At 42.6% G+C, this 49,762-nt stretch carries 46 protein-coding genes (1 of these 46 only partly in view); 23 read left to right on the top strand and 23 right to left on the bottom strand.

From position 1 onward, the window contains the following. Positions 1-260: 260 nt before the first annotated feature. A complete protein-coding gene (locus BCU94_RS05840) occupies positions 261-812 on the top strand; it encodes a gamma carbonic anhydrase family protein (RefSeq protein WP_102436278.1) in 552 nt (183 codons plus the stop codon). A 74-nt stretch (positions 813-886) separates the two neighbouring features. On the opposite strand, the gene BCU94_RS05835 is transcribed toward BCU94_RS05840, so the two are convergent. From BCU94_RS05835 to BCU94_RS05820, 4 genes are read right to left on the bottom strand one after another with little or no spacing between them, the layout of a single operon-like run. Further along, positions 887-1,165 (bottom strand): DUF1488 domain-containing protein, encoded by a 279-nt coding sequence (locus BCU94_RS05835; RefSeq protein WP_102475881.1) that lies wholly within the window; start codon positions 1,163-1,165, stop codon positions 887-889. Between the two features lie 25 nt (positions 1,166-1,190). Further along, the gene (gene aroE / locus BCU94_RS05830) at positions 1,191-2,006 is read right to left on the bottom strand and encodes a shikimate dehydrogenase (RefSeq protein WP_102475880.1); all 816 of its coding nucleotides are present in this window, start codon (positions 2,004-2,006) and stop codon (positions 1,191-1,193) included. A 46-nt stretch (positions 2,007-2,052) separates the two neighbouring features. After that, entirely contained in the window at positions 2,053-3,321 is a 1,269-nt protein-coding gene (locus tag BCU94_RS05825) for an amidohydrolase family protein (protein WP_102475879.1), read from the bottom strand. A gap of 11 nt (positions 3,322-3,332) precedes the next feature. After that, complete coding sequence (locus BCU94_RS05820; RefSeq protein ID WP_102475878.1) at positions 3,333-4,715, bottom strand: amidohydrolase; 1,383 nt, start codon at positions 4,713-4,715, stop codon at positions 3,333-3,335. A gap of 186 nt (positions 4,716-4,901) precedes the next feature. On the opposite strand from BCU94_RS05820, the gene BCU94_RS05815 reads away from it, so the two are divergent. Further along, positions 4,902-5,339, top strand: coding sequence for a group II truncated hemoglobin (locus tag BCU94_RS05815; RefSeq protein ID WP_102436288.1), 438 nt, complete (start codon positions 4,902-4,904; stop codon positions 5,337-5,339). On the opposite strand, the gene hemF is transcribed toward BCU94_RS05815, so the two are convergent. The 6 genes from hemF to BCU94_RS05785 form a co-directional block, all read right to left on the bottom strand. Next, on the bottom strand, positions 5,336-6,256 hold the full coding sequence (gene hemF, locus BCU94_RS05810; RefSeq protein WP_102475877.1) for an oxygen-dependent coproporphyrinogen oxidase: 921 nt from the start codon (positions 6,254-6,256) through the stop codon (positions 5,336-5,338). The genes BCU94_RS05815 and hemF overlap by 4 nt on opposite strands. Positions 6,257-6,295: 39 nt before the next feature. Continuing rightward, entirely contained in the window at positions 6,296-6,862 is a 567-nt protein-coding gene (locus BCU94_RS05805) for an L-threonylcarbamoyladenylate synthase (protein WP_102436458.1), read from the bottom strand. A gap of 93 nt (positions 6,863-6,955) precedes the next feature. Further along, positions 6,956-7,519, bottom strand: a complete 564-nt coding sequence (locus BCU94_RS05800; protein WP_102436456.1) for a type I DNA topoisomerase — start codon at positions 7,517-7,519, stop codon at positions 6,956-6,958. Between the two features lie 132 nt (positions 7,520-7,651). Beyond that, a complete protein-coding gene (locus tag BCU94_RS05795) occupies positions 7,652-8,125 on the bottom strand; it encodes a DUF494 family protein (RefSeq protein ID WP_076541718.1) in 474 nt (157 codons plus the stop codon). 2 nt (positions 8,126-8,127) lie between these two features. Next, a complete protein-coding gene (gene dprA, locus BCU94_RS05790; protein WP_102436454.1) occupies positions 8,128-9,141 on the bottom strand; it encodes a DNA-processing protein DprA in 1,014 nt (337 codons plus the stop codon). 83 nt (positions 9,142-9,224) lie between these two features. After that, positions 9,225-10,328 carry a LysM peptidoglycan-binding domain-containing protein gene (locus tag BCU94_RS05785; RefSeq protein WP_198589321.1) on the bottom strand — a complete coding sequence of 368 codons (1,104 nt, stop codon included), beginning with the start codon at positions 10,326-10,328 and terminating at the stop codon, positions 9,225-9,227. A gap of 135 nt (positions 10,329-10,463) precedes the next feature. On the opposite strand from BCU94_RS05785, the gene def reads away from it, so the two are divergent. Genes def through BCU94_RS05760 form a run of 5 tightly spaced genes read left to right on the top strand, consistent with a single transcriptional unit; the run spans position 10,464 to position 16,158 of the window. Next, complete coding sequence (def, locus tag BCU94_RS05780) at positions 10,464-10,976, top strand: peptide deformylase (protein ID WP_206747599.1); 513 nt, start codon at positions 10,464-10,466, stop codon at positions 10,974-10,976. An 8-nt stretch (positions 10,977-10,984) separates the two neighbouring features. Further along, a complete protein-coding gene (gene fmt / locus BCU94_RS05775; protein WP_102475875.1) occupies positions 10,985-11,974 on the top strand; it encodes a methionyl-tRNA formyltransferase in 990 nt (329 codons plus the stop codon). Next, entirely contained in the window at positions 11,974-13,257 is a 1,284-nt protein-coding gene (gene rsmB / locus BCU94_RS05770; RefSeq protein ID WP_102475874.1) for a 16S rRNA (cytosine(967)-C(5))-methyltransferase RsmB, read from the top strand. The genes fmt and rsmB overlap by 1 nt, the downstream gene beginning before the upstream one ends. A 29-nt stretch (positions 13,258-13,286) precedes the next feature. Further along, the gene (trkA, locus tag BCU94_RS05765; protein ID WP_076541730.1) at positions 13,287-14,696 is read left to right on the top strand and encodes a Trk system potassium transporter TrkA; all 1,410 of its coding nucleotides are present in this window, start codon (positions 13,287-13,289) and stop codon (positions 14,694-14,696) included. Positions 14,697-14,715: 19 nt separating this feature from the next. After that, entirely contained in the window at positions 14,716-16,158 is a 1,443-nt protein-coding gene (locus tag BCU94_RS05760; protein ID WP_102475873.1) for a TrkH family potassium uptake protein, read from the top strand. A 48-nt stretch (positions 16,159-16,206) separates the two neighbouring features. On the opposite strand, the gene hemG (BCU94_RS05755) is transcribed toward BCU94_RS05760, so the two are convergent. Then, a complete protein-coding gene (gene hemG / locus BCU94_RS05755) occupies positions 16,207-16,761 on the bottom strand; it encodes a menaquinone-dependent protoporphyrinogen IX dehydrogenase (protein ID WP_102436444.1) in 555 nt (184 codons plus the stop codon). Positions 16,762-16,933: 172 nt separating this feature from the next. Here hemG (BCU94_RS05755) and BCU94_RS05750 point away from each other — a divergent pair, with 172 nt between their 5' ends. Further along, a complete protein-coding gene (locus BCU94_RS05750; RefSeq protein WP_076541734.1) occupies positions 16,934-17,242 on the top strand; it encodes a metalloregulator ArsR/SmtB family transcription factor in 309 nt (102 codons plus the stop codon). Positions 17,243-17,248: 6 nt separating this feature from the next. Here BCU94_RS05750 and hemG (BCU94_RS05745) read toward each other — a convergent pair whose 3' ends face one another. The 4 genes from hemG (BCU94_RS05745) to pepQ form a co-directional block, all read right to left on the bottom strand. Continuing rightward, complete coding sequence (gene hemG, locus BCU94_RS05745) at positions 17,249-17,785, bottom strand: menaquinone-dependent protoporphyrinogen IX dehydrogenase (RefSeq protein ID WP_102475872.1); 537 nt, start codon at positions 17,783-17,785, stop codon at positions 17,249-17,251. A gap of 72 nt (positions 17,786-17,857) precedes the next feature. Continuing rightward, positions 17,858-19,315: a TrkH family potassium uptake protein gene (locus tag BCU94_RS05740; RefSeq protein ID WP_102436440.1), complete on the bottom strand. Its 1,458-nt coding sequence runs from the start codon at positions 19,313-19,315 to the stop codon at positions 17,858-17,860. Between the two features lie 183 nt (positions 19,316-19,498). Further along, a complete protein-coding gene (locus BCU94_RS05735) occupies positions 19,499-20,113 on the bottom strand; it encodes a YigZ family protein (protein WP_102436438.1) in 615 nt (204 codons plus the stop codon). Continuing rightward, positions 20,106-21,428 (bottom strand): Xaa-Pro dipeptidase, encoded by a 1,323-nt coding sequence (gene pepQ / locus BCU94_RS05730; RefSeq protein ID WP_102436436.1) that lies wholly within the window; start codon positions 21,426-21,428, stop codon positions 20,106-20,108. The genes BCU94_RS05735 and pepQ overlap by 8 nt, the downstream gene beginning before the upstream one ends. A 247-nt stretch (positions 21,429-21,675) precedes the next feature. Between pepQ and fadB the strand changes: the two genes are divergently transcribed. The 5 genes from fadB (at position 21,676) to BCU94_RS05705 (ending at position 29,533) form a co-directional block, all read left to right on the top strand. Continuing rightward, complete coding sequence (fadB, locus tag BCU94_RS05725) at positions 21,676-23,826, top strand: fatty acid oxidation complex subunit alpha FadB (protein ID WP_102475871.1); 2,151 nt, start codon at positions 21,676-21,678, stop codon at positions 23,824-23,826. A 22-nt stretch (positions 23,827-23,848) separates the two neighbouring features. Further along, positions 23,849-25,018 (top strand): acetyl-CoA C-acyltransferase FadA, encoded by a 1,170-nt coding sequence (gene fadA / locus BCU94_RS05720; protein WP_102475870.1) that lies wholly within the window; start codon positions 23,849-23,851, stop codon positions 25,016-25,018. 217 nt (positions 25,019-25,235) lie between these two features. After that, positions 25,236-25,481: a sulfurtransferase TusA gene (gene tusA / locus BCU94_RS05715; RefSeq protein ID WP_102436430.1), complete on the top strand. Its 246-nt coding sequence runs from the start codon at positions 25,236-25,238 to the stop codon at positions 25,479-25,481. A 2-nt stretch (positions 25,482-25,483) separates the two neighbouring features. Next, complete coding sequence (locus BCU94_RS05710) at positions 25,484-25,930, top strand: MOSC domain-containing protein (protein ID WP_102436428.1); 447 nt, start codon at positions 25,484-25,486, stop codon at positions 25,928-25,930. Between the two features lie 405 nt (positions 25,931-26,335). Then, positions 26,336-29,533, top strand: coding sequence for an amidohydrolase family protein (locus tag BCU94_RS05705; protein ID WP_102475869.1), 3,198 nt, complete (start codon positions 26,336-26,338; stop codon positions 29,531-29,533). Positions 29,534-29,633: 100 nt separating this feature from the next. Here BCU94_RS05705 and BCU94_RS05700 read toward each other — a convergent pair whose 3' ends face one another. Further along, entirely contained in the window at positions 29,634-30,203 is a 570-nt protein-coding gene (locus BCU94_RS05700) for a DNA-3-methyladenine glycosylase I (RefSeq protein WP_102436424.1), read from the bottom strand. 119 nt (positions 30,204-30,322) lie between these two features. On the opposite strand from BCU94_RS05700, the gene glyQ reads away from it, so the two are divergent. After that, positions 30,323-31,228, top strand: coding sequence for a glycine--tRNA ligase subunit alpha (gene glyQ / locus BCU94_RS05695; protein WP_102436422.1), 906 nt, complete (start codon positions 30,323-30,325; stop codon positions 31,226-31,228). A gap of 11 nt (positions 31,229-31,239) precedes the next feature. Continuing rightward, positions 31,240-33,309 carry a glycine--tRNA ligase subunit beta gene (glyS, locus tag BCU94_RS05690; RefSeq protein ID WP_102475868.1) on the top strand — a complete coding sequence of 690 codons (2,070 nt, stop codon included), beginning with the start codon at positions 31,240-31,242 and terminating at the stop codon, positions 33,307-33,309. 117 nt (positions 33,310-33,426) lie between these two features. On the opposite strand, the gene BCU94_RS05685 is transcribed toward glyS, so the two are convergent. From BCU94_RS05685 to dnaA, 5 genes are all read right to left on the bottom strand, one after another. After that, positions 33,427-34,530 (bottom strand): HDOD domain-containing protein, encoded by a 1,104-nt coding sequence (locus tag BCU94_RS05685; RefSeq protein ID WP_102475867.1) that lies wholly within the window; start codon positions 34,528-34,530, stop codon positions 33,427-33,429. Positions 34,531-34,644: 114 nt separating this feature from the next. Then, positions 34,645-37,062 carry a DNA topoisomerase (ATP-hydrolyzing) subunit B gene (gyrB, locus tag BCU94_RS05680; protein ID WP_102436416.1) on the bottom strand — a complete coding sequence of 806 codons (2,418 nt, stop codon included), beginning with the start codon at positions 37,060-37,062 and terminating at the stop codon, positions 34,645-34,647. Between the two features lie 15 nt (positions 37,063-37,077). Next, on the bottom strand, positions 37,078-38,160 hold the full coding sequence (gene recF, locus BCU94_RS05675) for a DNA replication/repair protein RecF (RefSeq protein ID WP_102475866.1): 1,083 nt from the start codon (positions 38,158-38,160) through the stop codon (positions 37,078-37,080). A gap of 122 nt (positions 38,161-38,282) precedes the next feature. Continuing rightward, positions 38,283-39,383: a DNA polymerase III subunit beta gene (gene dnaN / locus BCU94_RS05670; RefSeq protein WP_102475865.1), complete on the bottom strand. Its 1,101-nt coding sequence runs from the start codon at positions 39,381-39,383 to the stop codon at positions 38,283-38,285. A 19-nt stretch (positions 39,384-39,402) separates the two neighbouring features. Continuing rightward, positions 39,403-40,791, bottom strand: a complete 1,389-nt coding sequence (dnaA, locus tag BCU94_RS05665; protein ID WP_076541770.1) for a chromosomal replication initiator protein DnaA — start codon at positions 40,789-40,791, stop codon at positions 39,403-39,405. Positions 40,792-41,239: 448 nt separating this feature from the next. Between dnaA and rpmH the strand changes: the two genes are divergently transcribed. The 6 genes from rpmH to BCU94_RS05635 all read left to right on the top strand — a co-directional run bounded on the left by rpmH (position 41,240) and on the right by BCU94_RS05635 (position 45,663). Beyond that, positions 41,240-41,377 carry a 50S ribosomal protein L34 gene (gene rpmH / locus BCU94_RS05660; RefSeq protein ID WP_011867659.1) on the top strand — a complete coding sequence of 46 codons (138 nt, stop codon included), beginning with the start codon at positions 41,240-41,242 and terminating at the stop codon, positions 41,375-41,377. A gap of 16 nt (positions 41,378-41,393) precedes the next feature. Continuing rightward, positions 41,394-41,750, top strand: a complete 357-nt coding sequence (gene rnpA, locus BCU94_RS05655) for a ribonuclease P protein component (RefSeq protein ID WP_076541772.1) — start codon at positions 41,394-41,396, stop codon at positions 41,748-41,750. After that, positions 41,717-41,971, top strand: a complete 255-nt coding sequence (yidD, locus tag BCU94_RS05650) for a membrane protein insertion efficiency factor YidD (RefSeq protein WP_076541774.1) — start codon at positions 41,717-41,719, stop codon at positions 41,969-41,971. Before rnpA ends, yidD begins: the two co-directional genes overlap by 34 nt. 3 nt (positions 41,972-41,974) lie before the next feature. Continuing rightward, positions 41,975-43,603 carry a membrane protein insertase YidC gene (yidC, locus tag BCU94_RS05645; protein WP_102436410.1) on the top strand — a complete coding sequence of 543 codons (1,629 nt, stop codon included), beginning with the start codon at positions 41,975-41,977 and terminating at the stop codon, positions 43,601-43,603. An 81-nt stretch (positions 43,604-43,684) separates the two neighbouring features. Further along, on the top strand, positions 43,685-45,043 hold the full coding sequence (gene mnmE / locus BCU94_RS05640; RefSeq protein WP_102475864.1) for a tRNA uridine-5-carboxymethylaminomethyl(34) synthesis GTPase MnmE: 1,359 nt from the start codon (positions 43,685-43,687) through the stop codon (positions 45,041-45,043). Between the two features lie 8 nt (positions 45,044-45,051). Beyond that, positions 45,052-45,663, top strand: a complete 612-nt coding sequence (locus tag BCU94_RS05635; protein WP_102475863.1) for a 3'-5' exonuclease — start codon at positions 45,052-45,054, stop codon at positions 45,661-45,663. Between the two features lie 37 nt (positions 45,664-45,700). Here BCU94_RS05635 and BCU94_RS05630 read toward each other — a convergent pair whose 3' ends face one another. Beyond that, on the bottom strand, positions 45,701-46,570 hold the full coding sequence (locus tag BCU94_RS05630) for a LysR substrate-binding domain-containing protein (RefSeq protein ID WP_102475862.1): 870 nt from the start codon (positions 46,568-46,570) through the stop codon (positions 45,701-45,703). A gap of 143 nt (positions 46,571-46,713) precedes the next feature. Here BCU94_RS05630 and BCU94_RS05625 point away from each other — a divergent pair, with 143 nt between their 5' ends. Both BCU94_RS05625 and fghA read left to right on the top strand, forming a co-directional pair. After that, positions 46,714-47,844, top strand: coding sequence for an S-(hydroxymethyl)glutathione dehydrogenase/class III alcohol dehydrogenase (locus tag BCU94_RS05625; protein WP_102475861.1), 1,131 nt, complete (start codon positions 46,714-46,716; stop codon positions 47,842-47,844). Positions 47,845-47,921: 77 nt separating this feature from the next. After that, complete coding sequence (gene fghA / locus BCU94_RS05620; RefSeq protein ID WP_102475860.1) at positions 47,922-48,764, top strand: S-formylglutathione hydrolase; 843 nt, start codon at positions 47,922-47,924, stop codon at positions 48,762-48,764. 124 nt (positions 48,765-48,888) lie between these two features. Here fghA and BCU94_RS05615 read toward each other — a convergent pair whose 3' ends face one another. Beyond that, positions 48,889-49,762: the 3' portion of an alanine/glycine:cation symporter family protein gene (locus tag BCU94_RS05615; protein WP_241904960.1), read on the bottom strand. The gene runs 434 nt beyond the window's last position; the window shows 874 of its 1,308 coding nt (coding positions 435-1,308); its start codon lies beyond the right edge, outside the window; its stop codon occupies positions 48,889-48,891.

Here is a 49,762-nt window from a genome sequence, read left to right as displayed (position 1 = left end):
TTTCAACCGGTTAATTATGACGCTTTAAAAGCAGCTTAATTAACGCTAACACCTTGAGGCTATTGGCCTGTCGCCGTGTCAGTGGATGCGCATTATAGGCAAGTTAAGATTTAGCGCAAGGGCTTTTATGCATAAAAATGCCTTTACCTGTTTGCTTGCTGGGATTTTAAACTAATCAGCTAGTTTTTATGCATTTTTAGCCCCCAACAGCGACTTTTTGGCTTTATACTGGGTGCAATTAAACAAATCAGGGATTTTATATGTTTAGCTCTATTCGTTGTTATCAAGGTATTCATCCTCAATTGGCAGATAATGTCTATGTAGATAGTACAGCTGTTTTAGTGGGTGATATCGCCCTAGACCATGATGCGAGTATTTGGCCTATGGTCGCTGCCCGTGGTGACGTGAACATTATTCGTATTGGCAAGCGCAGTAATGTGCAGGATGGTTCAGTTCTTCATGTGACCCGCAAGTCTCCATCAAAGCCTGAGGGTAATCCGCTGATCATTGGTGATGATGTCACTATTGGTCATAAAGCTATGCTGCACGGTTGCACGGTTGGTAATCGGGTCTTGGTTGGCATGGGAGCCATTTTATTGGATGGCGCGATTGTTGAGGATGATGTGATTATCGGCGCAGGTTCTTTAGTGCCACCAGGGAAAGTACTGCAAAGTGGTTTTCTTTATGTAGGAAGCCCTTGTAAACAGGTTCGCCCCTTAACTGATAATGAAATAGCTTTCTTACCACAATCAGCTGATAACTATGTCAGATTGAAAAATGAATACTTAGTAGATCTGCAGACTACAAGATAATTATAATTGTGCCCTACTGTTATGATAGAAATAGCTAGTAGGGCTATAATTGATTGTGTAAAGCGATAAGACTCTTATATAGTAATGTTTCCCTGCGGATCAAATTCTTCTGCTTCTATCATCTCTTCGGCTATATCTTCTAGATCAAAACGTACTCGTTCGAATATTGCTAATGCCAGTTCTGCTTGCATAGGTTGTTCAGCTGCAGTTTGTTCACTGCTTATTAGCTGTAACAACTTTTCCTTGCTAACAATGCAATTGATATTCATGCCTTGCACTTGAGCACTAAACAGCATTGTTTGTTGTTGAGTATTCCATTCAACGAGATCGGTAAATATTACACTTTGGTTCATCTTGAGTACTCGGTGTTTTATTGGTTTATTTAAGTTGTGCTCTTAGCGTTTGATGAATAGCCTGAGTAGCCGGTTTAACACCGCGCCAAATATAAAAGCTTTGTGCAGCTTGTCCCACCAGCATTCCCAAACCATCGGCAACGGATTGCGCGCCGTTTGCTAATGCCCATTGGTTAAATAAGGTAGTCTCAGCACCATATGACATGTCATAGCAGTTGGTGTGACTTGCTATGATCTGTTCAGGTAATTTAATCAACTCACCAGCTAATCCGGCTGAAGTCGAATTAATCACAATATCAAAGCTGTTATTGAGCTCATCGATGGGAGTTGCCTGCACACGTCCATACTCAGCGAAAATAGCTTGCAAGGTTTGCGCTTTAGCATAGGTGCGATTACATATGGTTACTTGAGCCTGTGATTCTAGTAATGGTTTAAGGCAACCCCGTGCTGCGCCACCCGCTCCGATTAACAATACGCGTTTACCCTTTAAAGCACCAAAGTGCTGCATGACATCGTTTACTAAGCCAATACCATCGGTATTGTCACCACGAATGCGTCCATCAGTTAAATAGATAAGGGTATTCACGGCTCCTGCCAGTTTTGCAAGATCACTTAACTCATCACATATGGCATAAGCTTGCTCTTTAAAAGGCGCGGTTACATTGGCGCCTTTGCCACCGTCATTGAAAAAAGCCATTAGGGACTGAGAAAACTGATCCACAGGTGCAAGAATTGCTTGATAGCTAATGTCCTGTCCAGTTTGACGCGCAAACTCAGTATGAATGAATGGCGATTTACTTTGTGCAATTGGATTGCCAAATACTGCATACTTATCGGTCATTAACTTTCTCTATTCCCTAATTATTAATTCAACTTATGAGCATGGCTTATTGAGTATAAGCTTGTGGCATAGTCGACTTCTGAATATAGCGGTCGCGTAGTTCATCTTGGCGACTTTGCATGTTTTGCACTTCACCGTTAATCCACATTGTTTGAATCGCACTACTGTACTCAAATGGATCACCGCTCCAAAGCACCATATCTGCAGGTTTTCCTGTGGCAATGCGACCAGCATCTAGATGGAAGATATCAGCAACATTAGCGGTTATTGACGCCATGGCTTGATTATAATCCATGCCATTGGCAACCGCATTACCTGCTGCGTAACGTAAACCATAAATGCCATGGGCATCACCCGGTGTCGCCAGTATCACTTTGACCCCAGCTTTACTTAATTTTCCGGCGTTATCCAGTGAATTATGTAAAGAGTCAAAACTTTCAGGTAAATTGCGCATCGCGTCCATCACCACAGGTATGTTTGCGGCGGCCAATTGCTCTGCAACCACAATAGCATCGGCAGCTTTAAGTAATACCAAATCGAGGTTAAAGCGAGCTTTTAAGTTAATTAGTTGCAAGATGTCACTGGCTCTGTCGACATCAACCACCATAGTGATATCACCTGCAAGTACAGCATTGAGTAGTAACTCTTCTTTGCTTGGCGGTTTTGTCGCATCGGCTTTTTTAGCATCAGCTTGTTTATCCGCAGCTAAAGCTGTTTGTCTTGCTTCAAGTTTATTAATCAGTTGTTGCATACCGATAATACGTGAGCCTTCATGCACTGCGCCTAACTGCACCAATACGGCTTTTTCAGTTGCGACCACACTATCCCAGTGTCCTGTTAGCTCGACTTCAATAGCTTGGCCTGAAAAAATTGATTCTCCACCACCTGGTACCACGATATTGCGGCTAATGCCGCCTTTGCGAGCAAAGGCAATTGCGCTACTTTTAGGGTTAAAGGCTAAGCTTGGGTCGAAGCTGATATCAGCGTCTTTAGCATTAACATCACGGGTTATTTTTTCTTGACCGATTTCCACCAAACCTAAGTAGTTCATTGAGCTAATAAAGCCTGGGGTTAATACACTGCCTTTTGCATCAATAATATTATCCGCAATAACTGCTGAGTCATTTGATTGCTCGGCATTTACAGCGATGATGTGGCCATCTTCAATGACAACCGTAGCACTATCAAGTACGCCCTGTTCAGTTGAGGTATATACCTTAACATTAGTAATTGCCGTGGTTGCAGCAGACGCGATGATTGGGGTCAAACTCGCGAGCATAGCGCCAACGACCAGTGATTGGTTAAACTTTTTCATTGTATTGCTCCTTATTGTTGACCTAGCATGAAATCACTTTTAGCGCGGTAAGCATCGTCTTGATGATCAAACACTTTGGCGCCATCGATAAACACTTGCTCAGCTTTGGCATACACACTAAATGGATTGCTATTCCAAATTACCACATCGGCGTTTTTACCCACTTCAAGGGAACCGGTTTTATCTGCAATACCTAATGACTTGGCCGCATTCGAGGTGATCCAACCAATAACGTGTTCTTCTTTTAGATCAAAACCGTTTTGATTAGCACTATGCATAATTTTGGCGGTTTCTTGGTTAAGGCGCTGAATGGTCACGCTAGAGTCGGAATGCACCACAGCGCAGGAGTTGTTAACCGCATCTACGATGGCTGCATTTTCAACCACCATGTCATAGGCTTCCATTTTAAAGCCCCACCAATCAGGCCACATTGCGGCGCAGTTACCATTTTCAGCTAACAACTCAGCTATTTTATAACCTTCAATTGCATGGTGGAATGTACCGGAGTGATAGTTAAACTCTTTGCCTAAATCCACCATCATCGCCATTTCTTCCGCTTTATAACAATGGTTATGAATTAAAATGTCACCCTCTAACACGCCGCGTAAAGTGTCTTTGGTAAGATCTCGCTCTGGCGCTGATGGGTTTAAACCAGCAGCATAATCCGCATCATATTTATCCCAAGCTCGCTTGTACTCAGTGGCCTCAATGAAAGCTTGACGATAACCCGCCATATTACCCATTCGGGTCATGGGCGCTTCTTTACGCTTTCTGCCATAGGCACCTTTAGGGTTTTCACCACAGGCCATTTTCAATCCATAAGGGGCTTGGGGGAACTTCATGCCTTGCATGGTGGTTGCTGGGATGTTTTTTAAGGTCACCCCGCGACCACCAATTAAATTGGCAGAGCCAGGTAAGATTTGTAAAGTGGTGATACCACCTTCACGGGCACGATTAAACCCCGGATCTTGCGGCCATACGCTATGCTCTGCCCACACTTCAGCGGTATTGGGAGAGGTCACTTCGTTGCCATCGCCATGGGCATCTGCGCTAGGGCTTGGATACACGCCAAGGTGGGAGTGAACATCTACAATACCTGGGGTTATCCATTTACCGCTAGCATCAATCACAGTGACATTGTCTTGACTTAATTGCCTGCCAACCGCATTAATTTTGCCATCCACCATTAGGACATCAGCGCCGTCGATTCTTTCACCTGTACCTGTTAGCACAGTAGCGTTAATCAGCAAGGTCGATGTTCTTGGCATCACTTGGTAAGTACTTGGGTAGGGATTTTTATTAATACTAACTTTAGGGTCTTGCTGGGCTGAGTTACAGCCAAGCAGGGCTGTTGAAATCGCAATTACAATTAATCTTGGTGCCATCTTGGCCATGATCTCGGTCCTCGTTATTATTGTTATTAGAACGCCTAAGTTATCCGATAAGCATCTGACATCACAACAGATAAATTTAGCAAAACATTAACAAAATATGTTTATGGCTTAGTAAAGCGAGAGATATAAACGGGATTAATCGTTATAATCAAGCCACTTTCATTACTTGTACTCAGTGTCGATACCATGAATTGGTTAAAAAAACTTTTTAGCAATAAGGCGCAACCTGATGACCGAGATCCAAATCAGTCCAATGCCTATGATTTAATTGGTGGCGAGAAGACCATTCGCTTAATTGCCCAAAACTTTTACCAGCAGATGCAAAGCCGTGAAGACACACAGCCGCTACTAGCTATTCATCGCGCTCCAATTAAAGATTCACAACAAAAGTTATTTGAGTTTTTAAGTGGCTGGTTAGGTGGCCCACAGCTTTATCAGCAAAAGTATGGCCACCCGGCATTACGGGCACGGCATATGCCGTTTGATATTGACCAAACGATGGTTGATCAATGGTTAACCTGTATGGAGCAAGCCATTGCTGAGGCTATAAAAAAGCCTGAACATCAACAAGTGATATTTCAGGCCATTTCGCAGCTTGCCAATAATATGCGTAATAAAGATTAGCTTTCGAGCTTCAACCAATCTTGTGGTTTAAGGTAGCGCTCGTATAGCTCCGCCTCTTGGGAGCCTTCTTCTGGGGTAAAGCCATACTCCCAGCGAACCAAGGGCGGCATAGACATCAAAATAGACTCAGTGCGACCACCGGTTTGTAAGCCAAATAAAGTGCCACGGTCATAAACCAAATTAAACTCAACATAACGGCCTCGACGGTACAGTTGGAACTGGCGCTCATCATCGTTATATTCAAGATCTTTATTACGCTCAACAATCGGCGAATAAGCCGTTAAGAAACCATTACCCACGGCTTGCATAAACTCAAAACTCTTATCAAAACCAGGCTCATTGAGATCATCAAAGAATAATCCACCGACCCCACGGGTTTCATTACGATGAGGCAAAAAGAAGTATTCATCACACCACTTTTTATATTTGGGATAAACCTCATCACCAAATGGGGCGCAAATATCGGCCGAGGTTTGATGCCATGAAACCACATCTTCTTCAAATGGATAGTAAGGAGTTAAATCAAACCCGCCACCAAACCACCATACGGGATCAGCGCCATCTTTATGGGCAATAAAAAAGCGCACATTCGCATGAGTTGTAGGAATAAAAGGATTTTTAGGATGGATAACCAATGACACGCCCATAGCTTCAAAGCTACGTCCAGCTAGCTCTGGACGATGCGCGGTGGCTGATGCCGGCATTGCTGCGCCCATCACATGGGAGAAGTTAACACCAGCTTGTTCAAATACATGGCCTGCGGTCATCACCTTACTGGTGCCACCACCACCTTCGGCGCGCTCCCACGATTCCGCTTGAAAGCTGGCCTTTCCATCTAACGCTTCTAAACCAGCACAGATATTGGCTTGTAGGGATAACAGGTACTGCTTTACGACTGCGGCATCAGGCATTGCCATATCAAATTCCTTATTGTTTATTCGATTATTTTTATTAAATTACTGTCCGTTACGTAATATTTTGCCGCTACGAGCATCGATAATGGTTGAAGGCTGGCGCTGAGCACCAAGATCACCAGTTATCACAGCCGCAACAGTAGTGGAAAAAGTATCTTGAATTTCTGCTATGGTCAGTGCGGGCGCATGACCGGCTAAATTAGCACTAGTTGAAACAATGGCTTTATTAGTGGCGTCACATAATGCTTTTACCACTGGATGAGCCGAAACTCGCACCGCAATGGAATCAAACTCGCCACATAATAATTGGCTAACCTCTGACTTAATTGGCATCACAAAGGTAAAAGGCCCTGGCCACTTACTAAAGGCAAAGGCAAGTTGTGCCTCTGTGAGTTGTGATTCATCAATATAGGGCTGCAGTTGTTTATAGTCGCTGGCAACTAGGATAACGCCCTTTTGCCAAGGACGTTGTTTGATTTCAAGTAACTTTTGAATAGCTGATAGGTTATCAGGATCGCAGCCAAGGCCATAAACGGCTTCAGTGGGATAAGCAAACACCTCTCCTTGCTCAAACACTTCAGTAACATCTGTTGGATGCAACAATTGCATGAAATACCCTTTAATCTTATAAATTATCGATAAATTATACAGACAATAAGGATATGAACAAATACTGATATAAGGCGAATAGAGTCAAAAAAGTTATATTGGACGCTTATATTTACATGATTTCTGCGGGCATTCTAAACGGCTTCCAGCTGCGCCCTTACGCTCAACTAAAATACCAAAATTACATTCAGGGCAAGATTCATTATGGGGCGGAAAATTCACTAAGTACTTACATTTAGGGTAAGTATTACAGGCAAAAAAGGTTTTACCAAAGCGACTGGTACGAGATTCTAAATGGCCTTTTTTACAATGGGGGCAGTTGATAACCTCTGCATTTTCATCGTGATCGTGTTTTTCAATGTGAGTACATTCAGGATAGTGAGTACAGCCAATAAAAATACCAAAACGGCCAGACTTAACTGCCAGCTCATTGCCACACTCTGGGCATTCAGAGCCTTCTATCACTTGAGTTTCAATGGACTCATGTTGAACTAGAGGCCGCGTAAAGTCACAAGTAGGATAATTATTACAGCCTATGAATCCACCATGTTTACTATTTTTAACTGACAACTCACAGCCACACTTTGGGCAGAGTTCAAACTCTTTCTCCAAAGCATGCTCGTGCACAGTAAACAATTGCTGATCGATTTTAGACATTTTACTCTCAATATTACATAAAGGTGTCACCCTATTCAGGTTACACAGGGATGACAAAATAGCCAAGCTGACGATCAAAAAAGGAGGCCTAGCCTCCTTATTTAGTTAACTCATGACAATAGGTTTAAAGACTTAAGAATGTAACCGCCCATCAGGCTGTTCAAAAATAAGATCTTCCATTTGCTCATAAGCAGACTCGTTGCCTGGTACATTAAATAACACCATCAACACCACCCACTTTAAATCTTCCAAGATTAGGGTGGTTTCATCTAGCGCCATCACCCGTTCGATGACCATTTCACGGGTTTCAACACTGAGCACTTGGATTTGTTCAAGAAACAATAAAAACCCACGGCACTCAACATCCAATTTATCCATTTCATCTTTGGTATAAATACGGAATGACTGCTGGGCATGATTGCACAAGTAAGGTTTATCACCTTCTTGTAAATCAGCCAATCTTTCTAGCCAAGACAGGGCTTTCAAAATATCTGCTTGATGAAAACCTGCTCGGGTTAACTCTTTGGTAAGCTCATCTTCGTCAACTAATAGCTCTACTTCGCTATGAACATAGTTTTCAAAAAGGTACATGAGGATATCAAACATGGTTATCTCCTCTCTAATCTGACGTAACCACCAGGCACTTGTGCCACCTGGCCCTGTAATTCAAGTTCAAGCATTTCAACTAACACCAGATCTATCGACTTTCCACTATGCTCGACTACTGCATCTAAACTAGTAGCCTCATAACCTACACTAGCTAACAGCGCAGAAAATGGCAAATTTGTTGTATTATCTGCTATATGGTGACGATTAGCGACATTTTCAAGGTGAAACTGCGTCAATGCGGACAATTCTTCAACAACATCTGTTGCACATTCTACCAATTTAGCGCCATTTTTTAACAAGTCATGGCAACCTTGGTTATAGCCACCGAGCACCGAGCCGGGCACTGCAAACACTTCTCGATTTTGCTCCATCGCCAAGCGCGCACTGATCAACGAGCCACTTTTGCGCGTTGCCTCCACAACAATCGTACCCAGTGATAAACCACTAATAATGCGATTTCGCCGAGGAAAGTTACCTGCATAGGGGCCAACCTGCGGCCAAAACTCACTCAGTACACAACCTTGATGCTGGATTTGGTGATACAAATTGCTATGGCGTTTAGGGTAAATACATTCAACACCAGTACCTAATACCGCAAGGGTTACGCCATTACTGTCTACTGCTCCTTTATGGGCTGCACCATCAATCCCAGCCGCCATACCGCTGGTTATTGAAAAGCCCATCTGAACCATCTCTGTGGCTAACGCCTTTGCCATATTCAAACCACCAACGGATGCATTGCGACTCCCCACCATGCCAATTGAAGGTCGTAGCAAGGCTTCGAGTTGGCCTTTAATAAATAACACTCCGGGAGGATCTGATATTTGTTGCAGTAATGCGGGATAGTCAGGGTCTGACAAAGTAACAATGTGATGTTGCGGGGATAGATTAAGCCACTCAATGGCCAAATCAACTTTATCAAAATCAATTTGGCATTGAGACAGCAGCTTTGCCGATAATGGCAAAGACTGCTTTTCAAACTCTAAACGTTGCCGTAATTCCTCAACATCCATTTGAGTTAATAATTGTTGAATCCGGGCGGGTCCTAGCCCGGATACTGCACAAACAACTAGCCAGTCGACCAGTTTATTATCGATTACTCGCCTTTTAACTCAGTCGTCTTAGGGGTGACTAACTTATCGTCAACTCGCACAGGACGTTCATTGGCAATAATAATCGCCATACTGGTCTTTTCGAAAACTTTAAACACCATTAACTTGCCATGGAAAATATCAGGCATGGTAATCGCATTATCGTCAGATATTTTGGCTTTTAAGTTGTCGTAAGCACTACGATCAATGGTTGATACCGGCATGCCGTCACTATTGATGACAATGGTTTCACCATTGCGATAAATACCAAACACATGACCGGTGTCGATACCATCAACAGCCCCTTTATCAAGATAAACGATATCTAGCTTGCCAACTTCACGAATATCTTTCTCAATGGCTAACACGTTAGCAGGCACAGACTCTGGCGCCGCTTTAGGAATAAAGTAAGCTGACATCAGCGCTTCATCTTCTACCGGTGCAACTTTAAAACCGGCTTTCGATTCGCGTAAGTTACTCAGTAATTGCACTTTTGAAATGTCGCCAGATTCAATCACTCGACCACTGGCAGTCAAAATAATTTCTTGCCCTAGTAACTCGCTATTTTCTTTATCAAAAAACTCTCTACCTTCTTGGTATACCGCCAGCTTTTCACCAACAGGTAAATTGGCATTAATATAAACCACATCTCCTACTGTATGATGACGAGATGGACTTTCACCAGCAAGGATCATTGGCAAGCCATCAAGCCATTCTGGGTCTACGATTCGGTTTTGCACCAAATAAGGCTGGATCAGTGATAAATCAATAGCAGGGATTGGACCACCTTTGTCGCTAATGCGCCCTTCAGGGCCTTTTTTGATATGCTGCTTTAATACTAACCGTGGTTGTCCATCGATAAACACTAAGGTGAGTCGATCGCCAGGATAAATTAAATGCGGGTTCGCAATCTGTGGATTTGCGCCCCATAATTTAGGCCAACGCCAAGGATCGTCTAAGAAAAAGGCTGATATATCCCACAGCGTATCGCCTTTTTTAACGATATATGAATCGGGGTGACCAGACTTTAATGTTAATTTATCAGCCAAAACCAAGGTTGAGGCTATGGTACTTAGTGTCAAAAACGCGAGTAAAAATATCCGTTTCATGGTTCATTCCATGTGTTTAGCTCTTTATTAGAGCTTTTGCTGTTATTGATAGTCAGTAAGGATTAAAATTAACCCATTAACCAAGCCAGTATAGCTAACTGGCTGAAATTTGACAGACTTGTTAAGAGTTTATATATGCCATTATTAAAAGTTTTACGTTTTCCAGATGAAAGATTACGCACAGTTGCTAAGCCTGTCACCGATTTTGGTGAGGTTTTGCAAACCCAAATAGATAACATGCTTGAAACAATGTACGAGGAAAAAGGCATTGGACTTGCGGCTACTCAGGTAGATTTCCATCAACAATTAATTGTGATGGACCTGCAGGATGAAGTTGAGCGTCCGACCATTTTCATTAATCCTGAGATTGTCAGCAAAAGCGGCGAGTTCACTAATGAAGAAGGCTGTCTTTCGGTTCCGGGCATTTACGCTAAAGTTGATCGTGCTGAATTTGTTACCTTAAAAGCCCAAGATCGTCACGGTAAAGAGTTTACGGTTGAAGCGGATGAGCTATTTGCCATCTGTCTACAGCACGAAATGGATCATTTAAAAGGCAAGTTGTTCGTCGATTACTTGTCAAAAATGAAACGTGACCGTATCAAGACTAAACTTGAGAAAGAAGCCCGTTTAGAAGCAAAAGAAGCATAGGACTCCATTTGAAACCGTTAAATATTATCTTTGCTGGCACGCCAGACTTTGCCGCTTTACATTTGCAGGCACTTATTAATTCCGACCACAATGTGATTGCGGTGTATTCGCAGCCAGATAGACCTGCGGGCCGTGGCAAAAAACTGCAAGCAAGCCCGGTAAAGCAGCTTGCTGTTGCCAACGATATCCCTGTATATCAGCCGCCATCATTACGCAAAGAGGATGCCCAAGCAGAGCTTGCTGCCTTAAACGCTGACATTATGGTCGTCGTTGCATACGGATTAATCCTGCCAAAGATAGTATTAGATACGCCAAAACTGGGTTGTATTAATGTACACGGTTCTATATTGCCTCGCTGGCGTGGCGCCGCGCCAATCCAGCGCGCGCTTTGGGCTGGTGACAGCGAAACTGGCGTCACGATTATGCAAATGGATATCGGTTTAGATACTGGTGACATGTTACTTAAAACGTCGCTTAAAATTGAAGACACCGACACTTCTGCAACCTTGTATAGCAAATTAGCCGAACAAGGACCGCCAGCGTTAATAGAAGCGCTTGAAGGTTTAAGCAAAGGCACCCTCGTTGCTGAACAACAAGATGAATCTTTAGCTAACTATGCTGAAAAGTTATCTAAAGAAGAAGCTCAAATAGATTGGACTAAGCCTGCGAAACAATTATGGCAAGAAATTCGCGCCTTTAACCCTTGGCCAGCTAGTCATTTTAGCCACCAAGGCAATACCATCAAGGTATGGCAAGCGAGTTACAATAATGCTGTTGATAGTAATGGCACTAATGCCACACCTGGTACCGTACTAGACAGCAATAAGCAAGGTGTCACCGTCGCTACAGGCGAAGGCTCTTTGCAGCTACAAGTCATGCAATTACCGGGTAAAAAGCAAATGCCTGTCGCAGATATTCTTAACTCACGCGCAGACTGGTTTGCCCCAGGGGTAAACTTTAACCCAGTCGCGAAAGAAGACAATGAGGCACAGCCATAATGAATGTTAGAGCGCTCGCAGCCAAAGCCATTTTCAATGTACTTGAGAAAGGCATTTCACTATCGGTGGCCTTGCCAGATCAACAACAACATCTCGAAAATGGTAAAGACAAAGCCCTATTAGCAGAACTTTGTTATGGCGTAATGCGTCAACTGCCACAACTGGATAAATGTGTCAGTGACTGCTTAAGCAAACCCTTTAAAGGTAAGCAGCGTATATTGCACCAATTATTATTGGTGGGTTGTTATCAGCTTTACTTCACTCGAATTCCTGCTCATGCGGCCATTTCAGAAACCGCTGAAGCCTGCCGCCAAATGAAATTTGATGGTTTAGTTAAAGTGGTTAATGGTGTTCTTCGTAATATTCAACGTAAAGAAGCACCACTAAATACTGACAACGACACCCTGAAATACAATACTCCTGCTTGGTTTATTAAACGCCTAAAATCGGCCTACCCAGATCAATGGCAACAAGTTATTGAGCAAAGCCATCAACGCCCACCAATGTGGCTGCGCAACAATCAGCTATCACAAACCCGTGAGCAATACTTAGCGCTACTTGCTGAACAAGAAGTAGAAGCCAGTGCCGGTGCGAGTGATGATGCGATTTTACTTGCTAGTCCAACAGATGTAATGCGATTACCCGGTTTTGCTGAAGGCTCAGCCTCAGTACAAGATGGGGCCGCGCAGTGGGCAGCAACGCTATTAGCACCAGAAACTAATGAACTGGTTCTTGATGCCTGTGCTGCACCCGGCGGAAAAACCTGCCATCTAATAGAAACTGCGCCAAACATTAGTCTAGTCGCGGTAGATTTTGATGACAAACGCTTAGAGCGTGTGCAACAAAATCTGGACAGATTACAATTAAAAGCGCAAGTTATTCATGGTGATGCAGCCAATATTGATACTTGGTGGCAAGGTGAAAAGTTTGACCGGATCTTATTAGATGCCCCTTGCTCTGCAACCGGTGTCATTCGTCGCCACCCTGACATTAAGTGGCTACGTAAAAACAGTGATATTGATGAACTGGCTTTACTGCAACAACAAATCATTGATCATTGCTGGAAATGGCTGAAACCCGGCGGCACCATGCTTTATGCCACTTGCTCAATTTTGCCAGAAGAAAACAGCCAGCAAATAGAGCAATTTTTACAAAGAACAAGCGATGCGACATTAGTACCAATCGCCCAACAATCATCTGCTGATGATATTGGTTGGCAATTGCTACCAGGCCAAAACAATTGTGATGGCTTTTACTACGCACGTTTAGTTAAAGCGCTTTAAGCTCGTTTAGTAGGGATACCCGCACAGCAATGAAAATTATTATTTTGGGCGCAGGCCAAGTTGGCGGCACACTGGCTGAAAACCTCGTCGGTGAAAATAACGACATCACCTTAGTGGATAATAACCGCGCCAGAGTTAAATACTTACAAGATAAATTCGATTTGCAAACCGTCATCGGCCATGGTGCTCACCCGAGCACCTTAAAAAGGGCCGGCGCAGAAGATGCCGATATGCTAATTGCAGTCACCAATAGTGATGAATGCAATATGGCTGCATGCCATATTGCATACAGCTTATTTGGCACCCCAACCAAAATAGCCCGGATCCGCTCAGAAGCTTACCTTGAGCAGCGCGACAAATTGTTCATCAATACCGAAGTTAAAAACAGTGACACCAAATTACGTGGTGGCTTTGTTATTGATGAATTGATTGCCCCAGAGCAACTTGTTACCGCCTATATTGAACGTTTAGTGCAATACCCTGGCGCACTGCAAGTACTCGAGTTTGCTAAAGGCAAATTAAGCCTAGTGGCCATTAAGGCTTATTATGGTGGGCCATTAGTGGGTAACGCGCTGGCAACGCTGCGTGAACATATGCCGAATATTGATACCCGGGTCGCGGCTATTTTCCGTAAAGGCAAAGCGATTATGCCCCGCGGTACCACCATTATCGAAGCCGATGATGAAGTGTTTTTCGTTGCCGACACCCGCCATGTGCGAGCGGTGATGAGTGAAATGCAAAAGCTGGATAATTCTTACCGTAATATCATGATCGCCGGTGGTGGTAATATTGGTTATGGCCTTGCAAAAAGATTACAAAAAAAGCACTCAGTCAAACTCATTGAACACAGTTTAGAGCGCGCAGAAAGCCTGTCAGAAAGGTTAGAAAACTGCACAGTATTTAACGGTGATGCATCGGATCAAGAGTTACTGCAAGAAGAGCACATTGACCAAACAGATGTGTTTATAGCTGTCACCAATGATGACGAAGCTAACATTATGTCGGCGCTATTAGCTAAGCGAATGGGCGCCAAAAAAGTCATGGTGCTTATTCAACGTGAAGCCTATGTGGATATTGTCCAAGAAGCCAATATCGATATTGCAATTTCACCGCAGCAAACCACCATTTCAGCCTTACTGACCCATATCCGCCAAGGCGATATTTGTAATGTTTACTCATTACGTCGCGGCGCAGCTGAAGCTATCGAAGCCATTGCCCATGGCAGTTCTTCCACCTCAAAAGTGGTCGGCAAGCAAATCAGCGACATAAAATTACCCCCAGGAACGACCATTGGCGCTATCGTTAGAAATGATGAAGTGATTATGGGTCATGATAAAACCGTCATTGAAGAAGGAGATCATGTGATTCTATTTTTAGTAAATAAAAAGTTCATTGGCGATGTAGAAAAGCTGTTCCAACCGAGCGCGTTTTTCTTCTAGCGTCACCATTAATGGCACTATGCTGAATTTAAAACCGCTACTGTTTGTCATTGGCGCTTTTTTATCTATTCTCACTGGCTTCATGCTGGTGCCAATGGCTTTTGCGCTGTTTTATCATGAAGAAACTATCGGCGCATTTATGATGTCCGGGTTGTTTGGCGGCCTCGTTGCGATTTTATGTATTCAAGCAGGCCGCAGCAGCGACGTTAACCTTAATATCCGCGATATGTTTTTTCTCACCAGCATGACTTGGCTGGTAGTCAGTTTATTTGCCGCCTTACCTTTCACCCTTTACCACGGTATTAACTATACCGACGCCTTTTTCGAAACCATGTCCGGCATCACCACCACAGGCTCAACTGTGCTGTCAGGCTTAGACGACATGGACCACAGCATTTTAATTTGGCGATCCCTATTACAATGGCTTGGTGGGATCGGTTTTATTGTCATGGCGGTAGCCATTCTGCCTTTTCTCAATGTCGGTGGTATGCGCCTGTTTCGCACCGAGTCGTCAGACTGGAGCGACAAAACCACTCCACGGACCCAACACATGGCCAAATACCTTTTTGAGGTCTATGTTGTGCTTACCGTGTTATGTGCCTTGGCCTACCACTTGTCGGGGATGCATTGGTTTGAAGCCATTAATCATGCCATGACCACACTGTCTACTGGCGGCTATTCAACGTCTGATAGCTCAATGTCAGCTTTTACTCCAGCAGCCCATTGGGTCGCAATTGTGTTTATGGCTGCAGGAGGCTTGCCGCTGCTGATGTTTGTACAAAGCATTCAGCAAAAAACCTTAAAGATATGGAATGACGAACAAGTTAAAGGCTTTATAAAATTTATCATCTTGGTGTCGGTAACCCTTGGCTTTTGGCTTTGGTTCAAATCAGATATGGCACTCCTCGACGCCATGCGCCTATCTGGGTTTAACGTCATCTCAGTGGTTACAACGACTGGCTATGGCTTAACCGATTATCAGGCATGGGGCGCTTTTGCCAGTATCAGTTTTTTATTTCTGATGTTTGCTGGTAGCTGCTCCGGCTCGACCTCTGGTGGGATTAAAATATTTCGCTTTCAGATTTCACTTAAAGTCATGCTCCAGCAATTAACTCAACAAGTCCATCCTCAAGCTGTAGTCAGTAAGCGCTATAATCATCGCGTCATTGATAATGATATTATTCGCTCAATTATGGCCTTTATCATGCTGTTTTTGATTGTGATTATATTACTTGCGGTGACCTTGGTGCTCACAGGCTTAGATCCTGTAACCAGTATTTCAGGCGCCATTACTGCGGTAACTAATGTCGGCCCAGGTCTTGGGCCTGTTATTGGGCCTGCGGGTAATTTTGCCAGCTTACCGGATACCGCTAAATGGGCGCTGGCTTTTGGAATGTTATTGGGGCGATTAGAAATCATTACCGTGGCGGTACTGTTCGCCCCCAAATTTTGGAAGTACTAATTAGACGCACTCGCTTGAAGTACTAACGTAACAAGCTAACTCAAAGAGCTAGCTCGCGACCGCTGTAACCCCAAGGCTGACTACATGATCGGCATACACTTTCACATCTTCCCAATCAGTGTAATCAATCACGCTCTTAGGATCAGTCGGGCCGTCAGTCATTTTCATAATTAAGCGAATCGCCAAGCTGTCATACCAAGTCCACGATGGGTAATTCACTTTACCTGCAATGATTTTGACATCTTGTGGCTGCCAAGGTGAAAGCTCAATAAACTTTTGTAGGTATTTATTATTTTCTGGAATGCGTTTTTCAGGCTTACGTGCCACAACGTTGACACAGAAAAAGCTATTGGGCTTGCTGCTCAGCTGTTGTTGGTAACGATTAACAAATTCAAATACCGACTTATGATAAGAACCATATAAAACACAAGCCCCTAACGCAATAACATCATAGCTTGCCCAATCAATGTCAGCATGGTTATTATCAAGAATATTGACCACATCACACTGATGACCGTTATGGACAATCTGCTCTGCAATTGCACGACTAATTTGTGCAGTATGCCCACCTCTTGAATAATAAATAACTAAAGTTTTTGCCATTTCAACACCGATTGTTGCTTGAATAAGCAGCCATTGTTACAAAAAAGGCTATTATAATCGCGCTCTTTGATCACAAATTAGAAACGTCTCATATAATTAGATGATAAAATTGAGATCTAAGTTCGCCAGCAGTATGATGAATCTGAGTATTAAATCAGTAATAGGTAAATAAATGTCTAAAAATATTGATGTAGAGTCGATGCTAGGTAATGCCGAGATGGCAGCCAAATGGCTAAAAGCGATTGCTAATCCTTATCGATTGATGATTTTGTGTTTACTGCTGGAAAAAGAACGCAGTGTCACTGAATTAAATGAAACGGTGCCATTAAGCCAATCAGCATTATCTCAACACCTTGCAGTCATTCGAGCCCAAGATTTAGTCAATACTCGTAAAAGCTCACAGAACGTGTATTACACCCTAAAAAATGCTGAAGTGACTGAAGTTATCTCAATTTTGCATCGTTTATATTGCGCAGCTTAATAAGCCTTAACGACTATTAAGCTGAATAAAGTCATTGGCAAACTCATCGACTTTATTCCAATCGGTAAACTCAAAAGTACCTGTGATATCTGTTGGCCCTTTGGTCATCCACATGATAAAGCGGATCATCACTCTATCCATGGTGCGATACTTCGGGTAATCTATCTTCCCTGCAAACACGCCTAATAAGTTAGGCTGCCATTGAGATAATTGCAGAAACTTTTGCATATACGGATTGGTTTCAGGGGTATTTTTAAGGGGCTTTCGAGCAACAACATTTACCGTAAAAAATGCGCTTTTCATTGAGGACAAGCTGCTCAGGTTTGCCTGTATGAACTCATAAAGCTCAGGTCGATGTTTGCCATAACGAATGCTGGCGCCTATGAGTACCTTGTCAAAGTCCGTGAGTGGTAACGACTTTGCTTCAACAAGAGAAACCAAAGTCACCTGTTCGCCAGCCTCTTCTAGCATCAACTTAAGCTTGTTACAAATAGACAAAGTTTGTCCATCGACTGTCGAATATATCATGATGCTTTTAAGCATATCTCTTCCTTTTAATCGACGATTTCCTCAACAGTAATAAGCGCTAAATACCCATTAAAAATAGCTAGCTCATTAGTTTTTCCAAAAAGTCGGCGTAAATAACACTAACAAGGTAAACACCTCTAAACGGCCAAATAGCATGGCCAGTACCAACACCCATTTAGCCCCATCAGTCACGCTGGCATAGTTACTGGCCACCTCTCCTAAGCCTGGGCCTAGATTATTAATACTGGCAGCTGTTGCACTAAAGGCGGTAATGGCGTCCATTTCCATTGCCATTAATAGCACCATACAAATGACAAACACTAAGGCATACGCAGAGAAAAATCCCCATACCGCATCAATGACACGATCAGGCAAAGCAGACTTACCAATTCGAATCGAATACATGGCCTTAGGGTGTATTAAACGCTTCATTTCACGAGAGCCTTGTAGCAACAAGAGCACAAAGCGGATCACTTTCATGCCGCCGCCGGTAGAGCCAGCACAACCACCAATAAAACTAGAAAAGATTAATAATATAGGCAAAAACAATGGCCAAGAGTTAAAACTTTCGGTGCCAAAACCAGCCGTAGTGGATATCGACACCACCTGGAAAAAAGCATAATCTAAGGTCTGCTCTGGCGAATCATATATGCCAGCATTATATAAAGTCGCGAAACAAATAGCGGTTAATACCAATTGAATACCAATTAAGGCTTTAAATTCAGCATCACGAAAATAGACTTTAAAATTAATCCCCCGCCAACTGAACGCGGCGAAATGCAGGCTAAAGTTAACAGCCGCAATCAGTAAAAACACCGCACAAATAACATTGATCAGCGGGCTATTAAAATAGCCAATACTGGCATCATGAGTTGAGAAACCACCAATAGCAATGGTCGAGAATGAATGACAAATAGCATCAAAGGCGCTCATGCCAGCAAAATAAAATGCTGTCGCACAAGCCACAGTTAATAATAAGTAGATATACCAAAGCGCCTTGGCGGTCTCGGCAATTCGCGGTTTCATCTTACTGTCTTTTACCGGCCCGGGTATTTCAGCTTTATAGAGCTGCATACCACCAATACCTAACAGCGGCAAAATGGCTACCGCGAGCACAATGATCCCCATGCCACCCATCCACTGCAGCAGATGTCGATAAAACAATATCGCTTTGGGTAAATCATCGAGGCCGACAATCACGGTGGCCCCTGTGGTAGTCAACGCTGAAAAGGATTCAAAGAAGCTGTCTGTCCAACTTAAGTCGGGCTCGGTAGAAAAGATAAATGGTAGTGCCCCGATGGAGCCCAGTACCGTCCAAAACATCACCACAATCAAAAAGCCTTCGCGGGTGCGCAAATCGCCTTTTTGAGCCCGGTTTGGATACCAAAGTAAAAAACCTAAAAATAAACTGACGCAAAACGCCTGTATAAATGCAGTACCGCCGCCATCTTTATAAAAAATGGCGACTAATGCAGGTGGCAGCATAGTGATAGAAAATAATCCCATCAGCAGGCCAGTGATTCTAATAATTGTTTTATATTGCACTGTGTTTATATCGCATAGGTTTTATTTTGCACTAATTTGAGAGCATCGTTGTTAATGCCGCCCAAGACTCGGGCGCGCTAATAAGCCATAACACCTCAGCTAATCACATCTTTAAAGATCAGCGATTAACAATTGAGCTTATTATCGTTATGACTTTGTATTTTGGCATACTTTTTACACTCATCAAACGTTAAACTTTGCCTTAAGCTGACCTTGGGTTTGGGTGGCCAGCTCACGATTAAAGTCATCATGAAATGCTTTGGCAATTTCAAATTCAATTTCGATAACATCAGTAAAGACTTTATTGCTGATAACACCATCAAATTGATTAACCAAATATTCAATTTGATTAAGTTGCGGGTAACTGCAACTCAGCTTAGTACTATAGCGAATATATTTAGTTTTGGTCTCAAGTTCGGTTAAACCAGACTTGATCCCCGATGAGTAAGCCCGCACTAAGCCACCCACGCCTAACTTAGTGCCGCCAAAGTAGCGCACTACAATAGCGCCAATCTCACCAATATTTGAGCCTTGTAACGTTGCTAACATCGGCCGACCAGCACTGCCTGCAGGCTCGCCATCGTCGCTGCTGCCAATGGCAATACTATTTTGCGGATCGGACGCCACAAAAGCATAGCAATAATGGTTAGCGCCCGGGTATTCCAGCCTCATGTTAGTAAGCGCACACTTCAACTCTAATTCACTACTACAGTGAAACAGCACAGTGATAAATCGACTGTGCTTGATATCTTCTTCGATGGTGAGTGTTTGATTGGGTATTTGGTATTGTTCAGTCAATGAGGCCTAGCTCTCGGGTCATGTTTTCGTTTCTATCTTGGTGCACAATAACATTATCTTCAATTCGAATGCCGCCAAAAGGTCTTAATTCGTCGACTTTATCCCAATTTATTTGCGATTGTCGCCGATCGGCTTTTAGTCCTGCCAGTAATGAGTCGATAATATATATCCCCGGTTCAATAGTAAAAACTTGGTTAGCGGCGATTTCACGGGTGCAACGTAAAAATGGATGCCCAGCTGGTGTCGGAATATGGGTGCCTGCTTCATCACCTAAAAAGCCGCCCATATCGTGTACTTGTAACCCCAGCATGTGGCCTAAACCATGGGGGCAGAAAACACTGGTAATCCCCTGCTCGACCAAGCCTTGAGCATCACCTGTTGCCAAATTAAAGTCCAACATCAAATTAGCCAGTTTTGCATGAAAACGTAAGTGTAAATCAGGGTATTTAACCCCAGGCTTCATCATATCGACTAGTGACAACTGCAACTTGTTCATCTCCACAATCAACTCGTAGAAACTATTTTTCTCAAAAGAGTAAGTACGGGTAATGTCAGATGCATAACCATTATAGTTAGCGCCCGCATCGATTAAGAATGATAACCGTGGTGACGGGATTTGATGCTCTAATACGGTGTAATGCAATATCGCCGCATTTTGGTTAAGGGCAACAATATTGCCATAGGGTACTTCGTTTTCAGTTTGGCCAATGGCGGATAAATACTGCTGCTGAATTTCAAACTCGCTGCCACCATTATAAAAAGCATTCTTAGCCGCTAAGTGGCCTTTTATTGCAGTTTGGTTAGCGCGGCGCAAACATTCCAGTTCGTACTGGGTTTTATCGGCGCGGTGATAATGCAGGTAATTCATTACCGCATCAGGATTACAGCAACTGATGCCGAGCACTTCAGCCACATCAATATGCTCACCAATATATGCCCAGTGCGATAAATCAGCCGGTAATAATTGCGCCACTTGGTCTGCTTTAGTCAGCAATTTAATCTCAAAATGTTCAGCCCAAAAATCATTGGGCTCATCACTGACTTTATGCCAAAAATCCACCGGGCGATAAAATATCAGCTGCGGTTTATCAACTCCGTTAGCGACAACCCAACAATTGGGGTTATCAAGCACAGGTAACCAGGCTTTAAACTGTGGATTAACTTTAAATGGGTAACTTAAATCATCAAGAAACTGGCGATGAGCCTGACCTGAATGAATAACTAACCCATCAAGCTGTTCACTTTGTGTTATTTCGGCAACACGGCGATTTAGTTCTGCAATGTGTGCATGATAAAAATGAGCAAGCTGATCCATTATTTCAGTCCCTGTAATGATTTTTTGTTATGAAAGAACTTGTGAAGTGTATCACAAAGGGCAAAATTGACTCTAGCTGCCAATTATTTAAACGGACGTTTAAATTGGGTGTTGTATTTTATTTCATTTCGTCGCACACTGTTTGGCAACTGGTCAAATGATGGCCGTCGCTGCTGTGAAAACAAAGCTAGATAACAACACAGTGATTGTGATGTAGAAGTCGCTTTTAGCAAAAAGGAAGCAAGCAATGATCTACCAAAGTCCTACGATTCAAGTTGAGTTATTAGAGGATAATATTGCCAAGCTGTGCTTTAACGCACCAGGTTCGGTAAATAAATTCGATAAAGAAACTCTTTCTTCATTAGATGCTGCATTAGAAAGCATCAAGCAAAACACCAACATACAAGGCCTACTGGTTACCTCTGGTAAAAGTACCTTTATCGTTGGCGCTGATATCACAGAATTTTTAGGTTTATTTGAGCAAGATGATGCCACCTTATTATCTTGGGTCGAACAAGCCAGCGCAGTATTTGATAAACTTGAAGACTTACCATTCCCAACAGCTTCTGCTGTAAATGGTTTTGCATTAGGTGGCGGTTGTGAAGCTATCCTTGCGACTGACTTACGCATCGCTGACACCAACGCCCGTATTGGCTTGCCAGAAACCAAGCTTGGTTTAATCCCAGGTTTTGGTGGTACTGTGCGCTTACCTCGTGTGATTGGTGCTGACAACGCACTAGAATGGATCACCACAGGTAAAGATCAACGCCCAGAGGCTGCTTTAAAAGTTGGCGCTATTGATGCGGTTGTTGCACCTGAAAATTTAGAAGCTGCTGCTCTACAAATGCTAAAAGATGCCATCAACGAAAAGTTAGATTGGCAGTCTCGCCGCGCACGTAAACTTAAACCACTTACATTGCCAAAGCTTGAAGCCATGATGTCGTTTGCGACAGCTAAAGGCATGGTCTTTAAAGTTGCAGGTAAACATTACCCTGCACCTATGATGGCAGTTAACGTTATTGAACAAGCTGCAACACTTGATCGCGCAGAAGCGCTAAAAGTAGAAAATAAAGCTTTCATCAAATTAGCGAAAACTGAAGTTGCCACGGCATTAATTGGCATTTTCTTAAACGACCAGTTCGTTAAAGGTAAAGCTAAGAAAGCCGGTAAACTGGCTAAGAAAGTAAACAGCGCTGCAGTATTAGGCGCTGGCATCATGGGTGGCGGTATCGCTTACCAAAGTGCAAGTAAAGGTACACCGATTGTCATGAAAGACATCGCCCAACCTGCATTAGATTTAGGTTTAGGCGAAGCGGCTAAATTACTGACAGCGCAAGTTAAGCGTGGCCGTTCTACCCCAGCTAAAATGGCAGCAGTTTTAAACAACATCACTCCAGCGTTAGATTATGCCCCCATTAAAGATGCTGACGTTATCGTTGAAGCTGTAGTTGAGCATCCTAAAGTTAAAGCGTCTGTATTAGCTGAAGTTGAAGGTTATGTTGCAGATGATGCCATCATTGCATCAAACACCTCTACTATCTCAATCAACTTATTAGCGAAGAGCATGAAGAAGCCAGAGCGCTTCTGCGGCATGCACTTCTTTAACCCAGTACATAAAATGCCATTAGTTGAAGTCATTCGTGGCGAAAACAGCTCAGAAGAAACGATTGCTTCTGTTGTGGCATACGCCAGCAAAATGGGTAAAACTCCTATCGTTGTTAACGATTGCCCAGGTTTCTTTGTTAACCGCGTATTGTTCCCTTACTTTGCCGGCTTCAGTGGTTTACTGGCTGACGGTGCTGATTTTGCCAAAATCGATAAAGTAATGGAAAAGCAATTCGGTTGGCCAATGGGCCCAGCATACTTACTTGACGTTGTTGGTCTAGATACAGGTCATCATGCACAAGCAGTTATGGCTGAAGGTTTCCCTGACCGCATGGGTAAAAATGGCAAAGATGCTATCGACATCATGTTTGAAAGTGAGCGCTTTGGTCAGAAGAATACTAAAGGGTTCTACTCTTACTCTGTTGACCGTCGCGGTAAGCCAAAGAAAGATTTAGATCCAACAAGCTATGAATTGTTAGGTAAAGAATTTGGTGAGCTAAAAGAATTCGAAGAAGATGAAGTTATCGCTCGTTGTATGATCCCAATGATTATCGAAACGGTTCGTTGTTTAGAAGAAGGCATTATTGCTTCTCCTGCTGAAGGCGATATGGGTCTGGTTTACGGTATTGGTTTTCCACCATTTAGAGGCGGTGTATTCCGTTACCTAGATACCATGGGTGTTGCTAACTTTGTTGCACTTGCTGACAAGTTTGCTCACTTAGGTGGTTTATATCAAGTGACTGATGCAATGCGTGAGCTTGCAGCCAATAACGGTACTTACTACCCAGCCTAATTAGCAGTAAAGGAATAACATCATGAAAAACGCTGTAATCGTCGACTGCATTCGTACTCCGATGGGCCGCTCTAAGGCTGGAGTATTTAGAAATGTACGTGCAGAAACTTTATCTGCAGAGCTAATGAAATCATTATTAGCACGTAATCCAAAACTTAATCCAACAGATATCGAAGATGTTATCTGGGGTTGTGTGCAACAAACTCTTGAGCAAGGTTTCAACATTGCTCGTAACGCGGCGCTTTTAGCTGGCATTCCAAAATCAGCTGGCGCCGTAACGGTTAACCGCTTATGTGGTTCATCAATGGATGCCTTGCATCAAGCAGCCCGCGCAATTATGACTGGCCAAGGCGATACCTTTATCGTTGGTGGTGTTGAGCACATGGGTCATGTACCAATGAACCATGGTGTAGACTTCCACCCAGGTCTTGCTGCTAACGTGGCAAAAGCATCTGGCATGATGGGCTTAACCGCTGAAATGCTAGGCAAAATGCACGGTATTACTCGTGAACAACAAGACGCTTTTGCTGTACGTTCTCATCAACGCGCTCATGCTGCTACTGTTGAAGGTCGTTTTGATAATGAAATCGTTCCTATCGAAGGACACGATGCAAACGGCGCGTTAATTAAAGTGACTCACGATGAAGTTATTCGTCCAGAGACGTCATTAGAGTCTTTATCAGGTCTACGCCCAGCGTTTGACCCAGCTAACGGCACAGTAACAGCGGGTACCTCTTCTGCACTTTCTGACGGCGCTTCAGCTATGTTAGTGATGGAAGAAGAAAAGGCTCGCGAATTAGGTTTACCGATTCGTGCTCGTATCCGCTCTATGGCGGTTGCTGGTTGTGATGCAGCAATTATGGGTTACGGCCCAGTTCCTGCAACTAACAAAGCCTTAGCTCGCGCTGGATTAAACATAGATGATATGGACGTGATTGAATTGAATGAAGCATTCGCTGCGCAATCATTACCATGTGTTAAAGATCTTGGTTTAACTGATGTTGTTGACGAAAAAGTTAACTTAAATGGTGGCGCGATTGCATTAGGTCATCCATTAGGTTGTTCAGGTACGCGTATCTCAACAACACTGATTAACTTGATGGAAGCAAAAGATGCTAAATATGGTTTAGCCACTATGTGTATTGGTTTAGGCCAAGGCATTGCAACTATCTTTGAGCGCGTTGATAGCTAAATCTAATTTACTATTACAGCTACATTAGTAGCATCAAAATTAAAAACCGAGCTATCTAGCTCGGTTTTTTTATCCCTGCTTTTAAAGCAATGTTTCACGTGGAACATCATATTTCGGTGAGCATAACATCACGCTTTACTAATAAAGCTAGCATCAGTGTTGCATCAAACTTTAACCAGAGTAAAATTAGCGCAATTGTTGAGTAAGAAGAATTGATATGACTAAAGATTTTACTGCCGCAGACCACCACTTAGATGCGCTTGGTTTACGTTGCCCAGAACCTGTAATGATGATCCGTAAAACTGTGCGTAAAATGGCAGAAGGTGAAAGCCTATTAATTACTGCTGATGATCCAGCAACCACCCGTGATATTCCAAGCTTTTGTGAGTTTATGGATCATACTCTTCTAGCAAGTGATACTAACCAAACACCATACAAATACCTGATTAAAAAAGGCCTCTAATCATGATTTCGTTACACGCTATTGCTTACAAAACTGCTAAAAAAGGGCCGATGAAGCCAGTATTTTGTGCCAAGGTAAGTTTATTAAAAGGCGTTGAAAACGATATTTTTGGAAAACCCGGAAAACGGCAAGTGACCGTCATGTCGCAGCAACAGTGGCAATTAGCCTGTAATGAAATTAATGCCGATTTAGACTGGTTAACCCGAAGAGCCAATATATTAATTGATGGCTATAAGTTTAGCGCCGCAGATGTTGGTAAAGTCATTAAACTTGGTAATGATGTTAGCTTACTGATTACCGGTGAAACCGACCCATGTAAAAAAATGGAGCAGTCACAGCAAGGTCTTGAAAAAGCCCTCACCCCAGATTGGCGTGGTGGCGTAACCTGTAAAGTGATAACTGAAGGCCTGATCCAAATTGATGATCAGGTTTCAATAATAACCATATAAGTGTGCCTATTGAGTTTTATCTTTAATGACAGTTGCACTGAGCAAAAATGAATAACTGTTCAGTGCTTATTACACTAAACAAACTTGCAAAATTAGATACATACTCACGTATTTTTATACGACTTAATTAAAACTCAGCTCAAAGCCCCCCACAATTTAACCAACATACAGCAATTTATCAGATTGAAATAGCTAAACACCCAGCTTCATATCGCTGAGCTGCAAATAATTATTCTACAGCCTAGCAGTCACCCGATAGCTGTCATTATTTGAAACAGAATATCTATTTAGTTATTGGCTAATATATGCGATAAATGTCATCAGATTTGTAACTCGCCAATAACACTAAGAAACATAAAAGTGTTAACGCGACCTATAACAATAATGACAACAAATGGACTGTGCATGCTAACTTCAAAAATAAAACCTCTCTACACTGCGATAGCGTTAAGCTTAGCAAGTGTTTCTCTTGCTGCTAATGCCTCTGATGATGCTTCTAAAGAAACAGAAAAATGGCAAGTTAATGCGCCTGCGAACGCGCCGCTAGAAAAACTCTCTATTGATGTCACCGAAGGCACATGGATGAATGTCAGCGTTTCCCCTGACGGTAAGACCATAGTGTTTGACTTACTCGGTGATATTTATCAAATGCCAATAAAAGGTGGCGAGGCAAAAAAACTCGCTTCTGGCATCGCTTGGCAAATGCAGCCGGTATATAGCCCAGATGGCAAATATATTGCCTTCACCTCAGATGAAGATGGCGGTGATAATATTTGGGTAATGAATGCTGACGGTTCGAACCCACATCCTGTAACCAGTGAAACCTTCCGCTTGCTCAATAGCCCAGCTTGGAGCCCTGACTCACAATACTTAGTGGCCCGCAAACATTTTACCGGTAGTCGCAGTTTAGGTGCTGGTGAAGTGTGGATGTATCACGTCGCTGGCGGCGAAGGGGTAAAATTAACTGAGCGTCCGAACGAACAAAAAGATTTAGGCGAGCCTGCCTATTCACCTGATGGCAGATATATTTATTTCAGCCAAGATGCTACCCCAGGCAAAACCTTTCACTACTCAAAAGATTCAGTAAAAGGTATTTATAAAATTAAGCGCTACGATACTCAGTCTGGTGATATAGAAGTATTACTTGAAGGCACTGGCGGCGCCATTCGCCCAACACCTAGCCCTGATGGCACCAAGTTAGCTTATATCAAACGTGATGGCTTCCAATCTTCGCTGTATTTACTCGATTTAAAATCAGGGGCGCAAACTAAGCTTTATGGTGATTTAGATCGTGATATGCAAGAAACATGGGCAATTCATGGTGTGTATCCGACCATGTCTTGGACCCAAGACAATGAACAAATTGTTTTTTGGGCCAAAGGTAAAATTAATAAATTAACCCTTGAAGACAAGTCTGTTGAGAATATTCCTTTCAGCGTTAAAACTGAATTAAAGGTGCAACCATCAGTACGCTTCACTCAAAATCTAGATAAGGATAATTTCGACGTAAAAATGCTGCGTATGGCACAAGTCTCACCTAACGGCGAAAAAGTGGTTTTTGAAGCATTAGGCAAACTTTGGATCCGTGATATTGAAGATGGTAAACAAAAGCGTTTAACTAGACTTGATGATGACGTTAATGAACTATTCCCGCAATGGTCACGGGACGGCAAGAATATCGTCTTTACCACTTGGAATGATCAAGACCAAGGCACCGTCAGTATTGTGAGTAGCAAAGGTGGTCGCAGTAAACAACTGACATCACTGCCAGGTAAATATGTCGAACCAACCTTTTCACCAGATGGTAAAACCGTTGTCTACCGTAAAGCGAAAGGCGGATATGTCACTCCTAGAACTTGGTCCCAAGAACCGGGTTTATATAAAGTTGATCTAAAGAATAAGCAAAATATCAAAGTTTCAGCTAGCGGTTATCAGCCACAATTTGGCGCTGATAATAATCGTGTCTTTTTTATGGATCACGGTAAAACCCCAGAACTGGCATCAATCAGTTTAGACGGCTTTGAAAAACGCACTCACTACACTAGCGAACATGCTACCGAATTTAGAGTATCGCCAAATGGTGAGCACCTTGCCTTTGCTGAACGCTTTAGAGTTTATGTCACCCCTTTTGCCAAGCATGGCGAAACCATCAAAATCAGCCCGAAAGCGAAAAACTTACCAGTAATGCAATTAAGTGCCCGCGCAGGTGAAAGCATTAGCTGGAACAGTAACAATGAAGAGATTTATTGGACTTTAGGCCCAGACCTTTATCAAGCCAAAGTGGATACTGACTACAACAGCGATGAGGAAGCTAAGCCTGAAGTTACTGCTATTGGTTTCACTAAAAAAGCAGATGTTCCACGTGGAACAATCGCATTTGTTGGTGGCAAAATCATTACCATGGAAAATGACCAAGTTATTGATAATGGTGTTGTCATCGTTAAAGATAATAAAATTGTCAATGTTGGCGATGCTAACTTAACCATTCCAACTGATGCACAAGTCATCGACATTAAAGGTAAAACTTTAATGCCAGGTTTATTTGATGCCCATGCTCATGGTAGCCAAGCAGATGATGAAATCACGCCACAGCAAAACTGGCAATTATACTCAGCACTGTCATTGGGCGTGACTGCAATACATGATCCGTCAAATGACACCACTGAGATTTTTGCAGCATCAGAGCAACAAAAAGCCGGTAATATTGTGGGTCCGCGCATATTCTCAACCGGAACTATTTTATACGGCGCTAATGCACCAGGTTACACATCCCATGTAGATTCACTGGATGATGCAAAATTCCATTTAGAGCGTCTTAAAAAGGTAGGCGCTTTCAGCGTGAAAAGTTACAACCAACCACGTCGTAACCAACGCCAACAAGTGATTCAGGCTGCCCGTGAATTAGACATGATGGTGGTTCCTGAAGGTGGTAGTTTGCTGCAGCATAACTTGTCGATGATTGCTGATGGCCATACCACTGTCGAACACTCATTACCCGTTGGTTCTATCTATAGCGATATTAAACAGTTCTGGAGTCAAACCAAAGTCGGTTATACCCCAACACTGGTTGTCGCATATGGCGGTATTTCTGGCGAGCATTACTGGTACGATAAAACTGATGTTTGGGCACACCCTCGCTTAAGCATGTATGTTCCGTCTGATATTCTTAATGCCCGCTCAATGAGAAGAACAACTGCACCGGATGAACATTACAATCACTTCAATGTGGCACGGGTTGCCAATGAGCTAAATGATATTGGCATCAAACCCAATATTGGTGCTCATGGTCAACGTGAAGGTTTAGCGGCGCACTGGGAAATGTGGATGTTTGCTCAAGGTGGTATGAGCAATATGGATGTGCTGAAAACAGCAACCATAAACCCTGCAACCACCTTCGGTATGGATCATCAAATAGGCTCAATTAAAGCCGGTAAACTAGCTGATATTATTGTGATTGACGGCGACCCATTAACTGATATTCGTGTGACTGATAAAGTGTCTTACACCATGGTCAATGGTAAGTTATTTGATTCAGAAACCATGAATCAATTGAATGGCGAAGAAGTTAGCCGTAAACCATTTTTCTTTGAGAAAAAAGATTAATACTGAGGCAACAAGCTTAGGCTAATCGAAAATGATTTAGCAAAAAAAGAAAAGGATGTTCCACGTGGAACATCCTTTTTTTATTTGCTAAAAAACTGCGTTAAACAAAATCGCTTCCATAACAAAAACAATCTGTTGTATGGTCATTAACCATACCTACCGCTTGCATAAAAGCATAACAAATAGTTGGCCCTACAAAGTTAAAACCGAGCTTTTTAAGTGCTTTAGACATGGCCTCAGATTCTGCTGTTTGAGCAGGTAAATCCGCCGAAGTTAAATAATGATTTACGACAGGCTTACCGCCAACAAACTGCCAAAGAAATTCAGAAAAATCATTACCCTGCTCAACAAAGGCTAAATAGGCTTTGGCATTTCGAATAATAGAATTAACCTTTAGACGGTTCCTGATAATTCCAGGGTTTAATAGTAATTCTTCGACTTTGGCATCATCGAATGTGGCAATCACTTTTGGATCAAAATTGGCAAACAAAGCTTGGTAATTGTGTTGCTTCTTTAAAATGGTGATCCAAGATAATCCTGCTTGCTGACCATCCAAGCAAAGCTTTTCAAATAACTCGATGGGATCATAAACAGGCCGCCCCCAAACATTGTCATGATAGTCTTGATAAATAGGGTCATCACTGACCCAACCACAACGTTGTTGAACCATTTATTGAGTCCTTTACTATTTTTAATCTCTACGTTAAAAAATAACCTACATAAGCCTTTATCTACAAGGTATAATCAAAACCATTTTCTATTTATAGCCTAACCAGTAGATAAGCGGACATGACGACGAAACACGACGTAAAAACATTCCAGGGCTTTATTATGACCCTGCAGGAATTCTGGGCGCAGCAAGGTTGCGCAATAGTTCAACCATTAGACATGGAAGTTGGCGCTGGTACATTCCACCCAATGACATTCTTGCGCTCATTAGGCCCTGAGCCTATGAGTAGTGCTTATGTTCAGCCATGTCGTCGCCCTACCGATGGCCGTTACGGTGAAAACCCTAACCGTCTACAACACTACTATCAATTTCAAGTAGTGCTTAAGCCTTCTCCTAGCAATATTCAAGAGCTATACCTTGGCTCTTTAGAAGCACTAGGCGTAGATATGGGCGTCCATGATGTTCGCTTCGTAGAAGACAACTGGGAATCACCTACATTAGGTGCTTGGGGTCTAGGTTGGGAAGTTTGGTTAAACGGTATGGAAGTATCGCAATTTACCTACTTCCAACAAGTGGGCGGTTTAGAGTGTAAGCCTGTAACTGGTGAAATCACTTACGGCCTTGAACGTCTTGCGATGTATATCCAAGAAGTTGATAGCGTATATGACCTAGTATGGACAGACGGTCCAATGGGTAAAGTGATGTATGGTGATATTTTCCATCAGAACGAAGTTGAGCAATCAACCTATAACTTTGAACACGCCAATGTAGAAGTACTATTCAAGCAGTTTGATGATTGTGAAGTCGCTTGTCAGCATTTACTTGACCTTGAAAAGCCATTGCCTCTTCCTGCATACGAACAAGTAATGAAAGCATCTCATGCCTTTAACTTACTTGATGCTCGCCACGCGATTTCGGTTACTGAACGTCAACGTTATATTTTACGTGTACGTACTATGGCCAAAGGTGTTGCAGAGTCTTACTACCAAGCCCGTGAAGCGCTTGGTTTCCCAATGTGTAAGTAGAGGTAAATAGAATGAATGTTGAAAACTTACTCATTGAAGTGGGTACTGAAGAGTTACCGCCAAAAGCATTACGTAAATTAGCTGAATCATTTTTAGCTAACTTCAGCGAAGAGCTAACCAAAGCTGAGTTGGCCTTTGAAAAAGCCACTTGGTACGCTGCGCCGCGCCGTTTAGCTATTAGCATTGAACAACTTGCTGTAGCTCAAGCTGACAAGGTCGTTGAAAAACGTGGCCCTGCTGTTGCCCAAGCATTTGATGCTGATGGCAACCCAACGAAAGCAGCTATGGGCTGGGCTCGTGGTAACGGCATCACTGTGGAACAAGCTGAGCGCTTGAAAACAGATAAAGGCGAATGGTTATTACACCAAGCTAAAGTGGTTGGCGTAGAAACTAAATCACTGATCGCAGCCATGGCGCAAAAAGCATTAGATAAGTTACCAATTCCTAAGCCAATGCGCTGGGGAAGTAACACCACACAATTTATCCGTCCGGTTCATACCGTTACTATGCTATTAGGTGATGAGTTAGTTGATGGTGAATTGTTAGGTATCAAATCAGCACGTACTATTCGTGGTCACCGCTTTATGGGCGTTGATACCTTCGAGTTAGATCATGCTGACAACTACTTAGCCGCTCTTGAGCAGCAAGGTAAGGTTTTAGCTGATTACCAACGTCGTAAAGATATAATCAAGACTAACGCTGAAGCTGCAGCCAAAGACATTGGCGGTGTTGCAGAACTTGAAGATGACTTACTTGAAGAAGTCACCTCTTTGGTTGAGTGGCCTGTGGTACTCACCGCTAACTTTGAAGAAAAGTTTTTAGACGTACCGGCTGAAGCCTTGGTTTACACCATGAAAGGCGATCAGAAATACTTCCCTGTATTTGATAAAGCCGGCCAGTTGCTACCAAACTTTATCTTCGTGACTAATATCGAATCTAAAGATCCACAGCAGATTATTTCAGGTAACGAAAAAGTAGTTCGACCTCGTTTAGCTGATGCTGAGTTCTTCTTTGAAACAGATAAGAAAGAGTCATTAGAAGCGCGCCTTGCTAGCTTAGAAACGGTTGTATTCCAAAAGCAATTAGGCACGATTAAACAACGTGTTGAACGTATCTCTGCAATAGCCGGTTTTATTGCCACCAGCATTGATGCCAACAGCGAAGAAGCGAGCCGTGCAGGTTTACTGTCTAAGTCAGACTTAATGACCAATATGGTGATGGAGTTTACTGATCTTCAAGGCACTATGGGCATGCACTATGCACGCTTAAATGGTGAAACTGAAGCTGTCGCAGTTGCTTTAGCTGAACAATACAAGCCAAAGTTCTCTGGCGATACCGTGCCTACTGCACCTATTTCAATCTGTGTCGCGCTAGCTGAAAAGCTTGATACCTTAGTGGGTATTTTCGGTATTGGCCAAGCCCCTAAGGGTGCTGCAGATCCATTCGCACTGCGTCGTGCAGCGATTGGTATTTTACGTATTTGTTTAGAAAACAACTTGCCATTAGACTTAGTTGATTTAATTGATAAAGCAAAACAATTACACGGTGAAAACCTCACTAAAGACAATGTGTCTGAGCAAGTGCTTGAATTCTTCATGGGTCGTTTCCGCTCTTGGTATCAAGATCAAGGCGTCAGCGTTGACGTTATTCTTGCAGTGCTGGCACGTAAGCCTACTGCACCGGCTGACTTTGAAAGCCGTATTAAAGCTGTGGCGCACTTCAGAACGTTAGAGCAAGCCTCTGCTTTAGCTGCAGCTAACAAGCGTGTTTCTAACATTCTAGCCAAAGTTGAAGGCGAGACTGCCACTAGCATTGATGCCAGTTTATTGGTTGAACCTGCTGAGAAAGCATTAGCTGAAAAGTTAGCTGAACTGCAACCACAGCTTGCGCCATTATTTGCTGCGGCAAACTACCAAGAAGCGTTAGCATTACTGGCGAACCTGCGTGAAAGCGTTGATGCCTTCTTTGAAGGTGTCATGGTAATGGCTGATGATGAAGCCCTTAAGAATAACCGCTTAGCATTACTAAATAGCCTGCGTGAGCAATTCTTACATGCTGCAGATATCTCACTACTACAATAATAGTTAACCCTATTAAGTTGTAAAAAAAACGCGCTTTAACATCAGTTAAGCGCGTTTTTTATTGGCTGATTTTTAAAGCCTCATGATTAATTTTAAATGAAGACTTCGAATCAAATATTAAAAGCTAATCAGTTTTTGATGGAAAACATCAAACTCAGATTGATTCAAACCGACTTGCTGCAATAGCTGCTGTAAATCATCTTGTTCAAGTTTATCTTTTTGCCGCAACATAGAACACTCACTGATGATATTTGCCCGCCATACAGCCAATGCCATCATGTCTGTTGGACGATAATCAGAATTAGCTAATTGTGCTAGCTGAAACTCAAACTGTGCTGGCAGCTGCCAATGCTTCGCCAGTAACGCACTTAGCCCTAACGACTTAGTGGTCATCACTTGCTTAAACAATGCCGAACTTGGCTGTTCACCCGGCTCGGCTTTTTCAAAGGCATCCAGCAGCATTTTGAAAATGGCGATTTTGCCAACATCATGAAGTAATCCCAGTAAAAACACCGTATCTGCATCTTCTTCAGCTAAGTCACTGGCAATAAAAGCCACTTGCATTGAATGACGCCAAATTTCAGCGCCAAAACGCCTAAAGTAAATCGGCTTAATATCAATCATTTCTTTCACTAAACAACTGCGAACAAACTGACGTAATTGCGCTCGCCCTAACTGCACAATAGCTTGGTGTAGATTAGTAATATCTTTGCCTGAACGCTTAAAAGCACTTGAGTTGCATAACTTTAATACTTCGACGCTCAGTACCGGATCTTGCTCAATTAACTGCAGTACTTGTTTGGTTTCAATCTCATCTTGGGATAGTTTATGGTCAAGCTCGGTTATGCGCCTTGGCAGTTTTAACACCTTGGCAGCAATATCTTGAGGTGCACTAAAAGCGATGTCGATTTCGGCTAATATGCTACGTTCAAGATTATTAGCCATGCCACCAGTTTTATGGCTACTCATAGGAAAAAGTAGACTATAAAACAGCGCCGACAAATCTATTTGTTGCGCCTCTTCTGGTGTTTCACTTGAGTTGCTTAAGTATGATTTAGTTTGCCTTACATATGAGTTACTAGAGCACAGTTTCGAGTCTGTAGCGCTTGACTCTTGGGTGTTAGCCGATAGCAATGAATGCTGCTCATTTAATGCTTTGGCTTGTTTGACCTCAACGGTCGGTCTTAAATTAAAAATCTTATTGAATAGCTTTTTAAACACAATAAATTACCTACACTTCAGGTAAATATACAACAGTGACAAGATGAGTTTGTAGAGATTACCGATAAAAAAATGGGCGCCTTAAGGCACCCATTTAATGTATTTTAAACTCGACTACACGTCTAAGTTAGCAACGTTTAGCGCGTTAGTTTCAATGAAGTCACGACGCGGTTCAACTTGATCGCCCATCAAACAAGTAAACAATTGATCAGCGCCTACGGCATCTTCAATGGTGACTTGTAGCATACGACGAGTTTCAGGATCCATTGTAGTTTCCCACAATTGCTCAGGGTTCATTTCACCCAATCCTTTATAACGTTGGATGTACAAACCACGTTTAGCTTCAGACATAGTCCAATCAAGCGCCTCTAAGAAGCTATCAACTTCTTTCATACGCTCGCCACGTTTAACATAGCCGCCTTCTTCAATCATACCGTCTAATGCTGAGCCTAACTTAGCAATACGTTGGTAATCATTTGATTGGAAGAAGTCGTAACTAAATACGTAGTTAGTATCAATACCATGCTTACGGATTGTTAGGCTTGGTAGGTATACCTGACGCTCAGGATCTAATTGTGGTTCAATGTTATAAATAACGCCGTCAGTTTCAATCTCAATAAGGTCAGCGACAAAGGCATCACACCACTGCTTCATTTGTGCTTCGTCAGCCAGCATTTCATTGTTCAGTGCTGGGTGGTAAAGCATACGGTTACAAATAACCGTTGGGTAACGCTTAGTTAAACGCTCAATAACCGCTTCAACCTCACGATACTGGCTCACTAAACGCTCTAGTGGCTCACCTGTCATACCTGGTGCACCCGCAGAAGGGTAAATATGAGTACCATCTAACGCTTGAGTGGTTAAGTATTCCGTTAGTGCTGGCTCATCTTTTAGGTACTGCTCTTGCTTACCTTTTTTAACTTTAAATAAAGGTGGTTGAGCAATATAGATGTAACCACGTTCAATCAACTCTGGCATTTGACGGAAGAAGAAAGTCAACAGCAGCGTACGAATGTGCGAGCCATCGACGTCAGCATCGGTCATGATGATGATGTTGTGATAACGGGTTTTCTCAGGATCATAATCATCACGGCCAATACCACAACCTAATGCAGTGATCAGCGTCGCGACCTCTTGAGAAGATAACATTTTATCGAAACGTGCTTTTTCAACGTTAAGAATTTTACCTTTTAGCGGAAGAATAGCTTGGTTTTTACGGTTACGTCCCTGCTTGGCTGATCCGCCAGCAGAGTCCCCTTCCACTATGTATATTTCAGAAAGCCCAGGGTCTTTCTCTTGGCAATCAGCAAGCTTACCTGGCAAACCACCTAAATCTAATGCGCCTTTACGACGGGTCATTTCACGGGCTTTACGCGCCGCTTCACGAGCACGTGCCGCATCAACGATTTTACCAACAATTAATTTTGCATACGTTGGGTTTTCTAATAGGTAATCATTTAATTGCTCACCCATTGTTTGTTCAACCGCACCTTTCACTTCACTCGACACTAACTTGTCTTTAGTTTGTGAACTGAATTTAGGATCTGGCACTTTTACTGAAATAACCGCGGTTAACCCTTCACGAGCATCATCACCCGTTGCATTGGTTTTACCTTTTTTATTGAAACCTTCACGCTCCATATAGTTATTTAAGTTACGGGTTAATGCACCCCGGAAACCCGCTAAGTGAGTACCGCCATCACGTTGTGGGATGTTATTGGTAAAACAGAAAATCTTTTCTTGATAACCGTCATTCCACTGCATTGCCACTTCAACGGTAATGCCGTCTTCACGCTCTTGAGTAAAGTGGAAAACCTCTTTATTCACCGGCGTTTTATTGAGGTTAAGGTAATCAACGAAAGCACTGATGCCGCCTTCGTATTTAAAGAATTCATCACGGCCATCACGTTCATCAACTAAACGGATACCCACACCTGAGTTCAAGAATGATAATTCACGAACACGTTTAGCCAAGATGTCAAAGTGGAATAGCACATCTGAGAATGTTTCACTGCTTGGCCAGAAACGGATTGAAGTACCGGTTTTTTCTGATTCACCCACTGGGGTGATTGGCGTATCAGGTACACCCATTGAATAAAACTGCTCGTAAACTTTACCGTTACGACGAATGGTCATTTGCAGTTTTTCAGATAATGCGTTTACAACCGAAACACCAACACCGTGTAAGCCACCTGATACTTTATAAGAGTTATCATCAAACTTACCACCGGCATGAAGTACCGTCATAATAACTTCGGCAGCGGACACACCTTCTTCTTCATGAACCTCTACAGGAATACCACGGCCATCATCTTGTACTGATACCGAGCCATCTGAATGAATGGTGATAGTAATGTCACTACAGTGGCCTGCTAAGGCTTCATCGATAGAGTTATCGACCACTTCGAATACCATGTGATGAAGACCTGTACCATCGTCAGTATCGCCGATGTACATCCCTGGTCTCTTACGAACAGCATCAAGGCCTTTTAAAACCTTAATACTCGAAGAATCATAACTATTCTCTGACATATTTCTCTCTCGTTTTTATTCAACTACCGTGACTTGCCCATGTTCCACATGAAACATCTTACTTGGTGGGCTAGCCAGCGAATCGACTATTGCAACAGGATCAATCGCTGTGACAAAAATTTGTGCACCGGTTTCGGTTAACTGTTTTAGTAATAGTTGCCTATGCTGAGCATCTAACTCAGATGGAAGATCATCCACTAGGTAAATACTATGCTTGTTTTGCTGTTTTTGAAGCAATTTACCCTGTGCAAGGCGCAGTGCACAGACTAATAATTTTAACTGTCCTCGGGATAACGCATCCTGTACCGGTAAGCTGCCAACGCGTAATCGTAAATCCGCTTTATGTGGTCCACTGCCGGTATTTCCCGATGCTAAATCTCGGTGATATTGAGTTTTAAGTAACTCGGCAAATTCCGTTTTGCTATCCCAGCCACGGGTAAAGGAAACCTTAATATCAACCCGTGGTAAAAACTCTTCGATTATACCCTTAAGTAGCTCATTTAACGAGTCCACATATTGATTTCGTATCGAAGTAACCTGCTCAGCATAACGCACCAATTCCTTATCCCAAAATTGTATATTGGTGTAAGAGGCTCCATCTCTAAGAAGCTGATTTCTTTGCTTTAAAATTCTTCTGGTATTCACCCATGCCGTATAAAAATGACTGTCAGCATGAAAAGCTCCCCAGTCGATAAACTGCCGGCGTGCTTTTGGGCCTTCAAATAGTAAAGAAAAACTTTCAGGGGTGATAACTTGAATAGGTAACGTCTCAGCTAATACCGATAATCGCTTCACGTTATCGCCATTAAATTTAACATCAATGTCGCCATTGCGGAACCGTCTAAGGCCTAATTTAGCTTCGCCATTAGGCATTTCGAGCTTGGCAAACAAGGTCAGTTGATCTTGCTCAATATTGATAACCCGCTGGGACAGATGGCTACGAAACGAACGCCCCATACCGAGAAAATAAATGGCTTCTAAAATGCTGGTTTTACCACTGCCATTTTCACCATAAATTAAATTAAGCCCATCACTTGGCGCTAATGTCGCTGACAAAATATTTCGGAAATGTTCGATATTGAGGCGGGTTAAACTCATGGAAAATAAACAGACCCTAATTTAAAAAGAGTGAAACGAAAGAAGGTGCCTTAATGTAGCACCTTCTTGGGGTAAAACGTTATAGTTAAACGGCGCTTAATCAAGTTTAAGCGACTATTTACTTATAAGCGCATTGGCATAACCACGTACATAGAGTCTTCTTCTGCGTGGTTTTCAATTAGTGCGCTTGAGTTACCGTCTATTAAGGTTATTCTAACATCATCACTGGCTAAATTATTTAATACGTCCAATAGATAGCTGACGTTAAAGCCAATTTCTAGGTTATCTGAGTTGTATTCAACATCGATAATCTCTTCTGCTTCTTCTTGCTCCGGGTTATTGGCGGTAATGCGCAATAATCCCGGCTCAAGCTGAATACGCACACCTCTGAACTTCTCATTCGACAAAATAGAAGCACGGGTTAACGCTTGTTTTAATTGATTACGACTAGCCACCACAATTTTGGTGCCGCCTTTAGGTAATACGCGGCGATAATCAGGGAAACGACCATCGACTAATTTACTGGTGAATACCGCATTGGCAGTAATCGCACGAATCGCACTATCACCAATCGCAATGGTAATATCACTGTCTTCACTTTCAAGTAAACGCGCCATTTCAACCACGCCTTTACGCGGCACAATCACTTGCTTCTCAGGTAAGGTGGTTTCTATTTGACGATGACTTAATGCTAAGCGATGACCGTCTGTGGCAATGGCCTTTAAGGTGTTACCTGCGGTTTCAAATAACAAGCCATTTAGATAATAACGCACATCTTGGTTTGCCATTGAAAATTGTGTCGAGTCAATAATCGACTTCAAAGTGCCCTGCTTTAAGCTAAATTCAATTTCAGCTTCAAACGCTTCAACATTGGGATAATCTGATGCTGGCAAGGTCGCCAGTGAAAAACGACTACGGCCTGAGCGTAATAACCATTTGTTCTCTTGCTGCTCAATTTTAATTTCAACTTGCTCAGGAAGAGATTTAACAATATCTAATAATTTTTTAGCCGGAACTGTGGTGCGTCCCACTTCAACTTCACCTTGGATGGGAGCTTGACCGACAAGCTCAACCTCTAAGTCCGTACCAGTAAGCTTAAGTGAGCCCTCACTAACTTCAACAAGTAGATTAGATAAAATTGGCAAGTTATGGCGTCTTTCTACTGCGCCACAAACCAACTGAAGTGGTTTTAATAGGGCATCCCTATCAATTGAAAATTTCATTCGTCTCAATTTCCCGATATTAAGAAGATAAGGTACGTATCAAGTTAGCATAATCTTCTTTAATGTCATGACTTTCTTCACGTAACTGAGCAATTTTTCTGCATGCATGTAATACAGTAGTATGATCACGACCACCAAATGCGTCACCAATTTCAGGCAAGCTTTGGTTAGTTAACTCTTTTGATAATGCCATTGCCACTTGACGTGGTCTGGCAACACTGCGCGAACGGCGCTTAGATAACATGTCAGCCATTTTAATTTTGTAATATTCAGCAACGGTTTTCTGAATATTATCAATGGTGACTAACTTTTCTTGTAACGCCAGTAAATCACGTAATGCTTCACGGACAAAATCAATGGTAATTGGACGTCCGGTAAAATTAGCATTAGCAATAACGCGATTTAATGCGCCTTCTAATTCACGCACATTTGAGCGCAAACGCTTAGCAATAAAAAATGCCACTTCATCAGGCAGATTAATGCCGCTCTCTTGTGCTTTACGCATTAAGATCGCCACACGGGTTTCAAGTTCTGGCGGTTCAATGGCAACGGTTAGGCCCCAACCAAAGCGAGATTTTAAGCGATCTTCAACACCATCGATTTCCTTGGGATATTTATCCGAAGTTAAAATGACTTGATGGTTACCTTCAAGTAATGCGTTAAAGGTATGGAAGAATTCTTCTTGAGAACGATCTTTATTGGCAAAAAATTGAATGTCATCAATAAATAATGCATCAACACTGCGGTAGTAACGTTTGAAATCTTCGATGGCGTTATTTTGCAGTGCTTTAACCATGTCCTGAACAAAGCGCTCAGAATGCATGTAAACCACTTTGGCATTGGGATTATTTTTGATGATCCCATTGCCAACAGCGTGTAATAAATGGGTTTTACCTAAACCAGTACCACCATATAAAAATAGTGGGTTATAGGCGCCACCTGGATTTTCAGCCACTTGAAGTGCAGCCGCTTTACCCAGTTGGTTTGATTTACCTTCAACAAAATTATCAAACTGGTAAGTCGGATTAATGTTACTGCGGTGGTTAGCATGCTCAACCGGTTCAGCTTGAGTATTAAACGAAGTACTAACGCGCGCTTTAGTATGGGTATTTTGAGGTTTCTTTATTTCAGCAATCACTGGTGCTGCAGGTTTAGCTGCAGACGGACGACTACCAATATCAAAACGCAGCTTAGGCGCATTGCCACCTAACTGTTCAGTGAAAAATTGATTAATGATATTGATATACTTATCACGAACCCAATCGAGCACAAAACGATTCGGCGCATAAAGTACCAAGGTATCACCATCCATTTCAGCTTGCAGCGGACGGATCCACATACTGAATTGCTGCGCAGACAATTCGTCTTGCAGTCTGCCGATACATTGTTGCCACAGTGAAACCGCCACTAAAAATCCTTAAATACCGTTTGTTGAAGGAGGGGTATTCTATCGTTAGATCTCAATGATCGCTATCGATAAAAAAAATTTTATCCCCAAGCTGATCATTGTATGTGGATATCTGTGATCTTTGAAGATCAAAATCGATCTATTTATTATGAATTGTTCATAGATCCTGCTTTATTAACCGATCAACATTGATCTATAATAGCGCGGCTTTGATCTAGTAAAACTATCTTAGATCCACTACATATTGTGTTGGTACACAGAGTTATCCACATCCTGTGGTAGATTTTTAGGGTACTTATCAAAGTTAAATTGGTAAAAATTGTTCATATAGTCATTTTCCTAGTTGACGGTAGTGATTAAAGTGATTACAATTCGGCCTCTTTTTTGCCCTTGCGTCTTATTTCAAGAATGTAAGGTTTATTAACTACTAAATATACGGATTGCCAAAATGAGTAAACGTACTTTTCAACCAAGCAACCTGAAGCGTAAGCGTTCTCACGGCTTCCGCGCACGTATGGCCACTGTAGGCGGCCGTAAAGTGATTGCACGTCGTCGTGCAAAAGGTCGCGCTCGTTTATCTGCTTAATCAGTAGATATTCATAGTGACTAGCTATGCTTTTACGCGGGAGTTGCGTTTGCTAACTCCCGCGCAATTTAAATCTGTATTTTCAAATCCCATCAAAGCATCTTCTGCTGAAATAACTCTGCTTGCTATTCCAAATTCAGAGCAACATCCTCGTATTGGATTAACTGTCGCAAAACGTTTTGTTAAAAATGCCAGTGACCGAAATCGCATTAAACGAGTGATAAGAACTAATTTCCGTTTACACCAGCATGATATTCCAGACCTTGATATAGTTGTCTTGGTAAGAAATGGCGTGGTTGATATGGAAAATGCAGACCTACATAAATTAATAGAGAAGTTATGGCGCAAACTCAGTCGCCGTTACAATGGTTAGCCACAAAGGCTATTCGTGGCTACCAACTCTTTATCAGCCCTATGCTGGGACCCCGCTGTAGATTCAATCCAACATGCTCTTATTATGCAATTGATGCAATAAAAACGCATGGAACTGCGAAAGGTTGTTGGCTTGCGGCGAAACGCATACTAAAATGTCATCCTTTACATCCCGGCGGAAGTGATCCCGTCCCCCCTAAAAACGACAGGTGTAACAAATAGGCTATGGAATCTCAACGTAATTTAATGCTTATCGCTCTGCTTTTTGTCAGCTTTTTAATGTGGCAAGCATGGCAAGACGATAAAGCCCCGCAACCAGTAGCGGCCCAAACAACGTCACAGACTACTAATGTTGCGTCACAAAACGTTAGCGATGTACCAGAGGCTGATGCAGGCATGCCTGTTCAATTACCTGCTACACAAAATTTAATTACTGTGAAAACAGATCAACTAGACATTAAAATCAGCCCAGTAGGCGGTGATATTGTTTATGCTGCATTAGTTGATCATAAAGTTGAAATAGACAGTGATGACCCATTCGTAATACTTGAACAAAATGGTTCATTTAATTACATCTCACAAAGTGGTCTTATTGGCCGCGATGGTATTGATAGCAGCCGCCATGGTCGCGCTCAATTTTCAGCAGAATCTGAAAATTATGTGTTAGCCGATGGCCAAGACTCTTTATCAGTACCGCTTAATTATGTTGATGCTAATGGCGCAGCATATACCAAAGTATTTACCTTCACCCGTGGTCAATTTGATGTGACTGTTGATTACAATGTAAACAACACCACTTCAGCACCGCTGCAAATGCAAATGTATGGTCAAATAAAACAAACTGTACAAGCATCTGAAAGCAGCATGATGATGCCAACTTACCGTGGTGCAGCATACTCGACTAGCGATGTTCGTTACGAAAAGTATGACTTTGATGACATTGCAAAAAGTAACCTAAACCAACAGACACTAGGTGGTTGGGCAGCAATGCTACAACACTACTTTGTATCAGCTTGGGTGCCGCCTGCAGCTGATTCAAATACTATTTTTACCAGCATGAGTGCTGGCGGCCAAGCCAATGTTGGTTTCCGCGGCGCGGTACATGATATTGCACCAGGTGCACAGCAAACCATTAGTGCCCAATTCTATGTTGGCCCTAAAAACCAAGAAGCTTTATCTAAAATTTCTGAAACATTAAACCTTGTTGTAGATTATGGTTTCCTTTGGTGGTTAGCTATCCCAATTCACTGGTTATTGATGTTCTATCAATCCTTTGTAGGTAACTGGGGTGTGGCGATTATTTTAATTACCCTAACCGTGCGTGGTCTTTTATACCCGCTAACCAAAGCACAATACTCGTCAATGGCTAAAATGCGTAACTTGCAGCCTAAACTGACAGAAATGAAAGAACGCTTAGGTGATGACCGCCAGAAAATGGGTCAAGCCATGATGGAGCTGTATAAGAAAGAGAAAGTTAACCCTATGGGTGGCTGTCTTCCTATCTTGCTGCAAATGCCAATTTTCATCGCCTTGTATTGGGTATTACTAGAAAGCTATGAATTACGCCATGCGCCATTCATGCTTTGGATTACCGATTTGTCGGTTCAAGATCCTTACTATGTATTACCATTATTAATGGGTGTGTCTATGTGGTTAATGCAAAAAATGCAACCAATGGCACCGACTATGGATCCTATGCAAGTGAAAATGATGCAGTGGATGCCAGTTATCTTTACTGTGTTCTTCCTATGGTTCCCAGCCGGTCTAGTTCTATACTGGTTAGTAGGTAACTTAGTCGCTATTACCCAGCAAAAGATTATTTATGCAGGTTTAGAGAAAAAAGGCTTAAAATAAGTCATAGCTCAAACTGATATAATCAACAAAGGCGGCTATTAAGCCGCCTTTTCCTTTACTATTTCAACAAGGTTTTCCTCAATGACAGACACTATCGTGGCACAAGCAACCGCACCAGGTCGTGGCGGCGTAGGTATCATTCGTATTTCAGGCGATAAAGCCACGGAAGTCGCACATAGCGTATTAGGCCATTTACCTAAAACCCGTTATGCCGATTACTGTGATTTTAAAAACGCGTCAGGCGAGGTCATTGATCAAGGAATCGCACTGTTTTTTAAGGGACCCAACTCCTTTACCGGTGAAGATGTTTTAGAGCTTCAAGGTCATGGCGGCCAAATTGTGCTTGATATGCTGATCAAACGCGTGATGGAAGTAGATGGCATTCGTATCGCTAAGCCCGGTGAATTTAGCGAGCAAGCCTTTATGAACGACAAGCTGGATTTAACCCAAGCAGAAGCCATTGCCGATTTAATTGATGCCACCAGTGAACAAGCGGCTAAGAGCGCGTTAAACTCACTTCAGGGCGAGTTTTCTGATGAAGTACATCAGTTAGTCGAGCAAGTGACTAATTTGCGCTTATACGTCGAAGCAGCCATTGATTTCCCTGATGAAGAAGTCGACTTTTTATCTGACGGTAAAATCGCTAACTCACTGTATAACATCATCGCCAAATTAGACTTAGTCCAAGCCAGTGCCAAGCAAGGCTCAATTATTCGTGAAGGCATGAAGGTGGTAATTGCTGGTCGTCCTAATGCCGGTAAATCAAGCCTATTAAATGCCCTAGCAGGTAAAGAGTCTGCCATTGTCACTGAAATTGCAGGGACTACCCGTGATGTACTGCGCGAGCATATTCACCTTGATGGCATGCCACTGCATATTATAGATACCGCCGGTTTACGTGACACCGCTGATACCGTTGAAAAAATTGGTATTGAGCGTGCGTGGGATGAGATAGCAACCGCCGATAGAGTGTTATTTATGGTTGATGGCACCACCACCACCGATGTAAATCCTCACGATATTTGGCCTGACTTTATTGACCGTTTACCGAAAAAACTCGGCGTCACAGTTATTCGTAACAAAGCGGACTTAACCGGTGAGCCAGTAATGACCACTGATGAGCACGGCTATAGCGTTTATCGCATTTCAGCGAAAACCGGCTTAGGGATTGAAGAGCTTAAACAGCACCTTAAATCATTAATGGGTTATCAAAGTAACCTTGAAGGCGGTTTTATTGCCCGTCGTCGTCATTTAGAAGCCCTAGATTTAGCTGCCAGTCACTTACAACTGGGTAAAGAGCAGTTAGAAGTGTATTTAGCCGGCGAGTTATTAGCAGAAGAATTACGTATGTGCCAAATGGCGCTATCTGAAATTACCGGTAAGTTCACCTCAGATGATCTGCTGGGTAAAATCTTTAGCTCATTCTGTATTGGTAAATAGGATCGCTCATGATATTGGCAAATAAGGTTATCGTGCTCGATTTCGAAACCACAGGCTTATCACCTAATAATGCAGATCGCGCCATCGAAATTGGTGCGGTAAAACTCATTGATGGCGTGATCGTCGATAGCTTTCAAGAATTAATGAATCCGGGTAGATCGGTAAACAGTTTTATTGAAAATTACACCGGCATCACCAATGCCATGCTTAAAGAGGCAGATTCTTGTGAAGCAGTCATGACTCGCTTTGCCGATTTTATTGAAGACTTTAACTTAGTGGCCCACAACGCCAGCTTTGATAAGAAGTTTTTAGATGCTGAGTTCGACAACTGTCAGCAACAGTATTCAGGTCAATTTGCCTGTTCATTATTATTGTCACGCCGCATTAGCCAGGATGCCCCTAATCATAAACTGGGCACCTTAGTTAATTATCATCAGTTACCTAATGATGGTGTATTTCACCGCGCATTAGCCGATGCCACCATGACGGCGCATTTATGGAATCATCAGCTGGCATTGTTACAACAACAATTACCAGATAGAGCGATTACTTTTGAGCTGATTAATAAAATATCTAGGCAACCAAAAGCACAAGTCAGTCGCTATCTGCAGTCTTTATAACGATAAAAAAATCATCATTAAAACGTAAGTAAACTGGCTAAGGTAATTCAGCTGCGAGCTTATCCACCAGTAACCTCACTTTGGGTGACAAATGCCGATTGTGAGGATACAAAGCCCAAATTCCCTCCTGCTGCTGCTTATAAGATTCTAGAATGACCGATAGCTTCCCTTCACTAATGGCATCAGCTACGTAATAGCCCGGTAGTTGCACAATCCCCAAGCCTTTAATCGCGGCATTGAGTAAACTAATACCACTACTACACTGCAGATTCCCCTGCACTTTAATACTTCTTGCTTGACCCTCTTCATTGAAATGCCAGTGCGGCTGCGAGCCAACCAAACAATTGTGCTGAGTTAACTCTGATAATGAGTATGGCGCGCCAAAACGATTAATATAATCAGGGGCAGCGCAAACAAACTGCTCACGACTGGTTAAGCGCTTTGCCATCATGCTCGAATCTGGCAGACGGCCTAACCTAATCGCTAAATCATAACCGCCTTCCACTAAATCTAACTGCCGATTAGTTAACTCACAAATCACTTCAACATCAGGGTATTGCTGCATATAGTCAGTCACTATCGGCATAACAAATGACTCACCATAGGTAACAGGCGCAGTAAGCTTAATTAACCCTTGGGGTTTATTTTGCAAACTACTTATAGCCCGCTCAGCTTCTTCAAGACCATCGATAACTTGGCGGCAATGGCGATAAAATATTTGCCCTTCTTCAGTTAGCGACACTTTACGGGTGGTGCGATAAAACAATTTGGTGCTTAATCTGTTTTCAATTTGACTGATTTGACGACTCACTTGCGCAGTAGAAATAGCTAAACGCTTACCCGCTAGAGTAAAACTGTCGGTTTCAGCCACTGCGACAAATTCGTAAACCCCTTCCCATGGCAACATTATTACCACCTCGTAAAAGTAATTTGTATTTATAGCCCATTATCAACTGACAGAAAATAAATACAATAGACTTATCTTCTACACGGTATGATCTACACTGTGTAGAACCACATTTTTATCGTCACGACAAAAGGACAAACACAATGTCAGCACAATATATAAAATCTAAAGCCGCTGTTGCATGGGGAGTGGGACAACCATTATCAATTGAAGAAGTGGACGTGATGTATCCAAAAGCCGGTGAAGTAATGGTTAAGATTATCGCTTCTGGTGTTTGTCATACCGATGCTTTCACTTTATCAGGTGATGATCCTGAAGGTATTTTTCCGGTCATTTTAGGTCACGAAGGTGGCGGAATTGTAGAGATGGTTGGTGAAGGTGTTACCAGTGTCAAAGTCGGCGACCATGTTATTCCGTTATACACTGCAGAATGCGGTAAATGTAAATTCTGTACTTCAGGTAAAACCAACCTATGTAGCGCAGTACGTGAAACTCAAGGTAAAGGCTTAATGCCAGACGGTACTACCCGTTTTTATAAAGATGGTCAGCCAATTTTCCACTATATGGGCTGTTCAACCTTTTCAGAATATACCGTGCTTCCAGAAATTTCTTTAGCAAAAGTGAATCCAAAAGCCCCACTTGAAGAAGTGTGTTTATTAGGCTGTGGTGTAACAACAGGTATGGGCGCCGTATTTAATACCGCTAAAGTGCAAAAAGGCGATACTGTGGCAATCTTCGGTCTAGGCGGTATTGGTTTATCTGCCATTATTGGCGCAACTATGGCCGGAGCATCACGCATTATCGGCATTGATTTAAATGAATCTAAATTTGAACTCGCCACCAAACTTGGCGCGACTGATTGCATTAATCCAAAAAATTATGACAAACCGATTCAGGATGTCATTGTGGAAATGACCGATGGCGGCGTAGATTTCTCATTTGAATGTATTGGTAACGTCAATGTCATGCGCAGTGCGCTAGAGTGTTGTCATAAAGGCTGGGGCGAATCCGTTGTTATCGGCGTTGCCGGTGCTGGTCAAGAAATTTCAACTCGTCCATTTCAACTAGTTACTGGTCGAGTATGGAAAGGTAGTGCATTTGGCGGTGTTAAAGGGCGTAGTCAGTTACCCGGTATTGTTGAGCAATACTTAAATGGTGAATTTAAACTAGATCAATTCATTACTCATACCATGGGTCTTGAAGGAATAAATGATGCCTTTGATTTAATGCACAGCGGTGAAAGCATCCGCAGTGTCATTCACTTCGATAAGTAAATCTTATTCGTGTATTGGATTAATATCATGCCCTTAACCTTAGGCTAAGGGCATTTTTATAAAAAGTGACCAATCAAATGACTTTAGAAAACGTCAGTAGTAATAAAATGTTCGGCGGCTGGTTAAAACAATACCGCCATCATTCAGATACGTTAAACTGCCAAATGCGCTTTGCCATTTATCTGCCGCCACAAGCAGCATCACAAAAAGTGCCGGTGCTATATTGGTTGTCAGGCCTCACCTGCACCGACGAAAACGTGATGCAAAAATCAGGCGTTCAACGAGTCGCAGCAGAGCTTGGCATTGCTATTGTGGCTCCAGATACTAGCCCGCGCGGAGATAATGTCGCAGATGATGCCAATGGCGCTTATGATTTTGGTTTAGGCGCCGGATTTTATCTTAATGCCACCCAAGCGCCCTTTAATACCCACTATCAAATGTATGACTATGTGGTAAAAGAATTGCCAGCCTTTATTGAGCAGCATTTTCCAGTGACAAGCATGCGCAGTATCAGTGGCCACTCTATGGGCGGTCATGGCGCCATTACCATCGGGCTTAAAAATCCGCAGCAATATCAATCTATTTCAGCCTTTAGTCCGATCTGTAATCCGATAAATTGCCCTTGGGGGCAAAAGGCTTTTAACGGTTATTTAGGATCAGATCAAACAAGCTGGGCTGAATACGACAGCAGCGAGTTAATGAAAAACTCGATGGTTAAGGTACCTATGCTGGTGGATCAAGGCACTGAAGATAACTTTCTAGTTGAACAACTAAAACCTGAAAGCTTAATTGAAGCCGCTAAAGCTCAGCAATACCCGCTGACCTTACGCATGCAGGAAGGCTATGATCACAGTTATTTCTTTATCAGTAGCTTTATTGAAGATCATTTACGTTTTCACGCAAAGCACTTAATAAAGTAATAAACCCTGAATTCGGTCATAAGCCACCTTGTATTATGACCGAACATAAAAATGGAGTGACTATATTCTCAGTAGTCACTCCATTTTTGTTATCTATTTTTTTAATTCAACTTGTTAGTTAATTTTAAGCCGCCAATTTAGCGAAGTACTTCTTAGAAGCATCTCGAACTTTAGGGGCTAATAAAATAGCTGAGGTCATGGTTGGAATCGCCATTAAAGCATAGGCAGCATCAATAATATTAACGATTTCTTGAATGGTTGCTGTTGCAGCAAACAGTATCGCCAGCAAGAAAAATAATTGATATAGGCGTAATCTTTTGCGACCAAATAAAAATGCAAAGCACTGACCACCATAAAATGCTTGAGTAAAAATGGTGCTGATACTGAAAAATACCACGCAAAGGATCAGCAAATACGGACCCACGCCCGGCATAGTAACTTCAAAGGCTTGAGCCGATAAATTAACCCCCTCAGCTTCAGTTCCTTGCCACACCCCCGAAATTAAAATGATCATTGCCGTGGCAGTGCACACTAATAAGGTATCAATAGCAGGACCCAGCATGGCCACTAAGCCTTCTTTTACTGGTTCGTTGGTTTTGGCACTACCATGCGCCATTACTTCAGTGCCAATACCCGCTTCATTTGAAAAAGCCGCTCGGCGGATACCGATCAACATGGTGCCCAATATGCCACCACCAACCGAATTAAGTGAAAATGCTTCAGTGATAATAAGCTTAAAATAACTCGGTATATCAGCAATATTGGCAGCAATAACATAAAAAGCGCAGCCCATATAAATGACGATCATTAACGGCACGACTTTAGTGGCCACCGAAGCAATGCGTTTAATCCCGCCTAATATCACGCTGGCAACGATCAGCATAACCACAATCCCTAAGCTTAAATCCACCCAAAAGGTGGATTGATCACTGGGAAAATAGCCAGGTTTAATAATTAACCACTCACGAATAATCTGTACTAATTGATTGGCATTAAAC

It is taken from the genome of Shewanella sp. 10N.286.52.C2 (assembly GCF_002874545.1).
Classification (GTDB): domain Bacteria; phylum Pseudomonadota; class Gammaproteobacteria; order Enterobacterales; family Shewanellaceae; genus Shewanella.
This window is presented reverse-complemented; position numbering and strand designations above follow the sequence as displayed.

What these genes read in the sequence shown, in the direction of transcription:
- BCU94_RS05805 (WP_102436458.1), bottom strand. Translation starts at nt 6,862, where the DNA reads ATGCAATTGTTGCATCCAACAGATGTTACTGAAGTGTTTGAGCAAGGA.
- BCU94_RS05795 (WP_076541718.1), bottom strand. Translation starts at nt 8,125, where the DNA reads ATGTTTGATATCCTCATGTACCTTTTTGAAAACTATGTTCATAGCGAA.
- BCU94_RS05835 (WP_102475881.1), bottom strand. Translation starts at nt 1,165, where the DNA reads ATGAACCAAAGTGTAATATTTACCGATCTCGTTGAATGGAATACTCAA.
- BCU94_RS05635 (WP_102475863.1), top strand. Translation starts at nt 45,052, where the DNA reads ATGATATTGGCAAATAAGGTTATCGTGCTCGATTTCGAAACCACAGGC.
- glyQ (WP_102436422.1), top strand. Translation starts at nt 30,323, where the DNA reads ATGACGACGAAACACGACGTAAAAACATTCCAGGGCTTTATTATGACC.
- dprA (WP_102436454.1), bottom strand. Translation starts at nt 9,141, where the DNA reads ATGGATGTTGAGGAATTACGGCAACGTTTAGAGTTTGAAAAGCAGTCT.
- yidD (WP_076541774.1), top strand. Translation starts at nt 41,717, where the DNA reads ATGGCGCAAACTCAGTCGCCGTTACAATGGTTAGCCACAAAGGCTATT.
- glyS (WP_102475868.1), top strand. Translation starts at nt 31,240, where the DNA reads ATGAATGTTGAAAACTTACTCATTGAAGTGGGTACTGAAGAGTTACCG.
- BCU94_RS05815 (WP_102436288.1), top strand. Translation starts at nt 4,902, where the DNA reads ATGAATTGGTTAAAAAAACTTTTTAGCAATAAGGCGCAACCTGATGAC.
- BCU94_RS05750 (WP_076541734.1), top strand. Translation starts at nt 16,934, where the DNA reads ATGTCTAAAAATATTGATGTAGAGTCGATGCTAGGTAATGCCGAGATG.
- rsmB (WP_102475874.1), top strand. Translation starts at nt 11,974, where the DNA reads ATGAATGTTAGAGCGCTCGCAGCCAAAGCCATTTTCAATGTACTTGAG.
- fadA (WP_102475870.1), top strand. Translation starts at nt 23,849, where the DNA reads ATGAAAAACGCTGTAATCGTCGACTGCATTCGTACTCCGATGGGCCGC.
- BCU94_RS05825 (WP_102475879.1), bottom strand. Translation starts at nt 3,321, where the DNA reads ATGAAAAAGTTTAACCAATCACTGGTCGTTGGCGCTATGCTCGCGAGT.
- hemF (WP_102475877.1), bottom strand. Translation starts at nt 6,256, where the DNA reads ATGGCAATGCCTGATGCCGCAGTCGTAAAGCAGTACCTGTTATCCCTA.
- yidC (WP_102436410.1), top strand. Translation starts at nt 41,975, where the DNA reads ATGGAATCTCAACGTAATTTAATGCTTATCGCTCTGCTTTTTGTCAGC.
- trkA (WP_076541730.1), top strand. Translation starts at nt 13,287, where the DNA reads ATGAAAATTATTATTTTGGGCGCAGGCCAAGTTGGCGGCACACTGGCT.
- BCU94_RS05785 (WP_198589321.1), bottom strand. Translation starts at nt 10,328, where the DNA reads ATGAAACGGATATTTTTACTCGCGTTTTTGACACTAAGTACCATAGCC.
- BCU94_RS05820 (WP_102475878.1), bottom strand. Translation starts at nt 4,715, where the DNA reads ATGGCCAAGATGGCACCAAGATTAATTGTAATTGCGATTTCAACAGCC.
- BCU94_RS05710 (WP_102436428.1), top strand. Translation starts at nt 25,484, where the DNA reads ATGATTTCGTTACACGCTATTGCTTACAAAACTGCTAAAAAAGGGCCG.
- BCU94_RS05700 (WP_102436424.1), bottom strand. Translation starts at nt 30,203, where the DNA reads ATGGTTCAACAACGTTGTGGTTGGGTCAGTGATGACCCTATTTATCAA.
- gyrB (WP_102436416.1), bottom strand. Translation starts at nt 37,062, where the DNA reads ATGTCAGAGAATAGTTATGATTCTTCGAGTATTAAGGTTTTAAAAGGC.
- recF (WP_102475866.1), bottom strand. Translation starts at nt 38,160, where the DNA reads ATGAGTTTAACCCGCCTCAATATCGAACATTTCCGAAATATTTTGTCA.
- mnmE (WP_102475864.1), top strand. Translation starts at nt 43,685, where the DNA reads ATGACAGACACTATCGTGGCACAAGCAACCGCACCAGGTCGTGGCGGC.
- BCU94_RS05760 (WP_102475873.1), top strand. Translation starts at nt 14,716, where the DNA reads ATGCTGAATTTAAAACCGCTACTGTTTGTCATTGGCGCTTTTTTATCT.
- aroE (WP_102475880.1), bottom strand. Translation starts at nt 2,006, where the DNA reads ATGACCGATAAGTATGCAGTATTTGGCAATCCAATTGCACAAAGTAAA.
- BCU94_RS05800 (WP_102436456.1), bottom strand. Translation starts at nt 7,519, where the DNA reads ATGTCTAAAATCGATCAGCAATTGTTTACTGTGCACGAGCATGCTTTG.
- BCU94_RS05840 (WP_102436278.1), top strand. Translation starts at nt 261, where the DNA reads ATGTTTAGCTCTATTCGTTGTTATCAAGGTATTCATCCTCAATTGGCA.
- rpmH (WP_011867659.1), top strand. Translation starts at nt 41,240, where the DNA reads ATGAGTAAACGTACTTTTCAACCAAGCAACCTGAAGCGTAAGCGTTCT.
- tusA (WP_102436430.1), top strand. Translation starts at nt 25,236, where the DNA reads ATGACTAAAGATTTTACTGCCGCAGACCACCACTTAGATGCGCTTGGT.
- def (WP_206747599.1), top strand. Translation starts at nt 10,464, where the DNA reads ATGCCATTATTAAAAGTTTTACGTTTTCCAGATGAAAGATTACGCACA.
- fghA (WP_102475860.1), top strand. Translation starts at nt 47,922, where the DNA reads ATGACTTTAGAAAACGTCAGTAGTAATAAAATGTTCGGCGGCTGGTTA.
- pepQ (WP_102436436.1), bottom strand. Translation starts at nt 21,428, where the DNA reads ATGGATCAGCTTGCTCATTTTTATCATGCACACATTGCAGAACTAAAT.
- BCU94_RS05625 (WP_102475861.1), top strand. Translation starts at nt 46,714, where the DNA reads ATGTCAGCACAATATATAAAATCTAAAGCCGCTGTTGCATGGGGAGTG.
- hemG (WP_102475872.1), bottom strand. Translation starts at nt 17,785, where the DNA reads ATGCTTAAAAGCATCATGATATATTCGACAGTCGATGGACAAACTTTG.
- fadB (WP_102475871.1), top strand. Translation starts at nt 21,676, where the DNA reads ATGATCTACCAAAGTCCTACGATTCAAGTTGAGTTATTAGAGGATAAT.
- BCU94_RS05630 (WP_102475862.1), bottom strand. Translation starts at nt 46,570, where the DNA reads ATGTTGCCATGGGAAGGGGTTTACGAATTTGTCGCAGTGGCTGAAACC.
- dnaN (WP_102475865.1), bottom strand. Translation starts at nt 39,383, where the DNA reads ATGAAATTTTCAATTGATAGGGATGCCCTATTAAAACCACTTCAGTTG.
- hemG (WP_102436444.1), bottom strand. Translation starts at nt 16,761, where the DNA reads ATGGCAAAAACTTTAGTTATTTATTATTCAAGAGGTGGGCATACTGCA.
- BCU94_RS05705 (WP_102475869.1), top strand. Translation starts at nt 26,336, where the DNA reads ATGCTAACTTCAAAAATAAAACCTCTCTACACTGCGATAGCGTTAAGC.